This window comes from Roseburia sp. AM51-8, from assembly GCF_003478275.1.
Taxonomy (GTDB): domain Bacteria; phylum Bacillota; class Clostridia; order Lachnospirales; family Lachnospiraceae; genus Pararoseburia; species Pararoseburia lenta.
On sequence record NZ_QUEY01000001.1, the window covers coordinates 1 to 57,069 of the forward strand.

At 46.5% G+C, this 57,069-nt stretch carries 54 protein-coding genes, 14 tRNA genes, 1 rRNA gene and 4 pseudogenes (1 of these 73 only partly in view); 60 read left to right on the forward strand and 13 right to left on the reverse strand.

Annotation, left to right across the window (positions count from 1 at the left end; genetic code table 11):
- The 9 genes from DW996_RS00005 to DW996_RS00045 all read left to right on the forward strand — a co-directional run.
- A 23S ribosomal RNA gene (locus tag DW996_RS00005) occupies positions 1–109 on the forward strand; the annotation flags it as partial.
- A 56-nt stretch (positions 110–165) separates the two neighbouring features.
- Positions 166–238 (forward strand) — tRNA-Asn (locus DW996_RS00010).
- 40 nt (positions 239–278) lie between these two features.
- Positions 279–350: transfer RNA gene (locus DW996_RS00015), tRNA-Glu, on the forward strand.
- 85 nt (positions 351–435) lie between these two features.
- Positions 436–508: transfer RNA gene (locus DW996_RS00020), tRNA-Thr, on the forward strand.
- A gap of 8 nt (positions 509–516) precedes the next feature.
- Positions 517–590: transfer RNA gene (locus DW996_RS00025), tRNA-Ile, on the forward strand.
- A gap of 39 nt (positions 591–629) precedes the next feature.
- A tRNA-Asp gene (locus tag DW996_RS00030) sits at positions 630–703 on the forward strand.
- Positions 704–707: 4 nt separating this feature from the next.
- Positions 708–780 (forward strand) — tRNA-Val (locus DW996_RS00035).
- A 215-nt stretch (positions 781–995) separates the two neighbouring features.
- A tRNA-Leu gene (locus DW996_RS00040) sits at positions 996–1,079 on the forward strand.
- Between the two features lie 75 nt (positions 1,080–1,154).
- Positions 1,155–1,228: transfer RNA gene (locus DW996_RS00045), tRNA-Arg, on the forward strand.
- Positions 1,229–1,276: 48 nt separating this feature from the next.
- On the opposite strand, the gene DW996_RS00050 is transcribed toward DW996_RS00045, so the two are convergent.
- Both DW996_RS00050 and DW996_RS00055 read right to left on the reverse strand, forming a co-directional pair.
- Entirely contained in the window at positions 1,277–1,915 is a 639-nt protein-coding gene (locus tag DW996_RS00050; protein ID WP_118280714.1) for a hypothetical protein, read from the reverse strand.
- Positions 1,905–2,192 carry a cysteine-rich small domain-containing protein gene (locus tag DW996_RS00055; RefSeq protein WP_118280715.1) on the reverse strand — a complete coding sequence of 96 codons (288 nt, stop codon included), beginning with the start codon at positions 2,190–2,192 and terminating at the stop codon, positions 1,905–1,907. The genes DW996_RS00050 and DW996_RS00055 overlap by 11 nt, the downstream gene beginning before the upstream one ends.
- 204 nt (positions 2,193–2,396) lie before the next feature.
- Here DW996_RS00055 and DW996_RS00060 point away from each other — a divergent pair, with 204 nt between their 5' ends.
- The 3 genes from DW996_RS00060 (at position 2,397) to DW996_RS00070 (ending at position 6,204) form a co-directional block, all read left to right on the forward strand.
- Positions 2,397–4,250, forward strand: coding sequence for an ABC-F family ATP-binding cassette domain-containing protein (locus tag DW996_RS00060; RefSeq protein WP_118534486.1), 1,854 nt, complete (start codon positions 2,397–2,399; stop codon positions 4,248–4,250).
- Between the two features lie 69 nt (positions 4,251–4,319).
- Positions 4,320–5,705, forward strand: coding sequence for an MATE family efflux transporter (locus DW996_RS00065; RefSeq protein ID WP_118280717.1), 1,386 nt, complete (start codon positions 4,320–4,322; stop codon positions 5,703–5,705).
- A 52-nt stretch (positions 5,706–5,757) separates the two neighbouring features.
- Complete coding sequence (locus DW996_RS00070; protein ID WP_243098620.1) at positions 5,758–6,204, forward strand: PH domain-containing protein; 447 nt, start codon at positions 5,758–5,760, stop codon at positions 6,202–6,204.
- Positions 6,205–6,263: 59 nt separating this feature from the next.
- Here DW996_RS00070 and nagA read toward each other — a convergent pair whose 3' ends face one another.
- Together nagA and nagB are read right to left on the reverse strand one after the other, a co-directional pair.
- The gene (gene nagA, locus DW996_RS00075; protein ID WP_118534487.1) at positions 6,264–7,421 is read right to left on the reverse strand and encodes an N-acetylglucosamine-6-phosphate deacetylase; all 1,158 of its coding nucleotides are present in this window, start codon (positions 7,419–7,421) and stop codon (positions 6,264–6,266) included.
- Positions 7,422–7,487: 66 nt separating this feature from the next.
- Entirely contained in the window at positions 7,488–8,213 is a 726-nt protein-coding gene (nagB, locus tag DW996_RS00080; protein ID WP_118534488.1) for a glucosamine-6-phosphate deaminase, read from the reverse strand.
- A 146-nt stretch (positions 8,214–8,359) separates the two neighbouring features.
- On the opposite strand from nagB, the gene DW996_RS00085 reads away from it, so the two are divergent.
- The 3 genes and pseudogenes from DW996_RS00085 to DW996_RS14975 all read left to right on the forward strand — a co-directional run bounded on the left by DW996_RS00085 (position 8,360) and on the right by DW996_RS14975 (position 10,782).
- Positions 8,360–9,244 (forward strand): MurR/RpiR family transcriptional regulator, encoded by an 885-nt coding sequence (locus tag DW996_RS00085; RefSeq protein WP_118534489.1) that lies wholly within the window; start codon positions 8,360–8,362, stop codon positions 9,242–9,244.
- A gap of 121 nt (positions 9,245–9,365) precedes the next feature.
- Positions 9,366–9,884 carry an RNA polymerase sigma factor gene (locus DW996_RS00090; RefSeq protein WP_118281348.1) on the forward strand — a complete coding sequence of 173 codons (519 nt, stop codon included), beginning with the start codon at positions 9,366–9,368 and terminating at the stop codon, positions 9,882–9,884.
- Positions 9,885–10,414: 530 nt separating this feature from the next.
- Positions 10,415–10,782, forward strand: a pseudogene (locus DW996_RS14975) (RsiV family protein).
- Here the strand turns inward: DW996_RS14975 and DW996_RS00100 are convergent.
- A complete protein-coding gene (locus DW996_RS00100; protein ID WP_118534490.1) occupies positions 10,736–11,041 on the reverse strand; it encodes a hypothetical protein in 306 nt (101 codons plus the stop codon). The pseudogene DW996_RS14975 and the gene DW996_RS00100 overlap by 47 nt on opposite strands.
- 14 nt (positions 11,042–11,055) lie before the next feature.
- The gene (locus DW996_RS00105; protein ID WP_118534491.1) at positions 11,056–12,273 is read right to left on the reverse strand and encodes a hypothetical protein; all 1,218 of its coding nucleotides are present in this window, start codon (positions 12,271–12,273) and stop codon (positions 11,056–11,058) included.
- Between the two features lie 76 nt (positions 12,274–12,349).
- On the opposite strand from DW996_RS00105, the gene DW996_RS00110 reads away from it, so the two are divergent.
- The 7 genes from DW996_RS00110 to DW996_RS00140 all read left to right on the forward strand — a co-directional run bounded on the left by DW996_RS00110 (position 12,350) and on the right by DW996_RS00140 (position 18,489).
- Positions 12,350–13,276 (forward strand): acyltransferase family protein, encoded by a 927-nt coding sequence (locus DW996_RS00110; RefSeq protein ID WP_158575115.1) that lies wholly within the window; start codon positions 12,350–12,352, stop codon positions 13,274–13,276.
- A gap of 101 nt (positions 13,277–13,377) precedes the next feature.
- Positions 13,378–13,893, forward strand: coding sequence for a DUF6020 family protein (locus DW996_RS13525; RefSeq protein ID WP_118534493.1), 516 nt, complete (start codon positions 13,378–13,380; stop codon positions 13,891–13,893).
- A 14-nt stretch (positions 13,894–13,907) separates the two neighbouring features.
- Positions 13,908–14,726, forward strand: a complete 819-nt coding sequence (locus DW996_RS13530) for a DUF6020 family protein (protein ID WP_118534494.1) — start codon at positions 13,908–13,910, stop codon at positions 14,724–14,726.
- 104 nt (positions 14,727–14,830) lie between these two features.
- Positions 14,831–15,736 (forward strand): quinolinate synthase NadA, encoded by a 906-nt coding sequence (gene nadA / locus DW996_RS00125; RefSeq protein WP_118534495.1) that lies wholly within the window; start codon positions 14,831–14,833, stop codon positions 15,734–15,736.
- 19 nt (positions 15,737–15,755) lie between these two features.
- Positions 15,756–17,045 carry an L-aspartate oxidase gene (locus tag DW996_RS00130; RefSeq protein ID WP_118534496.1) on the forward strand — a complete coding sequence of 430 codons (1,290 nt, stop codon included), beginning with the start codon at positions 15,756–15,758 and terminating at the stop codon, positions 17,043–17,045.
- A gap of 26 nt (positions 17,046–17,071) precedes the next feature.
- Entirely contained in the window at positions 17,072–17,932 is an 861-nt protein-coding gene (gene nadC, locus DW996_RS00135; protein WP_118534497.1) for a carboxylating nicotinate-nucleotide diphosphorylase, read from the forward strand.
- Positions 17,933–17,943: 11 nt separating this feature from the next.
- Positions 17,944–18,489, forward strand: a complete 546-nt coding sequence (locus DW996_RS00140) for a transcription repressor NadR (protein WP_118280728.1) — start codon at positions 17,944–17,946, stop codon at positions 18,487–18,489.
- Positions 18,490–19,066: 577 nt separating this feature from the next.
- Here the strand turns inward: DW996_RS00140 and DW996_RS00145 are convergent.
- The 3 genes from DW996_RS00145 to DW996_RS00155 are packed head-to-tail and all read right to left on the reverse strand — an operon-like array spanning position 19,067 to position 21,203.
- Positions 19,067–19,858: a DUF4097 family beta strand repeat-containing protein gene (locus DW996_RS00145; RefSeq protein ID WP_118534498.1), complete on the reverse strand. Its 792-nt coding sequence runs from the start codon at positions 19,856–19,858 to the stop codon at positions 19,067–19,069.
- Positions 19,859–19,869: 11 nt separating this feature from the next.
- The gene (locus DW996_RS00150) at positions 19,870–20,859 is read right to left on the reverse strand and encodes a permease prefix domain 1-containing protein (protein ID WP_118534499.1); all 990 of its coding nucleotides are present in this window, start codon (positions 20,857–20,859) and stop codon (positions 19,870–19,872) included.
- A 2-nt stretch (positions 20,860–20,861) separates the two neighbouring features.
- On the reverse strand, positions 20,862–21,203 hold the full coding sequence (locus DW996_RS00155; RefSeq protein ID WP_118280731.1) for a PadR family transcriptional regulator: 342 nt from the start codon (positions 21,201–21,203) through the stop codon (positions 20,862–20,864).
- Positions 21,204–21,376: 173 nt separating this feature from the next.
- On the opposite strand from DW996_RS00155, the gene fliB reads away from it, so the two are divergent.
- The gene (gene fliB, locus DW996_RS00160; RefSeq protein WP_147403499.1) at positions 21,377–22,462 is read left to right on the forward strand and encodes a flagellin lysine-N-methylase; all 1,086 of its coding nucleotides are present in this window, start codon (positions 21,377–21,379) and stop codon (positions 22,460–22,462) included.
- Between the two features lie 42 nt (positions 22,463–22,504).
- A complete protein-coding gene (locus tag DW996_RS00165) occupies positions 22,505–23,410 on the forward strand; it encodes an HD domain-containing protein (protein ID WP_243098621.1) in 906 nt (301 codons plus the stop codon).
- Here DW996_RS00165 and DW996_RS00170 read toward each other — a convergent pair.
- Entirely contained in the window at positions 23,405–24,541 is a 1,137-nt protein-coding gene (locus DW996_RS00170) for a DUF4422 domain-containing protein (protein WP_118534501.1), read from the reverse strand. The two genes, DW996_RS00165 and DW996_RS00170, sit on opposite strands and share 6 nt — an antisense overlap.
- A 162-nt stretch (positions 24,542–24,703) precedes the next feature.
- Here DW996_RS00170 and DW996_RS00175 point away from each other — a divergent pair, with 162 nt between their 5' ends.
- The 15 genes from DW996_RS00175 (at position 24,704) to DW996_RS00245 (ending at position 35,639) form a co-directional block, all read left to right on the forward strand.
- Positions 24,704–25,036 carry a hypothetical protein gene (locus DW996_RS00175; RefSeq protein WP_118534502.1) on the forward strand — a complete coding sequence of 111 codons (333 nt, stop codon included), beginning with the start codon at positions 24,704–24,706 and terminating at the stop codon, positions 25,034–25,036.
- 350 nt (positions 25,037–25,386) lie between these two features.
- Complete coding sequence (locus DW996_RS00180; RefSeq protein ID WP_118534503.1) at positions 25,387–26,541, forward strand: THUMP domain-containing class I SAM-dependent RNA methyltransferase; 1,155 nt, start codon at positions 25,387–25,389, stop codon at positions 26,539–26,541.
- Positions 26,538–28,220, forward strand: a complete 1,683-nt coding sequence (locus tag DW996_RS00185; RefSeq protein WP_118534504.1) for a lectin like domain-containing protein — start codon at positions 26,538–26,540, stop codon at positions 28,218–28,220. The genes DW996_RS00180 and DW996_RS00185 overlap by 4 nt, the downstream gene beginning before the upstream one ends.
- 20 nt (positions 28,221–28,240) lie before the next feature.
- A complete protein-coding gene (locus tag DW996_RS00190; RefSeq protein WP_118280737.1) occupies positions 28,241–29,302 on the forward strand; it encodes an N-acetylmuramoyl-L-alanine amidase in 1,062 nt (353 codons plus the stop codon).
- A gap of 4 nt (positions 29,303–29,306) precedes the next feature.
- Entirely contained in the window at positions 29,307–29,912 is a 606-nt protein-coding gene (locus tag DW996_RS00195) for an XTP/dITP diphosphatase (RefSeq protein ID WP_118534505.1), read from the forward strand.
- Complete coding sequence (locus DW996_RS00200; protein WP_118280739.1) at positions 29,893–30,369, forward strand: metallophosphoesterase family protein; 477 nt, start codon at positions 29,893–29,895, stop codon at positions 30,367–30,369. The genes DW996_RS00195 and DW996_RS00200 overlap by 20 nt, the downstream gene beginning before the upstream one ends.
- A gap of 163 nt (positions 30,370–30,532) precedes the next feature.
- Positions 30,533–30,607 (forward strand) — tRNA-Pro (locus DW996_RS00205).
- Positions 30,608–30,614: 7 nt separating this feature from the next.
- Positions 30,615–30,685, forward strand: a tRNA-Gly gene (locus DW996_RS00210).
- Between the two features lie 11 nt (positions 30,686–30,696).
- A tRNA-Arg gene (locus tag DW996_RS00215) sits at positions 30,697–30,770 on the forward strand.
- Positions 30,771–30,850: 80 nt separating this feature from the next.
- A tRNA-His gene (locus tag DW996_RS00220) sits at positions 30,851–30,924 on the forward strand.
- A 31-nt stretch (positions 30,925–30,955) separates the two neighbouring features.
- Positions 30,956–31,027 (forward strand) — tRNA-Gln (locus DW996_RS00225).
- Positions 31,028–31,043: 16 nt separating this feature from the next.
- Positions 31,044–31,116, forward strand: a tRNA-Lys gene (locus tag DW996_RS00230).
- Positions 31,117–31,338: 222 nt separating this feature from the next.
- Positions 31,339–33,180, forward strand: a complete 1,842-nt coding sequence (locus tag DW996_RS00235; RefSeq protein ID WP_118534506.1) for an NAD(P)-binding protein — start codon at positions 31,339–31,341, stop codon at positions 33,178–33,180.
- Entirely contained in the window at positions 33,174–34,895 is a 1,722-nt protein-coding gene (locus DW996_RS00240; RefSeq protein WP_118534507.1) for an NADH-dependent [FeFe] hydrogenase, group A6, read from the forward strand. Before DW996_RS00235 ends, DW996_RS00240 begins: the two co-directional genes overlap by 7 nt.
- 126 nt (positions 34,896–35,021) lie before the next feature.
- Positions 35,022–35,639, forward strand: coding sequence for a hypothetical protein (locus DW996_RS00245; protein WP_118534508.1), 618 nt, complete (start codon positions 35,022–35,024; stop codon positions 35,637–35,639).
- Between the two features lie 54 nt (positions 35,640–35,693).
- Here DW996_RS00245 and DW996_RS00250 read toward each other — a convergent pair whose 3' ends face one another.
- Complete coding sequence (locus tag DW996_RS00250; protein ID WP_118534509.1) at positions 35,694–35,936, reverse strand: hypothetical protein; 243 nt, start codon at positions 35,934–35,936, stop codon at positions 35,694–35,696.
- A 200-nt stretch (positions 35,937–36,136) separates the two neighbouring features.
- Here DW996_RS00250 and DW996_RS00255 point away from each other — a divergent pair, with 200 nt between their 5' ends.
- The 4 genes from DW996_RS00255 to DW996_RS00270 are packed head-to-tail and all read left to right on the forward strand — an operon-like array spanning position 36,137 to position 40,447.
- Positions 36,137–36,688, forward strand: a complete 552-nt coding sequence (locus tag DW996_RS00255; RefSeq protein WP_118280744.1) for an ECF-type riboflavin transporter substrate-binding protein — start codon at positions 36,137–36,139, stop codon at positions 36,686–36,688.
- Between the two features lie 21 nt (positions 36,689–36,709).
- Positions 36,710–38,410 (forward strand): ABC transporter ATP-binding protein, encoded by a 1,701-nt coding sequence (locus tag DW996_RS00260; RefSeq protein ID WP_118534510.1) that lies wholly within the window; start codon positions 36,710–36,712, stop codon positions 38,408–38,410.
- Positions 38,410–39,237 carry an energy-coupling factor transporter transmembrane component T family protein gene (locus tag DW996_RS00265; RefSeq protein WP_118534511.1) on the forward strand — a complete coding sequence of 276 codons (828 nt, stop codon included), beginning with the start codon at positions 38,410–38,412 and terminating at the stop codon, positions 39,235–39,237. The genes DW996_RS00260 and DW996_RS00265 overlap by 1 nt, the downstream gene beginning before the upstream one ends.
- 19 nt (positions 39,238–39,256) lie before the next feature.
- Positions 39,257–40,447 (forward strand): hypothetical protein, encoded by a 1,191-nt coding sequence (locus tag DW996_RS00270; RefSeq protein ID WP_118534512.1) that lies wholly within the window; start codon positions 39,257–39,259, stop codon positions 40,445–40,447.
- Between the two features lie 72 nt (positions 40,448–40,519).
- Here DW996_RS00270 and DW996_RS00275 read toward each other — a convergent pair whose 3' ends face one another.
- Positions 40,520–41,041 carry a peptidylprolyl isomerase gene (locus tag DW996_RS00275; RefSeq protein WP_118280748.1) on the reverse strand — a complete coding sequence of 174 codons (522 nt, stop codon included), beginning with the start codon at positions 41,039–41,041 and terminating at the stop codon, positions 40,520–40,522.
- Between the two features lie 283 nt (positions 41,042–41,324).
- On the opposite strand from DW996_RS00275, the gene DW996_RS12925 reads away from it, so the two are divergent.
- The 12 genes from DW996_RS12925 (at position 41,325) to DW996_RS00325 (ending at position 49,930) form a co-directional block, all read left to right on the forward strand.
- Positions 41,325–41,489: a hypothetical protein gene (locus tag DW996_RS12925; RefSeq protein WP_158573010.1), complete on the forward strand. Its 165-nt coding sequence runs from the start codon at positions 41,325–41,327 to the stop codon at positions 41,487–41,489.
- Between the two features lie 10 nt (positions 41,490–41,499).
- Entirely contained in the window at positions 41,500–42,537 is a 1,038-nt protein-coding gene (locus DW996_RS00280; RefSeq protein ID WP_158575117.1) for an ATPase, T2SS/T4P/T4SS family, read from the forward strand.
- Positions 42,512–43,849, forward strand: coding sequence for a hypothetical protein (locus DW996_RS00285; RefSeq protein ID WP_118534514.1), 1,338 nt, complete (start codon positions 42,512–42,514; stop codon positions 43,847–43,849). Before DW996_RS00280 ends, DW996_RS00285 begins: the two co-directional genes overlap by 26 nt.
- A 15-nt stretch (positions 43,850–43,864) precedes the next feature.
- On the forward strand, positions 43,865–44,200 hold the full coding sequence (locus DW996_RS00290) for a hypothetical protein (RefSeq protein ID WP_118534515.1): 336 nt from the start codon (positions 43,865–43,867) through the stop codon (positions 44,198–44,200).
- A 133-nt stretch (positions 44,201–44,333) separates the two neighbouring features.
- Entirely contained in the window at positions 44,334–44,474 is a 141-nt protein-coding gene (locus DW996_RS12930) for a hypothetical protein (protein WP_158573012.1), read from the forward strand.
- Between the two features lie 9 nt (positions 44,475–44,483).
- Entirely contained in the window at positions 44,484–44,978 is a 495-nt protein-coding gene (locus DW996_RS00295) for a hypothetical protein (protein WP_118534516.1), read from the forward strand.
- A complete protein-coding gene (locus DW996_RS00300; RefSeq protein WP_118534517.1) occupies positions 44,975–45,418 on the forward strand; it encodes a hypothetical protein in 444 nt (147 codons plus the stop codon). Before DW996_RS00295 ends, DW996_RS00300 begins: the two co-directional genes overlap by 4 nt.
- Positions 45,385–45,567, forward strand: a complete 183-nt coding sequence (locus DW996_RS00305; protein WP_118534518.1) for a hypothetical protein — start codon at positions 45,385–45,387, stop codon at positions 45,565–45,567. Before DW996_RS00300 ends, DW996_RS00305 begins: the two co-directional genes overlap by 34 nt.
- Before the next feature lie 29 nt (positions 45,568–45,596).
- A complete protein-coding gene (locus DW996_RS00310; protein ID WP_118534519.1) occupies positions 45,597–46,262 on the forward strand; it encodes a hypothetical protein in 666 nt (221 codons plus the stop codon).
- 77 nt (positions 46,263–46,339) lie between these two features.
- Positions 46,340–47,971 carry a hypothetical protein gene (locus DW996_RS00315; RefSeq protein WP_118534520.1) on the forward strand — a complete coding sequence of 544 codons (1,632 nt, stop codon included), beginning with the start codon at positions 46,340–46,342 and terminating at the stop codon, positions 47,969–47,971.
- The gene (locus DW996_RS00320; RefSeq protein WP_147403500.1) at positions 47,896–48,543 is read left to right on the forward strand and encodes a hypothetical protein; all 648 of its coding nucleotides are present in this window, start codon (positions 47,896–47,898) and stop codon (positions 48,541–48,543) included. The genes DW996_RS00315 and DW996_RS00320 overlap by 76 nt, the downstream gene beginning before the upstream one ends.
- A 106-nt stretch (positions 48,544–48,649) precedes the next feature.
- A complete protein-coding gene (locus tag DW996_RS00325) occupies positions 48,650–49,930 on the forward strand; it encodes an HlyC/CorC family transporter (protein WP_118534522.1) in 1,281 nt (426 codons plus the stop codon).
- A gap of 60 nt (positions 49,931–49,990) precedes the next feature.
- Here DW996_RS00325 and DW996_RS00330 read toward each other — a convergent pair whose 3' ends face one another.
- Positions 49,991–51,025: an N-acetylmuramoyl-L-alanine amidase gene (locus tag DW996_RS00330; protein ID WP_118534523.1), complete on the reverse strand. Its 1,035-nt coding sequence runs from the start codon at positions 51,023–51,025 to the stop codon at positions 49,991–49,993.
- 248 nt (positions 51,026–51,273) lie between these two features.
- Between DW996_RS00330 and DW996_RS00335 the strand changes: the two are divergent.
- From DW996_RS00335 to pyrF, 5 genes and pseudogenes are all read left to right on the forward strand, one after another.
- Positions 51,274–51,891 (forward strand): annotated as a pseudogene (locus tag DW996_RS00335) (tetratricopeptide repeat protein); the annotation flags it as partial.
- A gap of 29 nt (positions 51,892–51,920) precedes the next feature.
- Entirely contained in the window at positions 51,921–52,145 is a 225-nt protein-coding gene (locus DW996_RS14980; RefSeq protein WP_158575121.1) for a hypothetical protein, read from the forward strand.
- 245 nt (positions 52,146–52,390) lie between these two features.
- Positions 52,391–54,765 (forward strand): annotated as a pseudogene (locus DW996_RS00340) (ribonucleoside triphosphate reductase).
- Positions 54,766–54,869: 104 nt separating this feature from the next.
- Positions 54,870–56,146 (forward strand): annotated as a pseudogene (locus DW996_RS00345) (dihydroorotase).
- A 44-nt stretch (positions 56,147–56,190) separates the two neighbouring features.
- Positions 56,191–57,069 carry the 5' portion of an orotidine-5'-phosphate decarboxylase gene (gene pyrF, locus DW996_RS00350; RefSeq protein ID WP_118534525.1) on the forward strand. It continues 63 nt past the right edge of the window, so only the first 879 of its 942 coding nucleotides appear in the window; it begins with the start codon at positions 56,191–56,193; its stop codon lies off the right edge, out of view.

Sequence of the window (57,069 nt, forward strand, 5' to 3'; positions counted from 1 at the left end):
TCCTATAAGGAGATAAGATCCCTTGAAGACTACAAGGTAGATAGGACAGAGGTGGAAGTGTAGTAATACATGTAGCTGACTGTTACTAATAGATCGAAGGCTTAACCAAGAAGGTTTGATTCAAAGAATCTGTATGAAATTTTGAAGGTGTTATACCTTTTATATTCCTCCTTAGCTCAGTCGGTAGAGCATGCGGCTGTTAACCGCAGTGTCGTTGGTTCGAGTCCAACAGGGGGAGTTTTTTATTACGCAGATATATTTCTGCGCTATATCTTTATGGCTCCGTGGTCAAGCGGTTAAGACATCGCCCTTTCACGGCGGTAACACGGGTTCGATTCCCGTCGGAGTCACTGATTGAAGTAGCACTTATGACTAAATACGTATCGTACTAACTCGGACGGCGCTACGCTTGTTCTCGTTAAGTGCTCATAACAGGCCGATGTGGCTCAATTGGCAGAGCAGCTGATTTGTAATCAGCAGGTTATCGGTTCGAGTCCGATCATCGGCTTTTAATTTGGACCTTTAGCTCAGTTGGTTAGAGCAACCGGCTCATAACCGGTCGGTCCTGGGTTCGAGTCCCCGAAGGTCCACTCTATAGTTAAAGGTTTTGTACTCGATTTCTTTTATTTGGCCTAATGGCTCAGTTGGTTAGAGCGCCGCCCTGTCACGGCGGAGGTCGCGGGTTCGAGTCCCGCTTGGGTCGTTATGGGATCTTAGCTCAGCTGGGAGAGCATCTGCCTTACAAGCAGAGGGTCATAGGTTCGAGCCCTATAGGTCCCATTATATATGTCATCTGATTTGAACCATCATATGTCATATAGTAGTAGCACTTTAAGTGCTCGTAACAGCACTTCGTTTGTTCTCGTTAGGTGCTCGTAACAGCACTTGACTACTAAGTTCGAACATCACTAACGTTCGTTCTCACTAAGGGTCAAGTATGTATCGCACTAAACTCGAACGGCGCTATGCTTGTTCTCGTTAAGTGCTCGTAACAAGCCGCAGTGGCGGAACTGGCAGACGCGCAGGACTTAAAATCCTGTGGTGGTGACATCGTACCGGTTCGATTCCGGTCTGCGGCAGTTCATTTTTTCCTTGACAAACCAAGAAAAAGATGTATAATTAAATATGTTGTGTGAGCAACGTATAAATAGTATGTGTGTGTAGCTCAGCTGGATAGAGCACTTGGCTACGGACCAAGGTGTCGGGGGTTCGAATCCTCTCACGCACGTCTTACAAAAAAGGACAAGGCAAACTGCCTTGTCCTTTTTGTTATAGCCTATTTCTTATGAAATATCTGCATAGCCCCATAAGTGCGGGGAATCTGCTTGGCAGAGACTTTTCGTGATGGGCAGGAAAAGTTCTTGCAAGTGTCGCAGGAGTTGCATAATTGATTTAATGCCGCGTGGCGCTTGGTATCTAAATGCAGGATCAGGGTGGCGGTCTTTAAGGGACTTAGCATATTGCTCTCAGTCAGGCTTATGTCACCCGGATTAAGGTTATCATAGATCTGTGGAAGCAGATCCAAAGGATAGTCATCGCCCAGAAATGACAATTTTTCCAGGTAGAGGCTGCTTTCACCTTCGATCATATGGGCAAAGTCCTCGTATGCCTTAGAGAGGAGCAGGAGGCTGATACAATCCACGATATAAGCCTCCTGTATCTGTTCATGATTGAGATAGAGTTCCGAAAATTCATCAACACCATTCCCTAAGGTCACAAAGCCATAGGCATAGTGAGAAAGGGAAATTTCGGGGAGATCCTGCTTTAAAGAATAATAGGCATAGCAATCGACCAGGGGCAGGAGCGCCTGATAAATCGCCTGGATCCGCCTTAATTCCTTTGCAGGAAAATGAAAACGGTCGCAAAAATCTTTCCAATCGCCGGTGGATAATTTGGGCAGCAGTTTACACTTCATGAGATCCATCCTCCTCCCCATTGCGTTTGATAAGATCTGCAATTTCCCCAAAACGTGCGTTTACCAGATCGTAGTTCTTGCGATGATGGGGAAAGGCACAGTTCATACAGGATTTGACTCCATTTTCTAAAAATTCATAGTTCCCGCCACAGGACTTGCCCAGAGCATAAAGCGGACAATAACAAAAAAGACAGTTAAAGTCAGCCTCCGGGATGCCCTTATGACAGGGAAAATATTCACATTTTTTATTCTGAAAAAATTTATAATATTGACTCATGAGATTATCATACCCTATTTTGCATAAAGTTCAAAGAAAAGATTATATAAGTTAGCCTGCCGGTGGTTTCTTTGCTCAAATTGTGGTATTCTAAGTAGGCATGCATATTGGAAATATCATGGTTATAGTGACCATGTAAATAGCAATAGATGGAAGACCAAACGGAAGAAAACGACAGTTACTCGCGGAGGATTGGAAGAAAAAATGAACTTACTTACTATAAAAAATCTGACGAAGGCATATACCGATAAGGTCCTGTTTGATGGGATCGATTTTAGTCTGGAAGAGGGTGAAAAAGTCGGCATCATCGGGATTAACGGTACAGGCAAATCAACCCTTTTGCGCATTATTGCAGGCATCGAGGAAGGGGATACCGGGGAATATACCAAGGGTAATCATGTGGTGATCAATTATCTGCCACAGAATCCGGAATTTGCACCGGGACAGACGATCTTGGAATATGTCATTGGACAGAACCAGATGCATGGCATAGCAGGAGATACCAGCCTTTCCGGAGACTATGGCGTGGAGGGAGAAGCCAAGAGTATTTTAAACCGTCTGGGCTTTACGGACCTGAATCAGCCGATCGATCATTTATCCGGGGGACAAAAGAAAAAGGTTGCCCTGGCAGCCGTCCTTTTATCAAAAAATGAGATTCTGATCATGGATGAGCCGACCAACCATTTGGATCACAATATGACAGAATGGCTGGAGGGCTGGCTCAAGTCTTATCGGGGCAGTCTGATCATGATCACGCATGACAGGTATTTTCTGGATCTGGTCTGCAATCGTATCGTGGAACTGGATAAAGGAAAATTATATTCATACAAAACAAATTATGAAGGATTTCTTGCGCTTAAAGCAGAGCGGGAGGAGATGGCGCTGTCTACGCAGGCAAAACATCAAAATATCCTGCGCAAGGAGATCGCCTGGATGCAGCGTGGGGCAAGAGCGCGTTCGACCAAGCAGAAAGCCCATATTAAGCGTTATGAGGCTTTGCGCGATGAGGAAAAGGTAGCCGTGGATACGGAGGTGGAGATTGGCAGTCTGTCGACGCGTCTGGGCAATAAAACGATCGAGGTGGATGATATTGCAATCGCCTATGAGGGAAAACCACTGATCCGGGATTTTACCTATCATTTCTTGAAGAAAGACCGTATTGGCATTCTGGGACCAAATGGCTGCGGCAAGACCACCCTCTTAAAAATGATCATGGGAGAAGTGCAGCCGGATCAAGGACGTATTGAGATCGGGGAAACGGTCAATATCGGTTATTATGCGCAGGAGGCAAAGGATATGGATCCGGGACAGCGTGTCATTGATTATATCAAGGATACCGCCGAATATATCCGCACGGAAGACGGCTATATCTCTGCGTCACAGATGTTGGAAAAGTTTTTATTTGCAGGCTCTTTGCAGTACCAGATGATCGGAAAATTATCCGGTGGCGAGAAAAGACGACTTTATCTGGCAAAAATACTGATGGGAGCACCAAATGTTTTGATCTTAGATGAGCCGACCAACGATCTGGATATTTCTACCCTTTGTATTTTGGAAGATTATCTTGACACATTTCCGGGGATTTTGATCACGGTTTCCCATGACCGCTATTTCTTAGACCGCGTGGTCGATCATATGCTGGTATTTGAGTGGGCAGGAAAAATCTCCCTTTTTAACGGCTCTTATCAGGAATATTATGAGACCTATGGCGGGGAGAGTCTGACGGATCCGGGGGAAAAAGACAAGACAGGTCAGCAGACTGGGGAAGAAACGGCAAATCTGTCCGGTGCCCAGGCTTATAAAATGCAAAAGGAACAGAGCAAGAAACTGAAATTTACTTACAATGAGCAGCGGGAATATGAAAGTATCGAGGATGACATTGCAGGCTTGGAAGAAGCATTGGAAAAATTAGATGAGGATATGGCTGCCAATGCGACCAACTCCGTGAAATTAGGTGAGTTGCTGGAGGAGAAAAAGAAAGTCGAGCAGACTCTGGAAGAAAAAATGGAGCGCTGGGAACATTTAGAGGATCTGGCAGCTAAGATCGCAGCACAGTAGGAACGTTCCTTTTGCCACATGGACTGTCCCGTTTGGCACAGATAAGCAAAGAGAAAGAGGTAAGTTTTGATGGAAAAGATTAAGAAGAAATACATAGGGACCGGGGCATTTTACCGGCGTTATTTATATCTGGCGCTGCCAATGATCCTACAGAATGCCATTACCAATCTGGTCAGTTTTTTGGATAATATCATGGTGGGACAATTGGGCACGGAGCAGATGTCCGGCGTTGCCATTGTCAACCAGTTGATTTTTGTCTACAATCTGGCGATCTTTGGCGCGGCATCCGCGGCGAGCATTTTTGGCGCTCAGTATTTTGGTAAGGGCGACCACAAGGGGCATATGTATTCCTTCCGTTTTAAGTTGTATGCGACTTTGCTGGTCACGGTCATTGCCATGACTTTGTTTGCAAGTCGAGGAAGCCAGTTGATCTCTTTATATCTGACAGATACGACAGGAAGCGGAGCGACAGAAGTGGCTTTAAAATATGGTCTGCAATATCTGGCGGTCATGCTGTTTGGTTTGATACCGTTTGCCGTCAACCAGTCTTATGCAACCAATATCAAGGAAACAGGACAGACCATGGTGCCGATGATCGCAAGTTTTGTGGCGGTAGGTTCCAATGCAGTCTTAGATTACCTTCTGATCTTTGGAATCGGACCATTTCCAAAATTGGGCGTTGTGGGAGCCGCACTGGCAACGGTCTTGGCGCGTTATATTGAGGCGGGGATCGTGATCCTATGGGCGCATACCCACCAGACGAAAAACCGCTATCTGGAGGGAGCCTACCGGGGATTCGGCATACCGAAGGCCGAACTTAAAGCAATCCTTGTCAAGGGACTGCCCCTTATGATCAATGAAGTCTTGTGGGCAGCAGGTATGACGACGGTCAACCAGTGCTATTCCATCCGCGGCATTGCTGTTGTGGCAGGTGTCAATATTGCGGCAACGATCACAAATCTCTTTAATATCGTCTATATCCAACTGGGAGCCTGCATCAGTATTATCGTTGGGCAGTATCTGGGAGCGGGAGATTTGGAGGAAGCCAAGGATGCCGATAACAAGATGATCGCTTTCAGTGTATTCTGCTGTGTCATTGTGGCTTTTTGCATGTTTGTACTGGGACGCTTTTTCCCGCGTATTTATAACACTACGGATGAAATCAAATCGTTGGCGGCAAATTTCATTGCGGTATCTGCCATGATCATGCCGTTTTGCTCCTTTTCGCATGCCTCTTATTTTACCCTGCGTTCCGGGGGAAAGACCTTTGTCACCTTTTTGTTTGACTCTGTCTTTACCTGGGTGGTCGTGGTACCGGTGGCATATGTGCTGGCGCATTTTACGGGGCTTGGCATCGTAAGCATTTACTTTTTCGTACAGGCGACCGAACTGATCAAGGTCATCATTGGTTACTTTATGGTGAAAAGCAATGTCTGGCTGGTGCAGATGGTATAGAAAATTCTTACTTGCGCAGTAAGGCAAGGAAACGTATACTAGGAGTAAAGATATGCACGAAACCGAGGTTTTGGGGCTGGGATTGGAGCGCAAAGGAGAAGATATGGCTGAGAGAAATGTAATTTGGAGTGACCGCAAGAGAACTTTATTTGGCTTGCCACTGAGTTTTACAAAATATACTTTGACGGAGGATCGTCTGTTTGTCCAGACCGGTTTTTTTACGACGGTAGAGGATGAGGTACGTTTGTATCGTATTCTGGATGTGAAACTGACCCGTACGCTGGGACAAAAGATCTTTGGCGTGGGAACCATTCAGGTATGTTCCGCAGACAAGAGCATGGCGGATTTTGAGATCGTCAGTGTAAAAAATGCGGCAGAGGTCAAAGAACGTCTGTCAGAATTAGTGGAGAAAAATCGTGTAGAAAAGCGTGTGATCAACCGTGAGTCTATGTTTGACAATGACGGCGATTCTGATGACGATGATGAGGATCTGCACTAAGAAGGTATAAAGCAAAAAGGGACGCTCCTTATGGCAAAAGGAGTGTCCCGAAAGAGGAACTACAGTACGCGCTGTAGTTCCATTTTTTTATTTACGAGTAAGATGTCAGCATATTTGCCCGGCGTAATGGAGCCGACTTGGTCGTAGATGTCAAGGCTTTTTGCCGGATGTATGGTGGCAGCAGCAATGGCTTCTTCCATAGGAACGCCGATCTCGATGGCATGACACATACTGTCATAGAGGTTGGTCACGGAGCCGGCGATGGTACCGTCATCCAATGTGGCAAGTTTGCCTTTGACATGGAAGATCTGACCGCCCAGTTCATAAGAACCATCCGAAAGTCCCGTGCCACGGATGGAATCACTGATGAGACAGATATGGTCAGGAAACATGCGAAAGGCATTGCGGATCATGGTGCCGTGGACATGGATGCCATCGGCAATGAGTTCGGCATAGATATCTTCAGCATCCATGGCGGCACCGATCAGTCCCGGTTCTCTGTGAAGAAGAGAAGGCATGGCGTTGAATAGATGTGTCAGATGGTCAGCCCCGGCAGTAATCGCTTTTTCTGCGGTAGCACAGTCGCAGGAAGTATGTCCGAGGGAAATCGTTACTTTCTCGTGATAGTCTCGGATAAAGTCGATATTGTCGGCGATGTTTGGGGCGACCGTTACCAGACGGATGGCACCCGATGCAGCCTTTTGACAGGCATCAAAAAATGCTGCACTTGCCGGACGCAGATAGCATGCCTGATGAGCACCTTTTTTTGCCTCATCCAAAAATGGTCCTTCCATATTGATACCGGCGATACGGGCATAACCGGATTCCACCGGATTCTGACCGGAAGCAGGTTGATCTGTTCTGACGTTTGCCAGATGGAAAAAGGATGGATCATCCAGACTGGCGTAAGCGGTTTCCAGAGTCTCCTGCGGCAGTGTCATGGAGGTTGGGCAGTAGGTCGTGATGCCGTGTGCTCTCTCATAGGCTAAAATCTTTTTGACACCACCCTTATCGCCATCCGAAAAATCACAGCCGACTGCGCCGTGGCTATGGATGTCGATCAGTCCGGGAAGAACAAATTGCCCTTCAGCATCGATGACATCTGCCTTATCTTCCGTGTAGGCATTCGGCGAGACAAATTTGCCGTCCTCTATATAAATATCTTTTTTTTCAAATCTTTTGTCTTGGGTAAAGACCAGTCCATTTTTAATGATCATAATGTGCATCTTCTTTCTTAAAGTCTTGTGCCAAAAGGGACACTCCTTGTGGCAAAAGGAACGTCCCTAAAGGAGGGACAGGGCTTCTTCGTCGGCAACTACGATCACATCCGGGTGGAGTTGCAGGATGGAAGCCGGAACCTGTGGCGTGATCGGTCCGTAGAGGGCATCGTAGATCGCCTGTGCCTTTGCCTTACCACTGGCAAGCAGGAGGATCTTTTTGGCTTCCATGATACCGCCGATCCCCATGGTAATGGCATGTGTCGGAACTTCATCCATAGAGGCAAAGAAGCGGGCATTGGCACTTCTGGTATTTTCGGAAAGGGTTACCACATGGGTTGCCTTGATATAAGAGTCAGTCGGCTCGTTGAAACCGATATGACCATTGCCACCGATACCGAGCAGTTGCAGGTCGATGCCGCCGCAGGCAGCGATCAGATCATCATATACCTTGCAGGCTTCCTCTGGATCCTCGGTAAGACCGTTTGGTACAAAGGTGCGGTCTTTGTTGACGTTGACATGGTTAAAGAGATTATCATTCATAAAATAGCGATAACTCTGGACATCAGCGGCACCGAGCCCCTTGTATTCATCCAGGTTGATGGTGGTGACCTGTGAAAAATCAATATCTCCCTTTTCGTACCACTCGATCAACTGCTTGTAAGTGCCTACCGGGGTAGATCCGGTTGCAAGTCCCAGCACGGAGGTCGGCTTTAAAATGACCTGTGCGGAAATGATGTTGGCAGCCTTACGGCTCAGTTCCTTAAAATCCTTTACTTTGTATAATAGCATAATATCCACTCCTTGCCTTTTGATTTCTTCTTTGTTATCATGTAAATGAAAATTATTTTCATTTCGAAGGTATAATATCACAATTATTTTCATAATACAATTATTTTTGAAAATCATTTTCAAAAAATAAAAAGGAAAGACGGCGGATGGAACAGCAGAATATCCTATTAAAAATACAGTCCATGGGAAATCAATTTACCAAGAAAGAAAGACAACTGGCAGATTATTGCCTGTCCCATCAGGACGAGATCATATATATGTCGATCACGGATCTGGCGCTTGCCTGTGGGGTGGGGGAAGCCAGTGTGACACGTTTTTGCCGCAAATTGGGCGCGCAGGGCTATCAGGATTTTAAGGTGCAGGTTTCGATCAGTCAGGCGCGGGTCGGAGCGATCTTAGAAGCCCATGCAGACGATAGGACGGGGGTAGAACATAGGCCGGAGCCGGAGGCGGCAGCCGGACAGACGGACTGGGCACAGAAGGTTTTCCTTGCTCACCGGAAGGCTCTGCATGAGACCATGCTGCTGGTGGATGAGAAAACTCTGCTTTCCATCGTGCAGATGTTTGAGCAGGCGGACAGGATCCACTTTTTTGGCGTCAGCGACAGTCTTTTGATGGCCCGGGAGGCGCACAGCAGGTTCGCCCGTGTCATGCCAAAGGTTGTCTGTGTGGAGGATCCCCACTTGCAGGCGATCGCGGCAACCATGATGACAGAGCGCGACGTCATGTTTATTTTTTCTTATTCCGGTGCCAGCAAGGATGCGGTACAGGTGGCGAGATTAGCCCATGAGGCGGGAGCAAAAGTGGCAGCAGTTACGCATTACACCAAGTCGCCGCTGACGGCTTATGCGGATGCCATCCTTTTGACCGGTATGCGTGAGGCACCTTTAGAGAGAGGCTCTATGGCGGCAAAAACGGCGCAACTATATCTGATCGACCTTTTATATCAGAGGTTTTATGAGAGAAACCGCGAAGAATGTCAAAAGAACAGTGAGCGGGCGATTGAGACAGTTGTGCGCGAGACCTACTAAGATAAGCAGGAGGATAAAAGTTTCGGCTTTGATAGAAAATTTTTTGGAGTTGAAACTTTTTTTGCTTCTGTGGCGTCTAATATATAGTTTCGAAACAAAAACAGATGATGGAGGTGAAAATATGCAGTCCTTTTTTCGCACAAAGAAAACAGAAGATGACAAACAGGAAATTGTCGAAGAAGCACTGCTTGCAAACTATGATTCTTACTATCGGCTGGCTTACGCTTATGTAAAAAATCCCGAAGATGCGGGAGATATTGTGCAGGAGGGAGCCTATCAGGCGATCAAAAAGTGCAGGACCTTAGAAAAGCCGGAATACGTTAAGACCTGGCTTTATCGCCTGATGCTCAATGAGGTATTTAGTTTTTGCCGGAAAAAGCAAAAGACGGTGAGTACGGAGGAAGTCGTGACGGAGCCATGGACGGAGGATCGTTATCAGGACATGGATCTCTGGAAGGCGCTGGATGCCTTGGAGGACAAGGATAGAACCGTGATCCTGCTGCGCTATTTTGAGGAGTATAAGATCAGTGAGATAGCAGACATTATGGATGAAAAAGTGAGTACGATCAAGAGCCGTCTGTATCGGGGCATCAAGAAGATGCGTATACAGATGGAGAATGACTGGATATGGGAGGAATAAGCATGGGACAAAAAGATTTGAAAGCATATAAAGAAGATTATGAATCCGTTCATATGAGCGAAGATCAGGTGGAGCAGATGAAAAAAAGGATGCAGCAGGCAAAACAGGAAACGCCAGAGAAAAAGATCATAGAGATGGGAAAAAGAGGAAACCGCATCTTAAAAATAGGGGCGACGGCAGCGGCAGTAGCCCTGGTATTTGTGGCTTTGCCAAATACATCGGCAAGCGTGGCGCAGGCAATGGAGCAGGTGCCGGTCTTGGGAAATCTGGTGAGCGCCGTTACTTTCCGCGATTATCAGTATGATGATGGCAAGAACGTGGCGGATGTCGATGAGCCAAAACTCGTGGCAGGGGATACGGACAATGCCAATCTGGCGCAGTCTGTAACAGAAGTCAATGCGGAGATCGCAGCGATCAGCGAACGCTATATCACAGAGTTTGAGAACAATATGAGAAATCAGGGCTATCAGGATATTACGATCAAACATGAAGTGATCAGCACGACTGATGATTACTTTACCTTGAAACTCATGTGTTATCAGGCGGCAGGCAGCGGCTCGGAAGAAGATTATTACTATACGATCGATCTTGCGACCGGACAGCGTCTTGCTTTAGCAGACCTTTTCAAGGATGGTGCAGACTATGTGACACCGATCAGCAAGAATATCAAAAAGCAGATGCGGGCACAGATGAAAGCGGATGAGAATGTGATGTATTGGATCGACGACCCGGAAGTGCAGAGTGGAACTTTGATGCGATCGCTGCTGACCAATCCTTTTATCTAAATGACAAGGGCAACATTGTGATCTGCTTTAACGAAGGCGATGTCGGACCGATGTCTATGGGCTGTCCTAGTTTTGAGATCCCACACAAAGTGGTTTCTGATATTTTGAAGTAGTGGCACACAGGACGAAGAATGGCAGATAGGAGATCAGATATCTGGCATTTGTCTCAAAAAGTGTAACCATGGCAAAGATGCCGAGAAGTGCCAGATGGATCAGACATTCCTCTGATGTGGAAGGACGCTTCAACAAGAGAAAAGCATGATAGAAACAAAGCAGTAAGGTGCAGATCCAGACGATCTGCGCCAACTGCACATAATAAGTGAAATATTTTCCACCGGTGCCGATGACATAGTCGGCATCGGTATTTTTCATATAGTAGAAATTTTCTAACAACCGGGAAATCCCGTCCGATCTTTGTGGGATATATTCATCAAAATCTGCGCCCTCTTTGCCCCAGCCAAAGGTTCCGTTGGAAAAATTACAGACAGTCTTTCGCAGGACATGATAGAGATAACCGGAGAAGCCATATCCTGCAAACGTTTCTTGAGCAGGGTCAGATTGGCATCTTTTTTTGCATCGTAATCGTAGATGGATGTCGAGAGTTCATCGTCGGTTTGGCTGTAATTGCCGATGGTCTTTTCGTTCAGTCCCATCATGGCATAGTGAGCGAAAGATTTTTCCACGCTCTTATCCGGTGCTATAGCCAGATAGGATGTCATGCCTTTGGAAGCAAGCGCTGAAAGGGCAAAAAGAGCGGCAAAGGTGCAAAGCATCACGATTGCTTTTTTCAGACCATACTGAAATTGCCCGCGTACAAGGTCCAAGGCAAAAAGGATAGCCAGTGCGATCAGGATGATGAGATTGGTCGGTTTGAGCAGGCGTCCAAAGATCGCAGGCAGGCAGATCAGAGAGGTTTTTATCCAAAGTGGCATAGTATCTTTTCGCTTCATTTGCAGGTAGAGGTAAAAGGTCAGGATCGGCAAAGGCAGGGATAAAATATCGCTGTAAGGGACAAAGATCCAAGGGGTCAGCCCAAAGAGCAGCAAACCCAGAAGAAAAGTACCACTGACGACCGCGCGGGAGTCTGTCAGAAGCAGGACGCAGCGGCAGGTCAGATAGAGGGCGATATTACTGCAGAGGATGCCAAAGGGGATCAAAAGATAATAGCCGTCTACAGAGAAAAACTTTCCTATTTGCAGGAAAAGCACCGTAATAAAATAAATGCAGGTATTGTTGGGATTGGTGGCAAAGTAAGTCGGAGCATAAGGGTAGACTTGTCCCTGCACAAAATACTGGGCGCTGATACGTACGATCCCGACATCAAAGCCTACATAAAACCAGATATGATAGGCGATAAAGACCTGTAAAAGGAGGGCGAGCAGACAGGCAAGGCGCAGATGCCCTAAGTTGGCGCTTGTGCACCTTTTTCCCATAAAACGCTGCCACAGATACAGGAGCAGGAGACAGGGCAAGAGGTAGCAGGCGATCGGGGCGATTTCCTTTAAGTAAGGAAGCTCCACGGTTCTCTGGAAAAAAATGAGGGCAGTAAAGATAAATGCCATCATGATAAAAAAGACCATATCGAAAAACTTATATTTTTGCATAATATTCTCCAAACAACAAAAACTTAACGAAAATATGCTATCATTATATCATAAGTAAGACATGCAGGGGGACGGGATGAAGAAAAATCGCATGACCTATCTGGATATGGCAAAGGGGATCGGTATCCTGCTTATGATCGTGGGGCATACTATATCTTTGGGCTGGCAAAAGGATCTGATATATTCCTTTCACATGCCTCTTTTTTTTGTGTGCAGCGGCATGACGATGACATGGTCAAACCATTGGCTGGAGTGGAGAGAGGCTGCCAAAAAATCGACAAAACGCCTGCTCTTACCGGCACTTGTTCTGTTTATGGTCATGACTTTATGGACTTATCTTGTGGAAGGGCAGTTTGACGCGGCATACACAAAAGACTTTGCCCTGAATCGGCTGGCAAGTCTTTTGCTGGCGAGTGGATCGGATGTCATGGTCTTTGGAAAAGAGGTTGCAGCGATCGGTCTGCTCTGGTTTTTGCCGGCTCTTTTCTTTGCTCGGCTGCTTTTGGATGCCCTCCATGTGCTGATGCCGAAGAAATGGGAAAGCCTGGTTATCCTTGCTTGGGCACTGGTTCTTACCCTGCGCCTGTCACTGCCGCTGGCTTTGGATCTGGGACTTGCCGGGATAGGTTTTGTGGACATCGGTATCTGGCTAAGAGAAAGATTGCCACAGTGGGAGCAGGAAGAAAAAAAGAAGATTGCGACAGGGGATAAAGTTCTAATCGGTGCAGGTATCTTCTGGTTTTTGGCATTTCTTTTACAGGAAAAATCCGCCGTGCCCGCCTTTGACATGGCAAAAAGAGACTATGGCATTACTTTTCTTGGGCTTGCCATGGCTGCCTGTGGCAGTCTTAGCCTTATACTTTTGTGCCGAAAGTTAGAAAAGTATGTGCGCGCGGATGGTTTTCTGGCGACTTGTGGCAGATACAGCATGCTGCTTTTGTCCATACATTATCTGGCTATCTGCCTTATCTGTATTATGGATCTCTTTTTCCTATGGGAGTAGTCCGGTGCCTGTTTCGCCTTGTACTGGAGGTTTGTTTTAGTTTTTTCCTTATACTATGGAAGAAAAAGAAGGAGATACAGCAGGAGGTCTGGTGGAGCCGTATGGGATTTTTAGCGGTCTTTCTGCTACAGATGAACTATCTGCTCTTTTGCCGTTTCCCGGGAGGCTTGCAGTATGATTCCATCAATCAACTGACCCAGGTTGTGACCGGACAGTACAGCAACCACCATCCGATCTATCACACACTCTGGCTGACACTGGGCGTAAAACTGGCAGAAATATTGGGCGGAGACCTGACGTTGGGGGTATTCTTCTTTACCGTCATGCAAGTTCTTGTTTTTTCCTATATGGTGTCCTATCTTTTAAAGACCTTGCAGCAGATCGGGATCAGGCAAAGATATCTGGGGATTATTCTGGGATATTTCCTGTTTTTTCCTTATCATCTTTTCTTTGCTGCTTATGTCAATAAAGATACACTTTTTACCTGCTGCGGTGTCATTTTTGTTGTGTCATTTTATCGTTTGTCCTGTGCGCATTTTGCAGGATCAAAACGAGCAGATGTCTGCCATATGCTGATAGGTGGGCTGGGCGTATCTCTCTTGCGGAGCAATGGCTGATTGCCATTGGAATTTTGTTCTTTATCTTTTGGCTGGGGCACAAAAAGGATGGCGAGAGCATCCGGCTGGCGGTCATGGGATGTGTGGTGGCAATCTCTGTGGTCTTAGTGGCTGGACTAAGACTATTCCCGGAGATTGGGCAGGGGTATGAATCTGAAAAATTATCCATTCCCATCCAGCAGATTTCGCGCGTGATCGCAGAAGATAAGGAGTTATCAAAAGAGGAAAGGCAAGCGGTGGATGCATTGTGCCCGGAGGTCTCCCATATGACGGGGCAGACCTTTTCACAGTTTATCCATGACAATTACAATCCATGGCGTGCAGATGAGATCAAGGGACAGATCCAATTTTGGGGCAGGGATGCTTATCTAAAAAAGCACAAACTGGCATATCTGAAACTCTGGTTGTCGCTCGGGCTTCGGTATCCGAATACCTATTTTGAGGCATGGGTTCGTATGACAAACGGCTATTGGGGCTGGCGGGGGCATTCCGATTATCATCATTTTGTTTATAAAAATGATCTCGGGGTAAAAAATGTGATCCTGCTGCCGAAGGTCAATCAGGCAGTCAATGCCTATCTGCTTTTTATGCAGGAGAATACGATCATGAAATATTTCTTGCATCCGTCAAGTGCATGGTGGTGCTGTGTTGCCTTTTTGCTGATGCAGTTACGAAAAAAGCGTGAGAGGGGAAATCTTTATGTACTGCCACTGACGGTGGTCTGGACACTTTTTGTCGCGGTACCGCTGAATGGGGAAGTACGCTATGTTTACATATTATATGGATGCCTGCCGTTTTTGGCAGCGATTTTATTTGACCGGACCGCGGAGTAGTGGCTCGGTCTTTTTATGCCACACATGTAAAAACATGTGTCTTGTCACCTGACAAGCACTGTGGTATACTCCTAAAAGTATTAAGAAGTACAAAGGAGCAATTTATGTCAATCGTAGAGGATATCATCAGATTAAAGGAAGAAAAGAATGCGGTTATCTTAGCGCATTATTATGTGGACGAGGAAGTGCAGGATATTGCAGATTACATCGGCGATTCTTTTTATTTGAGCAAGGTAGCGACAAAGACGGATGCTGACCGCATCATCTTTTGTGGCGTTGAATTTATGGGAGAGAGTGCCAAGATCTTAAATCCGGACAAGCGTGTTTTTATGCCGGATGCGACAGCAGACTGTCCGATGGCACATATGGCGACCGGGGAGGAAATCGAAAAGGTCAAAGACCAGTATGAAGATGTGGCTGTTGTATGCTACATCAATTCGACTGCGGAATTAAAGACCATGGCAGATGTCTGCGTGACTTCATCCAATGCAGTGAAGATTGTGCGCAAACTGCCAAATGAAAACATTTTCTTTATCCCGGACCGTAATCTGGGATCGTATGTGGCAGAACAGGTGCCGGAAAAGAATATTATTTTAAATGCGGGTTGCTGTCCACGCCATGTCGCTATTACAGCGGACAAGGTAAAGGAGGCGAAAGCGGCACATCCAAATGCCCTTTTTGCAGCCCACCCGGAGTGTACCAAGGACGTTTTGGTGCAGGCAGATTATATAGGAAGTACCTCGGGTATCATTGACTACGTTGTAAATACTAACCACGACGAGTTCATCATCGGTACCGTGGATGGCGTTTTTGCTGAGATCAAAAAGCAGGCACCGGGCAAGAAACTTTACACGGTCAAGGATCAGCAGGTCTGCGTCAATATGAAAAAGGTGACTTTGGAAAAGGTTTTAGATGTTTTGGCACATGATACCAACGAGGTCTTTGTAGAAAAGAATCTGGCAGAAAAATCCATGAAGCCTTTACAAAAAATGCTGGAATTAGGCCAGTAATGTTTGGAGATGTAAGAAAATGAAAACAGATATTTTAGTTGCAGGATGCGGCTGTTCCGGTCTTTATCTTGCACTTAATTTGTCCAAAGATAAGGAAATACTGATCGTGACCAAGTCCGATGCCCAGAGTAATGATTCCTATCTGGCCCAGGGCGGCATGTGCGTGCTTACAAGGGAAGATGATTATGATGCTTACTTTGAAGATACGCTGGCTGCCGGACATTATGAAAACGACCGCAAATCCGTAGAGATCATGATTCGGTCATCGCAGGATGTTTTAAAGGATCTGATCGGCTGGGGCGCAGATTTTAAAAAGGATGCGGATGGCAACCTGCTTTATACCAGAGAGGGCGCGCACAGTGCCAAACGTATCGTCTTCCATGAGGATATGACCGGAAAAGAGATCACGAGTCACCTTTTGGCAGAGGCGAGAAAACGTGAGAATATCAAGATCATGGAATATACCACACTTGTAGATATTGTCAGCGCAGATAATGTTTGCTATGGCGGCATCCTTTGTATGGCAGACGGAACTCTTGAAAAAGTCAGTGCAGAAGAAGTCGTGCTCGCGACCGGCGGTGTCGGCGGTGTCTATCGCCATTCGACCAATTTCAGACACCTGACAGGTGACGGCATAGCCATGGCGATCAAGCATGGGGTGGAACTCAAGGACATCACCTATGTGCAAATCCATCCGACGACTTTTTATTCCACAGAAAAGGAACAGAGGAGTTTTTTGATCTCTGAGTCTGTGCGTGGGGAAGGTGCCAAATTATATGACAAATATGGCAACCGTTTTGTCAATGAACTTTTGCCGCGGGATCTTTTGACCCAGGAGATCCGCAAGCAGATGGAAAAAGATGGTACGGACTATGTCTGGGAAGACCTGCGGGAGATCCCGGCAGAGGAACTGGATTCCCATTTTCCAAATATTATTGAGCATTGTCGGCAGATGGGCTATGATGTGCATAAGGAATGTATTCCGGTCGTGCCGGCACAGCATTATTTTATGGGGGGCATCAAGGTCAACCATGAAAGCAAGACAAGTATGGAACATCTGTATGCCGTAGGTGAGACTGCCTGCAATGGTGTGCATGGCAAAAACCGTCTTGCCAGCAATTCCCTTTTGGAGAGTCTGGTCTTTGCAAAAAGGGCAGCATTGGATATGACGGAAAACCCGGGCAAAAGGGATGAAGATGCCGGGCGCAGGATCATGGATGCGATTGACCTTTCGACCTATGAGGATCGGGAGGCTTTGGAAGAAGAATATCAGTCAATGGTGCAGCAGGCAGTCAAGGCAAGTTCATAAGAGATATTTTTTAGAGGAGAGAGATTATGTTTGATCAGGTAACAATGACATTAAATGTAGACCCATATATCAGAAGCGCATTACAGGAGGACATCACGAGTGAGGATGTCAGCACCAACAGTGTGATGCCGGAGGCAAAACTTGGAGAGGTGGATCTGATCTGCAAACAGGATGGAATCATCTGTGGTTTACAGATCTTCAGCCGTGTGTTTGAGATGCTGGATCCAAAGACAAAAATCGAACTTTTTGCAAAAGACGGGGACGCGGTAAAAGCCGGGGATCATATGGCAAAGGTGACTGGGGATATCCGTGTGCTTTTGTGCGGAGAACGTACGGCACTCAATTATTTGCAGCGCATGAGCGGTATCGCGACTTATACCCATCAGATCACAGGCATGCTGGAAGGTACCGGCATCAAACTTTTGGATACCAGAAAGACAACGCCAAACAACCGTATTTTTGAAAAATATGCGGTTCGTGTGGGTGGAGGAAATAACCACCGTTATAATTTGACAGATGGGGTTCTTTTAAAGGATAATCATATTGGTGCAGCAGGCGGCGTGAAGGAAGCCATTGCGCGCGCCAAGGAATATGCGCCGTTTGTCCGCAAGATCGAGGTGGAAGTCGAAGATCTTTCCATGGTAAAAGAGGCAGTTGAGGCTGGTGCGGACATTATCATGTTAGATAATATGGATCATGATACCATGGCACAGGCAATGGCGATCATTGACGGAAAGGCAGAGGTCGAAGTCAGCGGCAATATGACCGAGGAAAATCTGGCAAAATTATCCGGTCTGGGTGTGGATTATGTTTCCAGCGGTGCGCTGACACATTCGGCACCGATCATGGATATTTCCTTGAAAAATCTGCATCCGATCGGAGCGTGAGGTAAGAAAAGTTGAGTGGAGAAGAACGTAGAAATCAGATCATTCATATTTTGCAATCGAGCGATACGCCTATCTCCGGTGTCAAACTGGCAAAGATGCTTGATGTGAGCCGGCAGGTCATTGTGCAGGATGTGGCATTGCTCCGTGCTAAGGACATCTGTATTCATTCGACCAACAGGGGCTATGTCATCGACAAGAATCAGGAGACCCTGCGTGTCTTCAAGGTCATCCATACAGAGGAGGAGACGGCAGAGGAACTACAGACCATCATTGATCTGGGAGGCTGGGTCAAGGATGTCTTTGTCTATCACAAGACCTATGGTGTGATCCGTGGAGAACTGAATATCCATTCCCGCTATGATATCGAGCAGTATATTGCAGAACTCAAAAGTGGCAAATCCAGCCAGTTGATGAATGTGACATCGGGCTATCATTATCATACAGTTTATGCGCGGGATGAGGCGGTCCTAGACCGGATTCAGGAACTCTTGGGAGAAAAAGGATTTTTGGCGAAATTGCAGGAATATGAACCGGTGAACTTTTGGGAAGAATCCTAGAGATAAAATCCGCAGATACATTTTGTGTCTGCGGATTTTTTTATGGGCGTAAGTGAGAAAGCACTGGGGGCGGGCAGGCGCAGGCACTAAGAAAAATATTAGGAGCCAATTCGTTACGTCTCTTAAAGAGACAATTTGTTTGTAACGAAACTGTCTCTTGCACGGCTTCGACAGTCGAGCGGATGTGTCCGTCTGTGGCAGATATTCAGGGGCGTCACTTATAAGAGGTGCTAAGGACTTGTTCTATTAGAAACAACTAGTTTGTGGCAACCGGCGCAAACGAACATCCATGTGAGGTTGCGCCTCTCGGGTACATCCGTGTACCCGAGTTGCCTAGTTATTTGCAAGTCCTAAGCACCTCTAATGCGTTTTGCATTCATATCTGCCACAGACGAACAGCATCCTGGGAGACTGTCTAACCTTGCAAAGACAGTTTTCATAAAATAAAACAAATGCCTCTTTATAGAGACGTAGAATTGCGCGACTTTTTTCTTAGTGCCTGCGCCTGCCCGCCCCCAGTGCTTTCTCACTTGCGCCCCAACAAAAAAGAGCGCCCCACAAAGGAACGCTCTAAGTCTTAGTATTCGATCGAGATATCGCCCGTGTCACTTGTGACGGTCAGGGTCTGTGTGTTTGCTGCTGCAGCATCCTGCTTGTAGTGGCTCCGGAAAGAACGATCATTGATCTCAATCTCGCCTATATCACAAGACAGATCCATCTTGTAGGAATCCAGCGGTGACGGAGTCTCAACATCAATATCGCCGACATCGGAACTAAGTGCTGCTGTCTGGAAAGTGACATTTTCCAGTGAAATATCGCCAACATCGGACTGGAGAGTGATGGTGGTAAAAAGATTGTCTGAAATATCAATATCTCCAACGCTGGAGGAAATATTCAGGGTATCGGTGCCTAATCTTTCCATAGTAAAGTCACCGACATCAATCGTTCCGTCGATCAGTTTTAGAACGGCATCCTTAGGAACCGTGATCTTACAAGTACAATCGGCATTGTTGGTCAGCCCATGTACTTTCTTTGTCTTTTGGCTGATATAAAGTGTTTCATTTTTTACCTCATACTGTGGCAGCAGATTTTCTTTGTTGGTCTTATAAGAAATCGCATAGGTGTCGCCATAAGCGATGCTAATATCAGATACTTCCATTTCCAGATGGATGTTTGAAAAAGCCGCCACTTCTTCGTATACTGTACTTCCGGATAGAAAAGACTCGGAGTCATTCACATCATCCAGATCATCACTCATGTCAGACAGCCAGTTGCCAGCCGGAAGCACTACATGAACGAGTAGTCCGATTGCAATACAGATAACAGTGATAATGGTTAATAGGGTTAAATACCATGTTCTTTTTTTCATAAGTAACCTCCTTAGTCAGCCCAGATATTCTTTATACATTTGTGAACGATGGCTGCCAGCGGCCAGATGATCCAGGTCATATACCAGTCAAAACTTAAAAAAGACCAGATCAGATAGGCTGCGGAAATGGTAGGCCAGTAAACAGACATGATGGCGGCAACCGTTTTATTGCTGTAATTTTCCTGCTTTTGATAATCTACATACTGTCCGCCCATGGAACGACTATCGTTGAGTTTTAAAAGGGTGTTAAAACCATCCATCTTGATGGATGTCAAAACGATCATAAATACACCGATGGCTATGATGATGAGTACCGCAGCACCGGAAATATTATCGATAAAGTCAGGCAGTGGCAAAGCATCCATGATAATGGCAGGTACAGCGCACAAAACGCAGAAGATGATGCCGACACTTAAGAGAACGGCATGTGTGGTGCGATACATATTGCGTCTGTCATGCACATATTCCGTGGTAGCAAAATCTAAAGAACAGTGCTGATGTTTCATAAATTCCCAACGGTTCATGGTAATGCCGGAAGTAACAAAAAGTGCTACTGCAATGGCTATGAAAAGAAACATGCCGATCACACCAAGAGCCTCCATGAACGTTTCTTTTTCGGTGAGTTCTCCGATGTTGCTCATAACGATCGTAGAGACCGGGCTCAGGATGCACAAGAGTACGCCAAGTGCAATCAGAAAGGCATGGCGGGAAGATGCTTTCAGGTATTCTTTTACTTCAGTAAGAGATACCATGCGCCCTGCTTCAAAGGTCTGGCTGTGGTGTAATACACTGTCAATGCCAAGATCCTCTGCCAGTTCATCCAGATTGCCAAACTCGGCGATCACGGTTCCGATGGCTTCGTTCTCTGTCTTGCCATCGGCAATGAGTTCCCGGTATTTGTCTTCCATCATCTGTCCGAGTTCGTATTTGGCTTTTTGCACTTCGGGGGTGTTTGGAAGATTTAAAAACATTGTCTCTAAATAATTTTTAATAGCGTCCATAACTATTCTCCTTGTTTTTTGATAAATTTTTCTACGACTTCTTTGGTTAATTGCCATTCGGCACATTTTTCATGATAGTATGCCCTGCCGGCATCGGTGATGCGATAGTAGGTGCGGCGTTTCCCGGTGTCCGGGTTGTTGCCGTCAAAGGAAGTGATGTAACCGTTCTTCTCCATACGGGTAAATGCGGAGTAGAGCGTCGTTTCCTTGATGCAGTATTTCTCATCGCTCATCGCCTTGATCTGTTTGGAGATCTCATAGCCATAGGATGGCTGATCCCAGAGCAGATACAGGATCATGGTATCGTTGTAGCCTCGAATGACATCGCTGCTGATTCTTGTCATATCATAGATCGCTCCTTCCATTTATCTGTCAAATGTCTGTTACTACGACAGCCAATGCTACGACTGACATTGCTACGTCTGTCGTAGTAACAATATATGACATTTCCTTGGGATTGTCAATAGGGAAAAAGAATTGTAGAATAAATCTATATCAAAAAAGGACGGAAAAGAAAATGCTGAGACGAAAAGTCAGAGGGTACGACAGTTTTCGATGTATTGCCGGAGATTGCCCCCAAACCTGTTGTGCAGGCTGGTTGATCGAGATCGATGATGAGGCTTTAGAGGGCTATCAAAAGGAGACAAGTGCTTATGGGGAGACCTTGCGCGCACGGATCGATTGGGAGGAAAAAGTATTCAGACAGGATGCGGACGCACGCTGTGCCTTCTTGCGCCAGGACGGTCTGTGTGATATGTATTGTCACTTGGGCGAGGACAGCCTTTGTTTGACCTGCACATCCTATCCCAGACATACCGAGGAATTTGAAAATGTCAGGGAATATTCGCTTGCTATTTCCTGTCCGGCAGTGGCGGAGCAGCTTTTAGCGACCACTCAGCCGCTTTCCTGGGAGACTTGGGAAGATGATGAGATAGAGGAGCCTTATGAAGAATTTCATGGAATTTTATATGAAAAATTAGTTGTAATGCGCGAGTCTATGATCGCCATTATGCAGGATCGTCGGATTCCTTTTGCCATTCGTTGTCACACCATGCTTAGAAAGGTAAATGCCATGCAGGAAGCCTTGGATGAGGGCAGATGGGAAGCCTGTCTTTTGGACGCCAAGGCGGCAGAGGATGCTAAAGAGGGTGTGAGAGCCTTTGCTTCCTTAGAAGATATGCATGTTCTGTTCCGCAATCTCTATGCCCTGGAGCCGCTTTCTTATATGTGGCGGGAACGTTTGCTGGCGGCAGAGCATCTTTTATATGAGACCGATCAAGAGACCTATACGCATCTGCAGCAGGAATTTGAGACCAGCCAGCCGGATCTTTTTGTCAAGATGGAGCAGATCGTCGTTTATTTCATTTTTGCCTATTTTTGCGGAGCCGTTTATGATGAGTATGTCTATGCGCTGGCGCAGGAGGCAGTCGTAAATGCCTATCTGATCCGTGAATTGTGGCTGGCAAAATGGCTTGAACAGGACAAGACCATAACGATAAAGGATATGGCAGAGATCGCTTATCGCTATTCCAGGGAATTGGAACACTCCGAAGAAAATCTGGAATGTATGGAAGAAATGATGGATGGGCAAATTTTAGTATAGATGTATGTGTGGTAGAGGATGCGAAAAAAGAAAGGCGATACCATGGAAAAAAATTCAAATCTGCATTATGTTTTGACGAGCCATGTGGCAGATCGGGGGAGTGACGGACAGTATTATTGCCGTGCCTTGCAGACTGTCATGGTGGGGGCGTATTGTTATTGTACTTCCTGTCCGCTTTTTGGCGGATTTTCTCAGTTCGGCAATATGGAGGAGGAACCGGAGTGCTGGTACTATGACATGGAGGAGATGCAAGAGGAAAAACGTCTGCCGGAAGAACAGGAGATGCGGACGGCGGGCTTGATCTTAGCGGGGATCACGGGGGAGTTCCCGGACTATCTGCCCCAGGATGAGACAGCCAGACCCTTTTCTGTTATAGAGCGGGCAATCCAGTATGCAGCCGAGGCACATAAGGGCGCCGTGCGTAAGGGCAGTCTGGTGCCCTACATCGCACATCCTATGGAGACCATGATGCTGGTGGCATCCATGACAAATGACAATGAAGTGATCGCGGCGGCGGCACTGCACGATGTCGTGGAGGATACACCGATCACGATCGAGGAGATCGAGGCAGAATTTGGACAGAAGATCGCTTTTTATGTGGCACATGAATCGGAGAATAAGCGCGAGGACAGACCCAAGAGTGAGACCTGGAAGATCCGCAAGCAGGAGCAGTTGGAAAAGACAAAGGATGCCAGCCGATCGGTCAAATGTATCATGCTGGCGGACAAGTTATCCAATATGCGGGCGAGTCTGCGTGATTTTAAACGGGATGGGCGCGCTATCTGGCAGAAGTTTAATATGAAAGACGAAAAAGAACAGTACTGGTATTATCACGCGGTCGCAGATGTGGTAAAAGATCTGGCAGACACGCCCTGCTATCAGGAATACATCAGTATTTTAGATATTGTCTTTCATGATCTGGATGAGGAAATGACAAGGGATCTATAGGCAGGGAATGGTGCAGTCGAGTTTTTGACTCAGATATTTGCAGCAGTCTTTACGGTGGGCATCATCCGGGCAGTAGAGGCGGAGGCTGATGGCGATGGCATTCGGGCTAAAGGTCTTTAAGAAGTCCCTATCAGTTTTTGTCATGGTTGGAAACTGTCCTTTGCTAAAAGATAATTCAGTGGAAATATGATTCAACTTTGTAAACGCAGTCAAAAGAGCATCCTCCGGCTGATGCAGGTCTAATTGGATCTTTTGGCAGGATGCCAGTTCAAATTCACAGGTAGAAATGATCTGCAGGCAAAGATGCAGGCGACCGTCGATATCCGAGGCTTCCATGAGGATATCCGGTCGCTTTTCTTTTACGGATAAGAAATAGGCTTTGGCACCGGCAATGTCCTCTTTCCTAAAATAGGTAAAGAGTTTCTGGGCAGTCTCTTTGGTTTCTTTTTTTTCGCCGATCAGACCGACTTTACATTCTTTGACGCGTAGGTGACGATACTCGCACCAGACCATAAGGAGAAACTCGGAGATAAAACCATAGAGTCTCTTGTGGTAATCATCATAGGTATCCAGGGCAAGCAGTGGATGCATGGCTTCAAAAATCGGAAAGAGAAAGGCACAGTATTCATCAAAGAGAGGCTTGGAGCAGATCATCATATTGCCAAAATAAGTATGGTTTTCCTGCAAGCGTTTGGCATAGAGAGGATAAAAGTCAGGGTAGAGTTTGGCAATGACCTGACCGGCTACCGCAAGATCCTCCGGTGTGTGATTTTCTCCAAAACCATAAGCATAAGAAAAATTCAGGGTCAGGCATTTGGAGGTTATCATGTCATAATCTTTGAGGAGTGGAGCCAGTTGTGCCCGGGTAAAAATACTGCCGGCATCATTTAAAAGATAACGCCGATAATGGCAGACACCGACATAATCCAGATCTTTTACATTTTTCCAGACCCAGTAAAGACCGGTCAGTTCGCTATAATAGCAGTTCTTAGCAGAAATATTATCCCCGGTATCATCGGCAAGATAACCCAGATCTTCATGCGTGGCATGTCCGACCTGCAGGGGAACATAGAGCGGGTCCGGCGGGGTATCAAAGATCTTGTGGGTCATGGCAAAAATTTGGATCTTCATCAAAAACTACCTCTTTAAAAATGAAACTTTACTAAAGACTACTATAGTACAGGAAGAACAAAAAGAAAAGCAAACGAATACTTGCTTTATGGAAAAATTTTGTTATAATTATAGATGGATTTGTTTGTTGAACCGCATTACCACTATAAATAGGAGAGCATTATGGCATTATCCATTGGTCGCATGGGAGCGACAACATCATATTCACAGATCCGTCCGCAGTCTTATGCACTTTCCAATGAGTCACAGACTTCGGCGGCATATGAAGCATCCAAGACACAGAGTCTGCAGGGGATCGGAGCCGTTGATCCGGTACAGTATCCGAATGCACAGACCGGCGGAAAGAGCCTGGCAGGCATATCTTCTGCGCAGGAGGTAGAGCAGGCTTACAATGCGATCGCATCCGCCTTTGAGGGTGTGACGACTTTTTATGGACAGGATAGCGTGGGATCTTCTTATGGTATGCTGGGATCACAGATTGATGTTTATGCATAGATGAGCAAATAGAATAGAGACAGGGATAGGACGATCCGCTATGCGTGGATCGTCTTTTTTACGGAAACTGATGATTACAAAACGGTTTCCTTGACGCTGTCGACAAAAGATGATAAAAAATAAAAAAGACCGATAAATCGGTCTTTTTTGAGGGGAGTATAAATAATTAATAAGGGGTGTAAAAGGAAACTTCCTCTTACATGGCTAATTATATAACGTCCTTTTTCGGATTGCAATAAAAAAATAATAAAATTTTTATAAACTTTTCTATAGGGATATTCATTGACACATTTTTTTACAAAAGATAATATGTAATTATCTATGATTATGGCTAGAGAAAGGTTTGTTTTATGGAGACAATACAACTGGTGGCACCTTGTCATTTTGGCATGGAGGCAGTTTTAAAAAGAGAGATCTACGATCTCGGATATGATATTACAAAGGTGGAGGATGGCAGAGTGACCTTTGAAGGGGATCTGGAGACCATTTGCAGGAGTAATATCTTTCTGCGCACCGCAGAGCGCGTCATGGTACAGATCGGCAGATTTCGTGCCACGACCTTTGATGAATTATATGAAAACATGAAGGCTTTGCCATGGGAAGACTGGATTCCACAGGATGGAAAGTTCTGGGTCAAAAAGGCTTCTTCTGTAAAAAGCAAACTTTTCAGTGCATCGGATATCCAGTCCATTTGCAAAAAGGCAATGGTAGACCGTTTGAAGATGACCTATCATACGGATTGGTTCAAAGAGGACGGCGCTTCTTTTCCGGTGCGAATCTTCTTATTAAAAGATGAAGTAACGGTGGCACTGGATACGACCGGCGATCCTTTGCACAAGAGGGGCTACCGGACATGGACAAGCAAGGCACCGATCTCTGAGACACTGGCCGCGGCTCTTATCATGCTGACCCCGTGGCGGGCAGACCGCATCCTGGTAGATCCTTTTTGCGGCAGTGGCACTTTTTTGATCGAGGCAGCCATGATGGCGGCAAATATAGCACCGGGCATGAACCGGTCCTTTACGGCAGAAGCATGGACACATTTGATACCAAAGCAGATGTGGTATGATGTGGTAGAAGAAGCCGAGGAGATGGTAGATACGGATATTTCCTGTGATTTGCAGGGCTACGATATTGACCCGGATATGATCCGTATTGCGAGAGCCAATGCCAAGCAGGCAGGCGTAGATCATCTGATCCATTTTCAGCAACGTGATGTGGCAGACTTAAAGCACAGCAAAAAATACGGCTTTATCATTACCAATCCGCCGTATGGAGAACGCCTGGAGGACAAGAAGGATCTTCCGGCACTCTATACGACGATCGGACAGGTCTATCGTGATTTGGATGCATGGTCAATGTATCTGATTACATCCTATGAGGAGGCAGAGCGTTATATCGGACGCAAGGCGGACAAAAACCGCAAGTTATACAATGGAATGATCCGGACCTATTTCTATCAGTTTATGGGTCCGAAACCACTGAAGAAGAAGGATAGGGTATGAGATATTCCAAGAGATATATAGTACTTACGGTCATACTTCTAGTGACCTTTCTGGCAAAACTCAATACTTGGAATGATGAATATGCGGATGTGACAGCCTTTCGTGGCGCCAAGTTGCAGGACGAGGTCTTTTATCCGCTCAAGGCGCGCAGCATCAATGAGGAGGGCAATCTGCACTTGACGGTGGGCGAGGACACTTACGGTGTGGCTGACGGTATCATCATGGGTGACCATATGCAGGTCATGGCATCGCTTTCCTTTGTGGAGGACTTTTTTGGATGCAGTGCCTCTCTTTATGAGGACAAAAAGATCCTCTTAGATTATGGTGACCGCTCTTATACCTTTTATATCAACAGTCTGGATGCCAAGCGGGATGACAAGGCGATCACTTTGGATGTCATGCCGGAGTTGCATGAGAAGCAGGCATATCTTTCTTTGCAGGATCTGTGCCGTGAGTTTGGCTGTACCTATAGTTATGATGAGACCAATTATCAGGCGACGATCTCGGGTGATCTGCAAAAAGGAAGCCTTCCGGCATCCTATGATCTGCGGGAGAAAGATCGTGTGTCCGCTGTGCGCAACCAGGGCGACACTTCGACCTGCTGGGCGCAGGCAGCACTTTCTGCCTTGGAATCCTCTCTTTTGCCGGAAGAAAAGTTTTCCTTTGATGCAGACTCTATGACCTCGGACAATGCTTATCAGGTAGATACGTCTCTGGGCGGCAACTATACCATGGCGGTATCTTATCTGGTATCCTGGATGGGACCGGAGCAGACAGGGGAAAAGACCGTGGATAAACATGTGCAGGAAGTCCATTTTTACGATAGTGATGACATCGACGATATCAAATGGGCGGTCTATCAGCATGGCGGTGTATCGACATCCATTTATGCCAGCCTATCCACGACAAATTTAAGTAAGTCTTCCTATTATAATAGAAAAAAGAATGCCTACTGCTATACCGGGGCGGAAAAGCCAAATCATGATGTTGTGATCATTGGCTGGGACGACCATTACAGTGCGTCCAATTTCCCGGGAAAAGTGGCGGGGGACGGAGCCTTTATCTGTCAGAACAGTTGGGGCGCGACCTTTGGCGAAAATGGTGTGTTTTATGTTTCCTATTATGATACCAATATCGGCGATCAGGCGGTCTCATATGCTGGTATAGAGGATGCGGACAATTACGATACCATTTATCAGTCAGATCTGTGTGGCTGGGTCGGACAGGTCGGTTACAATAAGGCCAAGATCCATGCTGCCAACATTTATGAGGCAAAAGAAGATGAACAGATCGAAAGTGCAGGCTTTTATGCACTGGGCAAGAATACGTCATATCAGTTATATATGGTTACAGATTATCGCAACACGGCATCCCTTGCCAGCCGCGTGGAAGTGGCGCGGGGCGAATTGGAAGATGCGGGGTATTACACCATTCCTTTTGACAGACCTTATAGCGTAAAAGAGGGAGATAAATTTGCCATTGTTGTGGTATTATCCACACCCGGTATGGATCATCCTATGGCGATCGAATATCCGGCAGATGCTCTGAGCCAGCATGCAGATATTTCGGATGGCGAGGGCTACATCAGTAACAACGGGCTGGATTGGGAAAGTGTCGAGGAGACCGCCGGCGGCAATCTTTGTCTCAAAGCCTATGGAAAGAAAGTGGAAGAAGACTAGACGATGGGAAAGATGATAGGATGAAGTTAGAAAAAAAAGTCGTGGGTCTGGTCGCGACCATATTGCTTGTATTAAGCGTAGCAGTCTGTGGTATTTTCCTGGGCATCCCGGATCTGCATGTGTGGGCGCAGCAGAAGCAGTTGCAATATGCCACACAGGTGGAAAAAGGCGAGTCGGTCTTATCCCTGATGCAGGCGGAGACCGCCGTTTTAAAAGAGGGGCAGCAGGACATCGAGATGCAGGGACAGTTGCGTCTGGAGATCCCGGAGGAAGTAAAGACCGCAGATGTTAGTATCGAGCAGAATTATGTGGATCAAGAGGTGCGGATCTATATACCGGAGATCAGCCAGTCCTATTTTTATGATTATCCCATGATTGGCAGCAGCGACCATATTGACGACATCAAATATGATGTGGAAAATAAAAAGGGGCTGATCGATATCCTTTTGGATAATGTCTATATTACGGATGTGACCTGGCAGGACCATTATCTTTATATGGATTTTGTGGCACCCAGAGATCGCTATGATAAGATCGTGGTCATTGATGCCGGGCATGGTGGCAGTGATCCGGGAGCAGAAGTTCTGGGAACCGATGAAAAAGACATTGATCTGGCGATCGCAAAAAAGATCCTGCCGTATTTTAAAGATCAGGACAAGATAGGTATTTTCTATACGCGAACCGATGACAGCAGCCTGTCACTGGAAAAAAGAGTAGGGCTTGCTAATACTTTGCAGGCAGATCTTTTCCTGAGCATCCACAACAATACGACGGCGAGCGGCAGGATGTCCGGGATCAATGGTACCGAGGTCATGTATCATGCAGCAGATGAAAGCGGGGCGTCCAAAGCCTTTGCCCAGACCTGTCTGGATCAACTTTTACAGACACTTGGTTCCGGGAGCAAGGGCGTTGTCGTGGGGGATGATATTTATATCATTCGGACGGCGCAGATGCCGGTAGCCTTGGTGGAGATCGGATTTATGACAAATCAGGAAGAACTGGATAAATTAAAGAGTGATGAATATCAGGAGGCAGCCGCAAAAGCACTTGCACAGGCTGTGCTCCAGACATTGGAGGAGTAAGACCATGAAAAAAATTATTTTTGCTACAGGCAATCAAAACAAAATGCGGGAGATCCATGAAATCTACGAAGATCTGGGCTATGAGATCCTTTCTATGAAAGAGGCAGGGATTTCTGTGGATATCGTGGAAGATGGAAAGACCTTTGAGGAAAATGCCCTGATCAAAGCCAGAGCCATCGCAGATCAGGTGGATGCCATCGTTCTTGCAGACGATTCCGGGCTGGAGATCGATTATCTGAACAAGGAACCGGGCATTTATTCTGCCAGATACATGGGCGAGGATACCTCATACGACATCAAGAATGCCAATCTGATCGAGCGACTGGACGGTGTGCCGAAGGAGAAACGTACGGCACGGTTTGTCTGTGCTGTGGCAGCGGTATTCCCGGATGGCAGCGAAAAGGTGGTAAGAGGCACGATTGAGGGATATATCGGTTGGGAGCCGGAGGGGGAGAATGGATTTGGCTATGATCCGATCTTTTATGTAGATGCCTATGGATGCAGTACGGCGGCTATGTCCCGCGAAGAAAAGAACGCGATCTCCCATCGTGGAAATGCATTGCGTAAGATGAAGGAAGAATTGATTAAATATGAGAATACTGGTTGTTAGTGATACACACAGAAAACATGATAATCTGGATATCGCCATAGAAAGGGTCATGCCGGACCGCATTTATCATCTGGGCGATGGCGAAGGATGCGAGGACTATATCGAGGCGGTAGCGGAATGTCCGCTGGAGATCGTGCGCGGCAACTGCGACTTTGGAAGTGATCTGCCGGCAGAAGTGGTGATGCAGGTAGGACGTCATGTAGTCATGCTGACACACGGACATTATTATAATGTAAATTATGGAACGCAGATGCTTGTGGAGGCTGCCAAGGAAAAAGGTGCGGACATTGTATTCTACGGGCATACGCATGTGCCGGAAGTGACGTATGAGGAGGATATGACCATCATCAATCCGGGAAGTATCTCTTATCCGAGACAGGACGGCAGAAGACCCTCCTATGTGGTCGTGGATGTAGACCCACAGGGAGACCTGCATTTTAATCTGATCTATATGTGATCTTTGCAAAAAATAAGATGACGAAAGATGGGAAATCCGCCTGTGGCAAGGGCTGGCAGGGCTTGGAAAAAGAAAATAAAAAAAGTGAAAAAAGTTGTTGACATTTATCTGACTCTGCCATATAATATTACTTGCGTCACGGAGAGACGACGCGGTAATACATCGGGGTGTGGCTCAGTTTGGCTAGAGCACCTGGTTTGGGACCAGGGGGTCGCAGGTTCGAATCCTGTCACCCCGACTTGTATGCGGGTGTAGTTCAATGGTAGAACATCAGCCTTCCAAGCTGAATACGTGGGTTCGATTCCCATCACCCGCTCTTTTATTTATGTGTTCGTAGCTCAGTTGGATAGAGCAACGGCCTTCTAAGCCGTGGGTCGGGGGTTCGAATCCCTTCGAGCACATTTGATGTTACTATTTCTTGTCATTATGCAGGAGGTAGTAATATTTTTAAGTAAGACCTTGTCTTACTCATCTCAATATGGTGGGTATAGCGCAGTTGGTTAGCGCGCCAGATTGTGGCTCTGGAGGCCAAGGGTTCGAATCCCTTTATCCACCTTTGTTGCGATAGAGCAACATTATGAAGTTGTTGGCTATCGCCAAGCGGTAAGGCACTGGATTTTGATTCCAGCATTCGCAGGTTCGAATCCTGCTAGCCCAGCTATCTTTTATAACATGGGATACTAGCTCAGTTGGTAGAGCACCTGACTTTTAATCAGGTTGTCGGGGGTTCGAATCCCCCGTGTCTCATTTCTTGAAAACATTAAAAAACCGTTGCAAAACCTTGTAAAATCAAGGCTTGCAGCGGTTTTTTGTCATATTCTTTTTCTCAAAAACAACGTGAAAAAATTATCAATTCTTGCTATCGTTTTTCCCCACCTGTATAATAAAAATTACATAAGTATGAAAGGTCTTTTTAGAATAAAGGGGTAGTTCTGAAAAGGCGAAGAAAAAGTAAAGGGGGATTTTACATTGAGTAGATTAACGGTTATGACAGATGATCGTGCATCGTCTACGACCTTGACACTTGCCAAGGAATTTAAGCAGCGAATCATCGCCAGCCCACCGGGAGTTTGTCTGGTGGAGATGCAGCTTGCCATGTTAAAAGTATGCCATGCGCAGAGTTGCGGAAAGTGTGTGCCATGCCGGGACGGCTTGGGAAAATTGGAGGATCTGTTGGAGGATGTCCTGAACAATCGGGCGACAGAGAATACACTGGCTCTGATCGAAAAGACAGCAAAGAATATCGAGTTGTCAGCAGACTGTGCAATCGGATTTGAGGCGGCACGTATGGTGCTTGTGGGCTTGGACGGCTTGCAGGAGGACTACATTTCGCATGTAAAGCATCACAGATGCAGCGGTAGTTTTGAACAGCCGATCCCATGTATCGACCAGTGCCCGGCACATGTAGACATTCCGGGCTATATCGCTCTTACCGGAGCGGGCAGATATGAGGATGCTGTGCGTCTGATCCGAAAGGATAATCCGTTTCCGGTGGCGTGTGCATTGATCTGTGAGCATCCTTGCGAGCAGAGATGCCGTAGAAACATGCTGGATTCTTCTGTCAATATTCGCGGACTCAAACGGTCTGCCGTAGATTTTGCAGATCAGGATTCCATTCCGGTACCGCCAAAGGCAGAGCCTACAGGGAAGCGCATCGCCATCATCGGTGGCGGACCAAGTGGACTTACGACAGCTTATTTCCTGCAACTGATGGGACATCAGACTGTGGTATTTGAGGAGAAACCGGCACTTGGAGGAATGCTTCGCTATGGTATTCCAAATTATCGTTTCCCGAGAAAACGTCTGGCGCAGGATATTGATTACATATTAAAGACCGGTGTGGAAGTGCGCCTAAATACACAGATCGGACGTGATATTTCAATGGAAGATCTGGAAAAGGAATACGATGCCGTTTATATTTCCATCGGTGCACAGACTGACAAGAATTTTGACATTGAAGGAGCAGACAGCCTGAACGTTATCTCAGCAGTCAATCTGCTGCGCGACGTGGGACTGGAAAAGCGCTTAGACTTTAGCGGACTAAAGGTAGCCGTTATCGGTGGTGGAAATGTTGCCATGGACTGTGCGAGAACAGCTATTCGTGCCAATGCGGAAAAGGTAAGCATCATTTACAGACGTCAGGAAAAAGACATGACAGCATCACCGGTAGAGGTGCGTGGAGCCATTGAGGAAGGGGTGGAATTATTTACCCTGCAGGCACCGCTTCGCGTGGAAGCAGATGAAGAAGGCAAGGCAGTGGCACTCTGGACGCAGCCGCAGATCAGTGGACTTTATGACCGCAATGGAAGACCAAAGTCCAATAAGGCGGACAAGGATCCAATCCGCATGCCGGCAGATATCATTCTGGTTGCCATCGGACAGGATATCGAGAGTGAGCAGTTTGAAGAACAGGGCATTTCGACCAAATGGAACCGTATCATCACGGATGAGGGCGGTAAGACAACAGGAAATCCTGGCGTATTTTCCGGTGGAGACTGCGTATCCGGACCGGCAACCGTGATCAAGGCGATTGCAGCAGGCAAGGTCGTGGCTGCCAATATTGATGAATATCTGGGATATCATCACGAGATCACCGTAGATGTGGATATCCCATCTCCTCTTATGAATGACAAGTTGCCAAGTGGACGTATCCATTTGACAGAAAGAGAAGCGTGTGAACGCAAGAACGATTTTGACGGCATTGAGAATGCTATGAGCCGTGAAGAAACGATTCAGGAAGCAGCCAGATGTCTGCGCTGCGATCACTATGGATGTGGAGTACTGAGAGGAGGTAGGGAATTAAGATGGTAAATGCCAAGATTAACGGAATAGAAATTCAGGTAGAAAAAGGCACGACGATTTTGGATGCCGCCAGAGAAAAAGGCATTCGCATCCCTACGCTCTGCTATTTAAAAGAGATCAATGAGATCGGCGCATGCCGTGTTTGCTTAGTGGAGATCGGTGGGAAAAAGAATCTTGTTGCTGCATGTAATAATGTGGTGGAAGAGGGTATGGAAATCTTTACCAACAGTCCCAAGGTGCAGTCTGCAAGACGTACCAACGTGGAATTGATCTTATCACAGCATGATTTTCGCTGTGCCACCTGTGTAAGAGGCAATGATTGTAATCTGCAGAGACTTGCCAGAGAGTTGAATATTATTGAAATCCCATACAAGATCGAGATCGAGAACCAGCCATGGGATCATTCTTTCCCGATCATCCGTGATTCTGCGAAATGTATCAAATGTATGCGCTGTGTGCAGGTCTGCGACAAGATCCAGACCATGGGCGTGTGGGACATTATCAATACAGGCAAACGTACCAGTGTAAGCACGGTAGATATGCAAAATATCGAAGATATGGATTGCGCCCTTTGTGGACAATGCATCACACATTGCCCGACCGGTGCACTTCGTGAACGAAATGATACGGTTAAGGTCATGGATGCCATTATGGATCCGGATCAGATCGTGATCGCCCAGATCGCTCCGGCAGTTCGTGCCGCATGGGGCGAGGGCTTTGGACTTTCTACAGAGCAGGCGACAGTAGGGAAAATGGTGTCTGCCGCAAGACAGATTGGATTTGATTATATTTTTGATACGGATTTTTCTGCGGATCTGACAATTATGGAAGAAGGACATGAGTTGTTGGAGCGTCTTTCACATGAAAAAGATGCAAAAATGCCAATGTTTACGTCCTGCTGTCCGGGCTGGGTACGCTTTATGAAATCGCAGTTCCCGGATTATGTAGACAATTTATCTACAGCAAAATCGCCACAGCAGATGTTTGGAGCCATTGCAAAGACTTATTATGCAGATATCTTGGGTGTGACACCGGACAAGATCACCTGTGTTTCCATCATGCCTTGTACTGCCAAAAAGTATGAATGTGCAGTGCCACAGGTCAATGACAGTGGAGCAGATCGGGATGTCGATGTTTCGCTTACAACGCGAGAGTTTATCCGTATGCTTCGTGCAGCCCAGGTCAATATCGATACCTTGGAAGAAGATGCTTTTGACGAACCGCTTGGTATTGGTACCGGAGCGGGTGTGATTTTTGGTGCGACCGGTGGAGTCATGGAGGCAGCACTTCGTAGTGCATACTATTTTGTGACCGGAAAGAATCCGGGGGCAGATGATTTTTCTATTGTACGTGGAGAAGATGGCATTCGGGAAGTGACCGTGGATATTGCCGGTACGCCGGTGCATGCAGCCGTAGTCAGTGGACTGGGAAATGCCAGAAATCTGATGGAGCGCGTCAGCAGAGGCGAGGTCTCTTATGATTTCGTAGAAGTGATGGCCTGTCCGGGCGGATGTGCCGGAGGCGGTGGACAACCGATCCATGATGGCTTGGAATTGGCATGTCAGCGTGGACAGAAGTTGTATGCGCTGGATAAGGGAAGCCAGTTGCGCTTTTCACATGAAAATCCGGCGATCGTCCAGGCTTATGATAAATTCTTAGATCGGCCACTGTCGCATAAGTCGCATGAACTTTTGCACACCAGACAGGCGGAATGGGATTTATAAGAAGATACACGCATTGTGTCATTTATGAAAAAGTTTCTTGCAATTTCTGATAGGGGATAGTACAATCAGTAGCATATCAACGGATATTATTTACCAAGGGGAATTTGTAGGAAAGGGGGCAGAGTTATGACAAATGAAGAATTGCTGGTAGCCATGACTAGGGTCATGTCAGATATGCTGGATGAGAAGTTAGACAAAAAGTTGGATGAAAAACTGGATCAGAAACTAGATGAAAAGTTGAATCCGATCAAGGCTGATATCTCAGGATTAAAGCAGGATGTATCAGGGCTAAAGCAGGATGTATCAGGGCTAAAGCAGGATGTATCAGGGCTAAAGCGGGATGTATCAGAACTAAAGCAGGATGTATCAGGGCTAAAGCGGGATGTATCTAACTTAAAGTCAGATATGGCAGAGCAAAAGGCAGAGACACAAAGTTTGAAGTCAGAGATGCAAGGACTCAAGACAGAGACACAAAGTTTGAAATCAGAGATGCAAGGACTCAAGACGGAAACACAAGGCTTAAAGGAGCGTATGACAAATGTCGAGATACTTCTTGAAAATTATGTTGTGCCGAGTCTGAAAGATCTGTGCAAGGTTGTCAATACGGAGTACAGAAGGTATGAAATATCCATCGAGAGTCATGAGCAGATGAAAACAGATACAGATGTTTTGAAGTCGGTTGTATCCGATCATTCGGAGCGCGTTAGTCACATAACGCAATCTACATCTTGTCGTATTAATTGAGCAAAAGAAGAGAGCGTGGGGATTGAAATCTCCCTACGCTCTTTTTGAAATACCTTACATCAAGATATCATATTCTTTTAACAATTCTTCCTGATATATTGGATCTTGAACACTGCGCGTCAAATCTTCCAGACGATTATCGGCTATCAAAGACTGGTTCAGACGATTGATGATATCCTGCCCCATTTCCTGTCCAAGTCGCTTACCGCGTTCTTCCCCTAAGGCGATTCCGTCCTGATAGGACTCTGCTTTTTCCATTTTGATATGTTTTTCCTGATCGTATTCAAATAAGCACACGCGTAACACCTCCGCTCGATTCTTTCGCAGAAAATCCAAACTGCCAAAATCCTATCAAAATACTATGGAAACACAGCAAAATCTTGCAAAATGCCAAAAATCCTACGGATTTGCGGCATTTTTTGTGTAAAAGGACATTGAGAAAAATGTCAAGATAACATATAATAAGGCAGTATTATACAAACAAGGAGGAAAATTCAATGAAAAAGTTTGGTATTAAAGAAGTCGTTGCGACCGGTATCGGAACAGCACTCTTTATCGTGCTTACAGAGGTGCAGATTCCATTGGGAATTATTCCTAACACTTCATTACAGCCAAGAGCAGCAGTCCTTGCATTTTTAGCAGCAGTATTTGGACCAGTTGTTGGTGGCATTGTAGGTATTCTTGGTCATGCACTTGGCGATGCTATGTTTTATGGTAGTATCTGGTGGAGCTGGGTTATTCCAGAAGCTGTGATTGGTATCGGCGTAGGCCTTTTCGCTAAGAAGTATCAGATCAAAGAAGGCGGATTTGATCGTAAAGCAATTGTACTTTTTAATATAGTACAGATTGTAACAAATGCGGTTGCATGGATTCTCGTTGCTCCGGTACTAGACATTGTCATCTATTCAGAGCCTACCAATAAGGTATTTGCACAGGGTGCATGTGCATTTGTAGCAAATATTATTATTACAGCAATTCTTGGAACTCTGCTTGGCATGGGTTATACTAAGATTGGTGCAAAGTCATCAAGCCTTACAAAAGAAGACTAATTATTAAAAGGAAATGTGATTGTGGAACCTATTATCGAGTTTAAAAATTATTCGTTTAAGTACAATTCACAGGTAGAACCAACTCTCCGGGATATTGACCTTAGCGTCTATCCCGGAGAAAAAATTCTTATTATAGGGCCATCCGGGTCAGGCAAATCAACACTTGCCAACTGCATCAACGGATTGGTTCCTTTTTCATATGCAGGAGAGAGTACCGGTGAGTTATATATTGGAGGAAAGGAACCGAAAGACCTGGGCATTTTTGGACTATCCAAGATGGTCGGCACTGTTTTACAGGACACAGATGGACAGTTTATCGGATTGACGGTAGCGGAAGATATCGCCTTTGTATTGGAAAACGACTGTATGGAAGAAGAAAAGATGCACAGACGTGTGGATGCGATTGCCGATATGGTGGATGTGAAAAATCTTTTGCACCATGCACCGGGAGCATTGTCAGGTGGACAGAAGCAACGTGTGTCTATGGCAGGCGTCATGATCGATGACGTGGATATTCTGCTTTTTGATGAGCCACTTGCCAATTTGGATCCGGCAACAGGAAAACGCGCGATCGCATTGATCGATTCCATCCAAAAAGAACAGAATAAGACCATCCTTATCATTGAGCACCGTTTGGAAGATGCTTTATATAAGGATGTAGACCGTATTGTGGTCGTGGGTGATGGCAGGATTGTTGCGAATATGACACCGGATCAACTTTTATCTTGTGATATACTGATGAAAGAGGGCATCCGTGAACCGCTTTATGTGACGGCATTGAAGCATGCAGGCTGCACGATTTCCGAAAAAGATCGTCCGGCACATGTGGAGACCATGGATTTTTCTGCCTACAAAGGACAGGTACAGGAATGGTTTGCCAGTGCCCAGACACCGGCAAAGGGAAAAAATAGCCAGGTGGCTCTTGCCGTAGAGCATTTGGATTTTTCCTATGATGCCAAGCACCCGATCTTACAGGATATTGATTTTTCGGTAAATAAAGGCGAAATGATCAGCATTGTTGGAAAAAATGGTGCCGGAAAGACGACTCTTTCCAGCCTGATCTGTGGCTTTTTGCAGCCGGATAAGGGCAGGATCCTCTTGGATGGTCAGGATATCGCACCGCTTTCCATCAAGGAGCGTGGCGAAAAGATCGGTATTGTCATGCAAAATCCAAATCAGATGATCTCCAAGGCAATGATCTATGATGAGGTGGCTTTGGGTCTTGCCGTGCGCGGTGTCTCGGAAGATGAGATCAAGGAAAGAGTCTATGAAACACTCAAGATCTGCGGTCTTTATCCTTTCCGAAACTGGCCGATCTCAGCCCTGAGTTTCGGACAAAAGAAGCGTGTGACTATTGCTTCTATTTTAGTCATGAACCCACAGATCATGATCTTAGATGAGCCGACAGCCGGACAGGATTACCGTCACTATACGGAGATCATGGAATTCTTAAAACGGGTAAACGAAGAATTTGGTACCACCATCATTATGATCACGCATGATATGCATTTGATGCTGGAATATACGGATCGTGCCATTGTGATCGCGGACGGACAGATGATCGCGGACGACACACCGGCAAATATCCTGACGAATGGGCAGATCGCAGATCGGGCATACTTAAAGCAGACTTCACTTTATGAGATGGCAGAAAAATGCGGTATCCCGTCACCGTCTGCGTTTGTTGAATGCTTTATCAACTACGAAAGGACGGTGAGATAATGGCAAAATTATTTTCTTATGAAGAAAAAGGAACATGGATGGAAGATCTGTGTGGCGTTACCAAACTGATCTTCTTTCTGGCATGGACCATCACCTGTATGTTGACCTATGATACCAGGGTACTTGCCATTATGCTTGCGACCAGTTTAATCTTGTTTAAACTATCCAAGACCAGTTGGGAACAGGTTGGTTCCGTTTTTAAGGTGATATTGGTATTTATGATCATCAACATTCTGGCTATTTTTATCTTTGCACCGGGACAGGGAACAAAGATCTATGGCACAGAGCACATCCTTTACAGTCTGGGCGGCCGCTGGGTGGTAACCCAGGAGCAGTTGTTCTATGAACTCAATGTTGTGCTCAAGTATTTTACGATCGTGCCGGCGGTATTTATGTTCATCATCACGACCAATCCATCCGAACTTGCGGCATCATTGAATAAACTTGGCGTAAGTTATAATATCGGTTATGCGATGGCGATCGCGCTCCGCTATATCCCGGATGTGCAGGATGATTTCCACAAAATCAAAAATGCACAGGAAGCGCGCGGAATCGAGATGTCCGGCAAGGCAAAACTGATGGATCGAATCAAAAATGTGTCAGCCATCATTTTCCCATTGATCTTTACCAGTATGGATCGGATCGACACGGTCAGCAATGCCATGGAGTTGCGTGGTTATGGAAAAAATAAAAAGCGTACCTGGTATATGGGGCGCAAACTTGCAAAAGCAGACTATGCGGTCATGATCGTAACTCTAGTCGTTATGGTCATAGCACTTGTGGTTACATATCATGATGGAAGCAGATTTTATAATCCATTTATTTAAGACAAGGTAGGGAAGGCCTATGAAAAAAAGAGGCAAGATCATATTAGGGATTTTGGCAGCACTTATCGTGGTCGCCGGTGGGGCATTTTATACTTGGGCGCAGCAACCAAGTTCCCGCTTACTTTTATCCTCCATTTATTTTATGGAGGTCACACTGAAAAATCCGGGCTATCTTTTGCATGATATTGATATTATGGAGATGTGCCGTGACTATGGCAATGGAGATACCGAACTGACCGGTAAAGTAGGACTTTCCGGTATGCAGCAGGTAAAATCTTCCATCTATTTTGATGTGGATGCCAAGCGGTCTTTTGCACAAAAGCGCATTTCTTCCAAGATGGATATGGATCTTTTGTGGGTCGATATGGGCGAGTTGGATTTTTATGCAGAGGATCAGACGGTCTACATGGAAGCCCCGCTTTTGGGGGATGATATTGGCTATGCCTTCCCGACGGGGCAGGATCTCTTTTTGAAAATGCCGGATCTGACTTCTGATATCGATAAAACATGGTTCAAGGATCATATGCAGGATATTGCAGACCTGACCAAGCAGATCTCCATCGATCAGACGGGTAAGACCATCGAAGATGAAGATGGCACGGTCAGTGAGGAGTTTGTGATCACCATTCCGCAGGGATGTGGACAGTTTATCTGGGATCTTTTAGGAATTGATGCCCCGGATTATGATGTGGTCTGCTCCATGTATCTGACCAAGCACAACCATTTGCGCAGGCTTTCTGTGGATATGTCGGATGTCTTAGATGGTGCATCCATGGTCGTTGATGGCGAGGATGTCGGCACTGCCTATATGTATTATGAACTGCCGGACGATGAGCGCGTAGAAATGAAGATGGTGCGCAATCCCGACTATTCTCATTGGATCGATGCGGAAATGACCTACTATGCCAATACCGGCAAACAGTACAAGATGACATCCCATATCACATGGCAGGAGGCAGAGGATGGATTTAGCCTGAAGGCTACGGATATGGTCATGACCTGTGACGGAGATACGATGGCAAAAGGATATTTTAAAGGGCAGATGAGGAAGGTGACCGAAGGACTGCCGGATCTTTTCGACGATCAGGCGGACTACATTCATAATCTGGAAGCCCTTGACTGGAAAGAGGTACGAGACGATACCGAAGGCTTTGTCAATGATGTATTAGGCAAAACATCTTTCTCGGTATTTATGGATGATGACAAATAAAAAATGACAATAAAAAAGACAGATGCTCTGGTGCAAGATAAGCGCCCAGGCATCTGTCTTTTTATTAGCCTATTAGCATTTTTCCGGTTCCGGATAATCTACGCCGAAAGTCTCGACGGTCACTTTTTTCATTTTCTGTTCCTCTAAAGGACGATCAGAGTAATCGGTTGCGGTCTCAGCAATCTTGTTGACTACATCCATGCCCTCGATGATCTGACCAAAGGCCGCGTACTCGCCGTCCAAGTGTGGGCTGGTCTGGTGCATGATAAAGAACTGGCTGCCAGCGGAATCTGGGACCATGGTGCGTGCCATGGAAAGGACACCCGGTGTATGCTTGAGGTCATTCTGGAAACCATTGTGAGAAAATTCTCCGGCAATGGAATAGCCAGGACCGCCGGTACCTGTGCCGGTTGGATCGCCGCCCTGCAGCATAAAGCCGCGGATCACACGATGGAAGATAATACCATCATAGTAGCCCTTGTTTACCAAGGAGATAAAGTTGTTGACTGTGTTTGGTGCAACATCAGGATATAATTCTGCTTTCATGATGTCGCCATTTTCCATTTCTATGGTTACGATAGGATTCTGTGCCATATGAAATACCTCTTCTTTCTAAAAAATTGTCGCTGCCGATAGCAACAACGAAATATGCAATATATTATAGGTCATATGAGGGATGGAGTAAAGAAAAAATAATATTGGTTTTTGTCAGACTTTTGAAATAATTCAAAAAGGTCTTGCCAAAAGGAAAAAGACTTGTTAATATCAATCTCACCATCTTATGAGATGGCATCTTTTTTCGACGGCGTATCGCCGGCTTATTCCGATTTGGGTATGCTTTATGTCCTTTTATGCAAAAATGAAAGGATGAGAGAATATGCAGGATATTATTAAAGAATATGGACCAGCTATGATCACCGTGGTTGTGATCGGAGCAATGTTGATCTTGGTTTCGACACTGATCGGTAAGGATCAAAACAGTATTGTCGGTGGGGCTTTTTCCCAGTTACTGACGTATTTCTTCACGAAGAATGCGCTGTAAGGGGGACGACATGAGTGAACGGATGATCGCATTGGGTAAAAGTGGTGATTTTTTCGGACCGCTTTATCCCTATATTATCGATGATGATGTGACGGATGTGGATTACAACGGCAGAGAGGTCTGGATCACGGACAGCGATAATTGTCGTCATGTATGCAAAGATCTGATCTTAAGTCAGGATTTCGTGGACCAGTTTACCGGGCGCGTGGCAAATGGTGTGAGCAAGGCATTCAACCGGCAAAATCCGGTCTTGGAGGCAGAGACGGCAAGTCTGCGCATTACCATTGTGCATGAGTCTGTGTGTCTGACCGGGCGCAGCATCTGCATCCGCAAGTCCCTGCCCTATGTGCGGCTGCATGCCAGACAGATGATCGCAGAAGGCTATTGCAAAGAGGAGGTTTTAGACCTGCTTTTGTCCTGTGTGGCAGACCATAAAAATATTGTAGTGGTAGGCGAACCGGGAGCGGGCAAAACGGAACTCTGTAAATTTTTATCCGGTTATATCCCGGAGGATGAGCGTGTGATCACGATCGAGGATACGACGGAATGGCATTATCCCAGTATGCATCCAGACCATGATTGTCTGGAACTGCGGATCAACCGGCAGATGGACTACACGCAGGCGATTAAGACCTGTCTGCGCCTGAATCCTAAGTGGATCATGCTCTCGGAGACTAGGTCTAAGGAAGTGGTCTATCTGATGGAGTGTCTGAGTACGGGGGTACACGGCATGACGACTCTGCACACGTCGGATGTGAGAAAGATACCGGATCGTATGTTAAATATGGCGGGAAATGAGCGGGATGCCGGACGCATGGAAAATGATATTTATTCCTTTATTGATGTTGGAATTCTGGTGCGCAGGCGCGGCTGGGAAGATAGCATGGAGCGTTATCAGATCAGCAGATATATCGATCAGGTCTGCTTTTTTTCCAGAGAAGATGGAAAAAATCAGGTGCAGATCGTGGTAGAAGATGGAAAAGTGATTTCCGATGCATGGGGAGAGAGGAAGGGAACGTATTATGAAGCGAAAGTTGCTATGGGATGAATTGTATCAATATGGCTATGTTTTTTCCTGGAAGAAAAGTCTGGGGATGTATGGTGTTGTGGTGGCATTTGCCCTTTTGCTGGGGCGGTATTTTCATCTGGATGGGATCTATCTTGTCCTTTTGTGTGGCTGGTGTGCCTTTCTGTTTCCCTTTTTTCTGCGCAATCTCTATCGCAACCGCTATGGGCAGTTGCAGTTTGTGGAAGCAAACACCTATATGGAGCAGTTTTTGTACTCTTTTCAAAAATCGGGCAAGGTGCTGGTGACCTTAAAGGATGTAGAAAAACTTTTGGCAAAGGGCAGGATGCATACCTGTATCAGGGATGCGATCACCTATATTGAAAAGACCTATGGGGAAAATCAGGTGGAGGCGAAGGCGCTGTCGCGTATCGAGCAGGAATATCCCCTGCAGCAGATGGCAACCATGCACCGTTTTGCCTTGCAGGTAGAACAAAATGGGGGAGAATATGGGGATGCTATCTTACTGATGCTGGATGCCAGGCGCATGTGGGCAGACCGGGAATATGAACTTTTAAAGGAGAAAAAGAGAAAGCGGACGCAGATCTTGGTCTCGGTCGTCGTATCTTTGCTTTTGTGTTCTGCCTTTGTCTATGTGGCAAACGGCATTTCTATGACAATCTCCGATTATGCCCTGGTTAAGGTCACAACCCTTGCCACGCTTTTGATCGATCTGTGGATCTTTTATGTGGCGGATAAGAAACTGGCAAGTGGCAGTATGGAAAAGACCTGCGATGAGAAAGACTTACTCCGCCAGTATGAAAAAGTAAAGCGGTGTGATGCGGCAGGCAAAAGAGAATTGGGCTATGGCATTGCAAAAAGAAAGGTGACCCGTGCCCTGCAAAAGGTCTTTCCGCAGTGGCTCTTAGAAGTGTCTTTGCTCCTGCAGAGTGAAAATGTGCAGGTGGCGATCATGGAATCCTATGAGGAAGCACCCCTGCTCTTAAAGCCGGAACTGCGCCAACTGATACAGGATCTGCAGCAGAAACCGACAGACATGGAGCCCTATCTGGCATTTTTGCAGACCTATGCCCTGCCGGAAGTACAGTCCTCCATGAAGATGCTTTATTCTTTGTCGGAGGGCACCGGGGGCAATGCGTCCAGCCAGATCAGTGATATTATCCGTAGAAATCAACTGCTTTTCGATCAGGCACAGAAGATGAAAAACGAGGATGCCTTAGGTGGGCTCTACGCCTTATTTTTAGCACCGCAGTTGACCGGGGGAGCCAAGATGTTAGTGGATATGGTCATGCTCTTTTATGTCATGATGGCAAGCAGTATCTTGCAGATGTAGGAAAGGGGAAAGTTTATGGAAGTCATTATAAAATCATTTATCGGGGTTTTCTGTCTCATGCTTTTGACGGTTACGGGAATCGGCATTACGGCGACATCGGTATCAGCGCGAAATGCAAATGCCTTTCTGACTGCCAGTGCCGAAAGGATCGAGGCAGCACATTTTGCAGAGGATGTGATCGAAGCCTGTCAGGCAGATGCAAGAGAAATGGACTATGACCTTAGTGTAGAAGTTTATCGACCGGGGGGAAGTAAGCAGGCAGCCTATGGAAGTATGACGCTGACCTATGACTATGGGATTTCCTTTTTTGATCTGGAAAATACCAGAAGGATTGCGGTGGATTTATGGTAAAGGGGGAAATATATGCAGGAAATTATGCGGGATTATGGGATGGCGTTTTTTTACAGTGTCATCGGCGGCAGTATTTGTGGCGTCTTTCTTTTGGCAATACAGGCATTTTGTATGTAAGGAGAGGAGAAGTGGGATGAAAGAGATTATGGATACTTATGGGGAAATGTTGCTAGCGGTCGTTACGACCGTCATGTTGGGGATCTTGTTCTGGCAAGAGATAAAAAGTCCTTTTGGCATGGGGTTGGCGCTGGCATTAGAGCAGATGTTTGGATAAGGGGAGAATATGACAGAAATTATAAGAAACTATGGTAGGACTATGCTTGCCATGGTGGTAGCAGGGGCTTTGCTGACCTTATTCTTTTTCCTGTCTTTTGCAGGAGAAAAGGGGCTGCCTCGGACACTGGGAAAGCAGATGAAAGAGAAGATGGGACAGGAGACATATGGGATGACAACTTCCGATCAAGCCATCCGAAGGGCAAAAGAAGATCCGGTCCCGACAGCAACCACGCAGACACTTTTGGTCGGGAAGTTCTATCAGGCAAAGGATATGATCTTAGCAAGGGATGCCAGGGGAGAGGAGGCGTCTTTTTCCATCCTTTGGATCGAGGATACCGACAGCAGGGAAGTGGTAAAAGCGCAGGAAGATGCGGCGGGAGAAGAAAACTATTGCTTTGAGCGTAGCGGCATCTATCGGGCAAAAGTCATGCTTTGGGATGCGCAGGGGGCAAGTCAGAATGGTTGGATCTATCTGCGTGTGGAAGAAGGAGAACAAGGATGAAATATATCGTGTATGGTATCGTTTCTGCGGCGATCTTGTTTCTTTCCGTGCTCATGTTTCTGACCGTCGAAGGAAGGACAGACCATGAAAAGACCTTGGAGGAGGCGGTCAGTCTGGCTTTGGATCAGACCATGCAGGAACAATGGATGCAGGCAGAAAGTATAAAGGATGACGAGGCATGGGCGGATGCTTTTTGCCGGATCTTAAAAGAGAAAATGCAGGGGCTTGGAATCAAAGGGGAGTGTAAGGTGGAGATCTACGGCGTGGATAGCAAAAATGGTCTGCTGTCCGTGGGGGTGACCGAGACCTACCGGCATCCCAATGGAACAGAGGGAACCTGTCAAGTGATAAAACTGCCCTGTGGGATCAGAAGATGGAAAAAGAAGATCATGAGGTGCGTTTTTATGTGGATGACAGACTGTGGCAGGCATACCGGGTAGAGGATGGAGCAGACTTTATCTTACCGCAGACCCCGGCGGTCGAGGGGCGAAAGTTTTTAGGCTGGTCAAGACAGGCAGATCAGTGGAGCGGGGAAGCATTTCCTGCGCAGGTAAAGGAAACACAGACCTATTATGCGTGTTTTGAGTAAATGAGATCATAGAAAAATGGGGAGGAACCATGAGAAGAAGATTGCGAGAAAAACAGGAAAAACGAAAACAGGGGAAAAGGATTTGTGCTATGTTTTTGCTGGTGCTTACGGTCATATCTGGCGGTGGAAATGTATTGCCGGTTCGGGCAGAGAGCACAGAGGTGGAATTGGTGGAGCACCAGGATACAGAAAAGTTGGCTTTCGATCGGGAAGAAGGGGCGATGTCTAAGACAAACATGGAAGGAATGGTGGCAGAAGCAGACGACCGACAGATAGGATATGACCTAGAGATGGAAGACACAGAAAGCGAGGTGGCATACACGGAAGAAGCGATGCAAACCGCAGAAAACGAGAAATCGCGCGCGGACATAGATTCGCAAGCCGCGACAGTAGAGGAAGGCACAGGCGCGGAGTTGCAAGACGGGATAAGTATGCCGGAACAGAGCATGTCGGTCACAAGTTATGGCGGTGGCTGGTTCTACGACTATTGGATGTGTTCTTCCTGGACGGATTTTGTCGTGGGCGCATGGTTAAATGGGGCGAAAAAATTTGTCCTCTTGGAGGATATTCCTATAACAGAACGCTGGCTGATCACAGACGGTGCCTGTTTTACCATCAACGGCAACGGACATCAGATGGTCAATTATCTGTCACAGCCGGGACCCATGATCACGGTGCAGAATGGTGCAACCTGATCACAGAGGGCAATCTGACACTCAATGGAAACAACCACAGAAATAATGGTGCAGCAGCGGAGGGTGGTTCTTCTGCCGTGGATTGTATCAATGCATCATGGTATGGCAGTGATACGACTATCTGCAATAACTGGAATTATGGCTATATCGGGGTAGACCATCTGGGCGGCGGCACCGGGTTTAATATCGTATCGGAAAATGGCTCGGGCTTCCCGGCAGTCGGCGTCTTTAACAACTGTCGGGCATATAACTGTGATGGTGCAGCATTTTTTGCAAGGAATACGGATGGCAGGGGAGCAACGCTGATCTGCAATAACTGCGTGGCTTATGACTCATCCTGGGGATTTATGGTCACGGATGGCGGAATGTATCTGACAGACTGTTCGGCGCAAGCACCACGCTATGACGGCAGTAAATGGCTCTATGGCGGTGCGGGCATTGCCTATATGGGGCAGGCGAGCGGCAGTGCCAAAGGATGCAGTATGCAGGGGGCAAATTGCGGGCTGTGGCTTAATGCTGCCAATCGCATTGAGATCCGCCAGTGTCAGATCAAAAACAGCCAGTCCGGCATTCTGGCTACGGCAAATGAGCCATGGTCCACCTATCTTTTGGATGCCTGCGAGATCTATGGCAATACACATGGGCTGATACATGGCTTTTTCAATCGTCCGACCGGAGAGATAGAAAAAAGCAGTCTGCACAATAATACGACTGCCATCTGCAACAGCGGAAATCTCTCTGTGACCGCCTGTGCCATCTATGATAATGGGACGGGGATCGACAATGTAGAAGGGGCATACTGCGCGCAAAAAGATGGCAGGATGGAGAGAAACAACTCGTATGATGTTTTGCAAAAAGGAGAATATCATCTATCCGGGGAAACCGCCATCTGCGGCAAGGGGATATGGCTGGCAAAAGACAGGAGCCTAAGACTGTCCGGTGCGCTATCCCAAAATCTTTCAAAGATCTCCCTGACGTTGGAAGAAGAATGCCCGGAGCCGGGGAGGCTTGTCCTTTCCTGCGATTATGATAAGACCCAGAATACGGCAGACCGGATGAAAGAAAAATTTACTCTGACCAATACGCATACAAAGACTTGGAATGCGGGGCAGGGGAAATACCGGTCTGCCATCCTTCGGGCGGGCACAGGATCTAATGCGTCTGTCGGACAGGTCATTGTATCTGAGACATATACGATTGCTTTTGAGGGAAATCTGGACAATCCCCATGTAACATTTTCCCTGCCGGAGCAAAAGCCCCTGTACTGGAAAGAGGCGCAGACCATAAGTGCACCTGCCTTAGCGGTCTTTTATGATGGAAGAGTCTTTACTTCTCTGGAGCAGACCGGGTGGAGGCAGACTGCCAAAACGACAGAGGAATTCTGGCAGATCGGACAGGATAAGGTGTTTTCCGCAGAAGCATGCACAAAGGACTATTGTTTTTATGCGAACTATGACGTGATAGCGGATGTTCTCATATGTGGAAACGGTCAGACTGCCGGGGAAGATTATAGGATCCGTGATTGTAAAAAGACGGTTTCTTTACCGGAGAATACCTTTGCGCGCATAGAAGAAAGTCTGGTATGGGATGAAAATTTTGCCGAGAAAGTATTGGAAAGAAAGACCTATGCCATATGGGCTGGGCAATGCGGGAGGATGCCATTTATAAGGATGCGGATGTGCTTGCTGTCGGCAGCCCGGCAGACTTGAATGCCTGGGGCATGCAGGCTTTGGAAAGTGGAACAGAAAAAGTAGATGTCGACGGCAGATTAGAGCCCTTGACCTTTTACAGTGTCTGGGACAGACCGCCGGAGATCTCTGCAAAAAACCGCTACTGGTCAAAAAATCAAGTCAAGGCAGGTGCGGTGACAAAACAGGAAGTCCTAAGAACAGCCGGAGTAAGTGATGCCGAGGATAGGGAAAATCTGGTACTGGATGTGGAACTGCCGGATGAAAAAACGCTGCTTTCTCTGGGGGAGAAAGGCTATGTGACGGCACGCTATAAGGCAGTGGATGGTGCAGGAAACATGACAGAGCGTCTGGTCAAGATGGGCATCACAGAAAGCGGTATTTATCAGGGACAGTATCGGGATGGCAATGCCATTGTACTGCGAAAGATCGACCAGACCTATTATAATAAGAAGACAGAAGAAGCAGGCGGGCTGATGGAGGAGTCGCTTTGGTATGTCGATCCTGCCTGTAAAGAGAAAATCTTACAGACTTTCACGGCACAGGAGGAGGAAGAGCCGGTTTTTTCTTATGAACTGTCTTTATCCGAGTGAAAATACGAGGAATATCCTTGGTATTGCTTGATTTCTAAAAGAAAAAATATATAATAAAATGAAATAACGAGATATTATTATAAGAAAGAAAAAGGAGTGATGTTTTTTGGATACCGTCTCGATACTTCAGTTAGTGATCTTGGTTGTTCTTTTACTTTTATCTGCGTTCTTTTCTTCTGCGGAAACAGCGCTGACAACCGTCAACAAGATCAAAATGAAATCTATGGCAGAAGATGGCGATAAGCGGGCACAGTGTGTGCTCAAGGTAACAGATGATTCGGCAAAGATGCTGTCGGCGATACTGATCGGCAATAATGTAGTCAACCTGTCAGCATCATCACTGGCAACGACACTTGCCATACGCCTGTTGGGCAGTGTGGGCGCAGGGGTAGCAACAGGACTTTTGACCCTGCTGATCCTGATCTTTGGTGAGATCTCGCCGAAGACACTGGCAACACTCAATGCGACCAAGATATCTTTGTCTTATGCAAAGATCATTTGGGGCTTAATGGTGATTTTGACACCGGTGATCTTTTTAATCAACAAGTTATCTTTGGCATTTTTACGTCTGCTTCGCGTAGATCCCAACCAGAATGAGGGAGCCATTACCGAGGAAGAATTGCGCATCATGGTAGATGCCAGCCATGAGAGTGGCGAGATTGAGGGAGAAGAACGAGAGTATATCCATAACATCTTTGATTTTACGGATGCGACCGCCAAGGAGATCATGATACCCCGTATTGATATGACCATGGTCAATGTGAACTGGTCCTATGACAAATTAGTGGAAACTTTTAAAGAGGATATGTTCACGCGACTGCCGGTCTATGAGGGAGACACGGACAATATCATCGGTCTGATCAATATGAAGGATATGATCCTAGCACCGCGCGGAGAGGATTTTTCCATCCGTGATTATCTGCGAAAAGTATATTTTACCTATGAACAGAAGAATACCTCGGAATTGTTTGAGGAGATGCGAAAGGAGCGCTTAAGCCTTGCAATCGTGCTGGATGAATACGGTGCAGTGGCAGGACTTGTGACCCTAGAAGACCTCCTGGAAGAATTGGTGGGCGAAATCCGTGATGAATTTGACGGAAATGAGGAAGACGATCTCATCCGGATCAGCGAGAGGGAGTATGATGTCCTTGGTTCTATGAATCTGGAAGATCTGTGTGATGAACTGCACCTTGCCTTTACCTCAGAAGATTATGATACTATCGGTGGTTATCTGACCGGGCTTTTCGATCATTTCCCACAAAAGGGAGAAGTCTATGTGACCGGGGATGGTGTGATACTTCGGGTAGAGGGCGTGGATAAGAAGCGTATCACCAAAGTGCATATCAAACTGCCAAAGTCGGACGAGGAAAAGGCAGAAGAAGTATAGAAAACATAAAATGAGAAAAGAAATGCCAGAACCGGATCAAAACAGGTTCTGGCATTTTTATTACTTCCCGATATAGTCATCGGTGACGATCAATGTCTCATAGCCGTCATTTTGCAGTTTTCTCTGCAGGACAACGGCTTCGTCTAAGTTATCGACAGGGCCGACCCAGATGGCGATCAGTCCGCCGATGCGTTTCCAGACTGCGGAATATCCCTGCCCCTTTAATTGCTCCATCAGGTAGACCGCATTCTCCGGATAGCGGAAAAGACCAACCTGCACATAATACCACATACGAGGCATTGGTTTTTCTTCCGGCATAGGCAGTGGTTCACAGGACGCATCGGCAAGCTGCCGGCGCATGTCAGCCACCGGATCGGACGGACTGGCTTCCGGTGCGATGGATCGTGCCTTTTCCACAGGTGCAGAGGCTGCCTCCACAGGAGCATGTTGCGCATCTGCACTCATTTGGTTTGTTTTACCGGAAGTCGTCTGAGAAGCATCAGAAGTGGTCTGCGGTATAGGGGGAACCTGCTCTGTAGAAGCCGTCGGGGCATGTGTCGTCCGCAGTGGCAGAGCAGCCATCACACCATCTGCAATGGCGCGGGCAATAGCATCAAAATTCTCATCGAAAAGTCGGTTGTCCTCTTTGGAATTGATAAAGCCGACTTCTAAGAGAACAGCAGGCATGGAAGTGCGGCGGAGCACAACGAGTTCCTTGCGGGATTCAATGCCCAGATTTTTAAATCCGATCTCCTCCAAGTTTTCATTGACATTTTTGGCAACGCGGAGCGCCAGAGGATTTTTATCATATACAAGGGCTTGCACACCCTGATAGAGATCTGGAGTTTCGGCAAAATTACGATGGAAGGATAAAAACAGATCCCCACCCGCAGAGTTTGCGATCTGCGCTTTGTCGTAAGGTGAATCGTAACGATCGTCTGTGCGTGTGTAGATGATCTGATATCCTGCGTTTTGTAATTCCTGACCTACTGCCAGGGCTAATCTCAAGTTGTCAGCTTTTTCTTTTCTGTTTTCATAGACGGCACCGGGGTCGAAACCGCCATGGCCCGGATCTATAATGATGGTCTTTGACATGAGAAAACCTTTGCATATGTTTTTAATAGCCTATGCGAATACAAATAAAATGTGAACTATTCTATACAAAAAACTATAGTTTTGGTATGATAAATGGAGTGAAAAAAGATGAAATGCAAGATAAAAGGAAGTTTTTTAAAATGCGTAAAGAATGCAAAAATGTCATAAAACGTCTGGCGGGGGCAACCCTTGGTCTGACTTTGTGTCTGGGGCTTTTGAGTGCATGTGGCAGCAAGACGACACAGCAGATGGAAGAAAAGAAAGAGGCAGGCATTACTGCCATGCAGTCGGCAGATTACAAGACAGCGGTAGAATCCTTTGATGCGGCATTGCAGTTATCCGGTGCAAAAGTGGATGCGAATGTCGTGGATATCTGTTTTTATAAGGCGGCAGCAGAGTATGCCCAGGGCAATCTAAAGGAAGCCATAGCCGTCTATGACTCGATCGTTGATTATGATGAGACCGATTATCGTCCCTGCTTTTTACGGGGCAGCGTTTATCTGAACGAGGGCGAGAGGGAAAAGGCAATCAAAGACTATGAAGAAGCGGTCAAGCGCGCCGGCAGCAATTACGAATTATATATTTTGATCAGCCAGAATCTGAAAGCCTCCGGGATGGAAGATGAGGGCGATAATTTCTTGGATGAGGCACTGGCTCTGGAAGGAAAAAGCGGTGAGGACTATCTGGGCAAAGGACGGATCTATCTGGAACAGGGAGACTATAAGCAGGCGATCGAATATTTGCAGACGGCAGTAGAGAAGAAGGCGTCAGACGCTAAGGTCTATCTGGCAGAGACTTATGAGGCATCCGGGGACAGCGACAGCGCATCCAAACTTTTAGCAGAGTATGTCAAGGAAGAAAAGCCTCGGCAGAGGCACTGGCACTTCTTGGTAATATGGAGATCAAGGCGGGCAATTATGACAAGGCATTGGAGTATTATCAGGAAGGCATCAAAAAAGAAGATGATACCGCGATGCAGGATCTGCTCAAGGGGGAGATCGTCGCACTGGAATACACAGGCGATTTTAGCAGTGCCAAGGAGAAGATGACAGAATATCTGGCAAAATATCCGACGGATCAGGCAGCCTTAAGAGAGCAGACTTTTCTACAAACTAGATAAAATTTTTGCATTGATTTATTAAATGCAAAATGAATAAGTGACAGAATACCCCATGAAATCGGCTTTTCATGGGGATTTTTTGTATTTGTCGTCAAAATGACGAAAATACTATATATAGTGAAATGATATTGACCCATGCACCATATTTTGATAGAATTTGTACATAAATAGCGTTTGAACGAGAAACATGTCGCTTACATGTATGGAGTTGGAGAACCAAGGGATTTTGAAAGGTGGATTAGGAAATGTTTGAAGTTGTGAAAAGGGATGGACAAGTAACAGAGTTCAACTTGGGGAAGATCAATGATGCGATCGCCAAGGCATTTGATGCGACACAGATGTCTTATAATGATGATATCATTGGTTTATTGTCTTTGCGCGTATCTGCGCATTTTCAGGATAAGATCAAGGACGGAAAGGTATCGGTAGAGGCAATCCAGGACAGTGTTGAGACCGTTTTGGAGCAGACGGGTTATACCGAGGTCGCTAAGGCATATATCCTGTATCGTAAGCAGCGTGAAAAGATGCGTAATATGAAGTCTACGATCTTAGACTACAAGGACGTTATCAATAGTTATGTAAAGGTGGAAGACTGGCGTGTAAAGGAAAATTCTACCGTTACTTATTCTGTAGGAGGTCTGATCTTAAGCAATTCCGGCGCAGTGACGGCAAATTACTGGCTTTCCGAGATCTATGATGAGGAGATTGCAGAGGCACACCGCAATGCGGACATCCACATCCATGATCTGTCTATGTTGACCGGTTATTGTGCAGGCTGGTCTTTGAAGCAGTTGATTCAGGAAGGCCTGGGCGGTATTTCCGGCAAGATCACATCTGCTCCGGCAGCACATTTATCCGTGCTTTGCAATCAGATGGTAAACTTCCTCGGCATTATGCAGAACGAATGGGCAGGAGCACAGGCTTTCTCTTCTTTTGACACCTATCTGGCACCATTCGTAAAGGTAGACAATCTGACCTACCGCGAAGTGAAAAAATGTATCGAAGCATTTATTTACGGAGTAAATACACCGAGCCGTTGGGGAACACAGGCACCATTCTCCAACATTACTTTGGACTGGACCGTTCCGGCAGATCTTGCAGAATTACCTGCTATCGTCGGCGGCAAGGAAATGGACTTTAAGTACAAGGACTGCAAGAAGGAAATGGATATGGTCAACCGTGCATTTCTTGAGATCATGATCGAGGGCGATGCCAATGGTCGTGGATTCCAGTATCCGATCCCTACTTATTCTATTACCAGAGATTTTGACTGGTCTGATACCGAAAACAACAGACTGCTCTTTGAAATGACCGCAAAATACGGCACACCATATTTTTCAAATTATATCAACAGTGACATGGAGCCGAGCGATGTGCGTTCTATGTGCTGTAGGTTGCGTCTGGACTTGAGAGAACTCCGCAAGAAATCCGGTGGTTTCTTTGGCTCAGGTGAAAGTACCGGATCTGTTGGCGTTGTTACGATCAACATGCCGCGTATCGCATATCTGGCAAAGGACGAGGCAGATTTTTATGCAAGACTGGATCATATGATGGATATTGCCGCAAGATCCTTAAAGATCAAGCGTGGTGTCATCACCAAACTTTTAAATGAAGGTCTTTATCCATATACCAAGCGTTATCTGGGAACCTTTGACAACCATTTTTCAACGATCGGTCTGATTGGTATGAACGAAGTGGGACTCAATGCAAAGTGGCTTGGCATGGATCTGACACATGAAGAGACACAGCAGTTTACCAAGACGTCCTCAACCATATGCGCGAGCGCCTGTCTGATTACCAGGAAGAATACGGTGATCTTTACAATCTGGAGGCAACACCGGCTGAGTCTACGACTTATCGTCTGGCAAAGCATGATGTTGCACAGTTCCCGGATATCAAGACGGCAGGCAAGGAAGGAGATACACCTTTCTATACCAACAGTTCACACTTGCCGGTAGAATACACATCCGACATTTTTGACGCATTGGACATTCAGGATGACTTGCAGACCCTTTACACTTCAGGAACCGTATTCCATGCATTCCTGGGTGAAAAGTTAGACACATGGGAGTCCGCGGCAAAACTGGTTCGCACTATCGCAGAAAATTACAAGTTGCCGTATTACACCTTGTCTCCGACCTATTCTGTATGTAAGGAGCATGGTTATATCGCAGGCGAGCATTTTACCTGCCCGCATTGTGGAGCAAAGGCAGAAGTATATTCCCGTATCACAGGCTACTATCGTCCGGTACAGAACTGGAACGAGGGTAAGACCCAGGAATACAAGAACAGAAAGTTATATGACATCAAGAAGTCTGTTTTGAAAAAGCCGGCAAAGAGTTTGGTGACAATCACGGAAGATGATGTCAAGATCCAGCCTTTGCATAGTGTAAAATATCTCTTTACCACAAAGACTTGTCCAAACTGCGCCATGGCAAAGGAGATCTTAAAGGATCAGGAATACGTTGTGATCGACGCAGAGGAAAATGTGGAACTGACACAGCAGTATGGTGTTATGCAGGCACCGACGCTTGTTGTGGTAGACGGAGAACATACCAAGAAATATGTGAACGCATCTAACATTCAAAAGTTTGTGGATGAGACACTGGTACAACAATAGCATTTGAGGGGCGAAGGCATAACCTTTCGTCCCTTCTTTTTGAAAAAGACCAAAGGGGGCAATCCTTGTGGCAAAAGGAACGTCCCTGTGAACAGGAGTGAAAGATGGGAATTTTAATCAAAAACGGACACATTTTAAATCCACCGACAGGAACGGATGAGGTCATGGATCTTTATGTGGAAGGAGATCGCGTGACAAAGATGCAAAAGGATCTGGCGGCAGGAGCGGACGATCAGGTGATCGACGCCAGCGGCTGCTATGTTTTTCCGGGATTTATAGATCTGCATGTGCATCTGCGCGACCCGGGACTTACCGCAAAAGAAGACATTGAGACCGGATCGCGGGCAGCAGCACATGGGGGATATACCACGATCGTTGCCATGCCAAATACCAAGCCGGTCGCCGATTGCCCGGAAGTCATCCACTATGTGCATGATAAGGCAGCAGAGGTCGGTCTGACCCATGTATTGCAGGTGGGTTCTGTGACAAAAGGCATGGAGGGTAAGGAATTGTCAGACCTATCCGGCATGATAAAAGCCGGTATCCCGGCAATCTCCGAGGACGGCAAGAGCGTTATGGATTCGGGACTTTACCGGGAAGCCATGAAGATCGTAGCAAAGGCAGACATCCCGGTACTGGCACATTGCGAGGACATCAATCTGGTGCAGGGCGGTGTCATCAATCAAGGAAATAAGTCAAAGGAACTTGGCGTATCCGGTATTTCCAATGCCGTAGAGAACGTGATCGTAGCCCGTGACATCATGCTGGCGGAGGAGACCGGTGCAAGACTCCACCTTTGTCACTGCTCTACCAAGGAATCGGTAGAGCTGGTGCGTGATGCCAAGAAAAAGGGTATCAAGGTCAGCGGTGAAGTATGTCCGCATCATTTTACACTGACGGAAGATGATATTGTGGAAGGGGATGCCAATTATAAGATGAACCCGCCACTGCGTACCAAGGCGGATGTGGACGCCTTAAAGGCAGGTCTGCGCGACGACATTATGGAAGTGATCTCTACCGACCATGCACCGCATACGGCAGAGGAAAAGGCAAAAGATCTAAAGAGCGCACCGTTTGGCATCGTAGGTATGGAGACGGCAGCAGCACTTACCTTTACCGAACTTGTAAAAACAGGTTACCTGACCCCGATGGGTATGGCAGAGAAAATGAGTACCAACCGGCGCGTATCCTTGGCATTAACAAGGGAGATATCAGCGTAGGACACCTTGCAGATATCACGATCTTTGATCCAAAGGATACTTACGAAATCAATGCAGCAGAATTTGCCAGCAAGGGAAAGAATATGCCGTTTGAGGGAAGAAAAGTGACCGGTCGTGTGGTTGGTACGATTTTGGATGGACGTATTGTTTATCAGAAGTAACTGGGGTATCATAGGAAAAGAATAAAAAGAGTGAGGATAGAGATATGATCAACAAGTTAAATGAAAAAATTAAAAAGACAGGCGCACCGATCGTGGTCGGCTTAGACCCTATGCTTTCTTATCTGCCAACGCACCTGCTGGATGCAGCCGTGGCAGAAAAGGGTGAGTCTTTAGAGGCAGTGGCAGATGCCATTTTTGCATACAACAAGGCAATCGTAGATGCAACCTATGATCTGATCCCTGCGGTAAAGCCACAGATCGCTATGTACGAGCAGTTCGGACTGCCGGGGCTTGCAGTTTTTAAAAAGACTGTAGACTACTGCCACGAAAAGGATCTGGTCGTGATCGGTGATGTAAAACGTGGAGATATCGGTTCCACATCCGCAGCCTATGCGACAGCGCATTTGGGTCAAGTCGCCGTAGGAAGTAAGGTGCTGACACCATTTGATGAGGACTTTGCGACTGTCAATCCATATTTGGGCAGTGATGGCATTGAGCCGTTTGTCAAAGTCTGCAAAGAGGAGAAAAAGGGAATCTTTGTATTGGTCAAGACCTCCAATCCGTCCAGTGGAGAATTTCAGGATCGCGTGATCACGGATGATGAGGGCAAGCAGAGACCTCTATATGAATTTGTCGGACAGATGGTTGATAAATGGGGTAGCGACTGCATGGGTGATGACTATAGTTATGTCGGTGCTGTTGTAGGAGCCACCTATCCGGAAATGGGAAAGGTATTGCGTGAATTGATGCCAAAGTCTTATATCCTGGTTCCGGGATATGGCGCACAGGGCGGCAAGGGTGCAGATCTGGTACATTTCTTTGACAAGGATGGTCTGGGCGCTATCGTCAATTCCTCCCGTGGTATCATCGCAGCCTATAAGCAGGAACAGTATCAGGCAAAGGGCATTACGGAAGAGAATTTT

What these genes read in the sequence shown, in the direction of transcription:
- DW996_RS00280 (WP_158575117.1), top strand. Translation starts at nt 41,500, where the DNA reads ATGAGTGAACGGATGATCGCATTGGGTAAAAGTGGTGATTTTTTCGGA.
- DW996_RS00285 (WP_118534514.1), top strand. Translation starts at nt 42,512, where the DNA reads ATGAAGCGAAAGTTGCTATGGGATGAATTGTATCAATATGGCTATGTT.
- DW996_RS00330 (WP_118534523.1), bottom strand. Translation starts at nt 51,025, where the DNA reads ATGTCAAAGACCATCATTATAGATCCGGGCCATGGCGGTTTCGACCCC.
- DW996_RS00320 (WP_147403500.1), top strand. Translation starts at nt 47,896, where the DNA reads ATGGGCTGGGCAATGCGGGAGGATGCCATTTATAAGGATGCGGATGTG.
- nadA (WP_118534495.1), top strand. Translation starts at nt 14,831, where the DNA reads ATGTCAATCGTAGAGGATATCATCAGATTAAAGGAAGAAAAGAATGCG.
- DW996_RS00195 (WP_118534505.1), top strand. Translation starts at nt 29,307, where the DNA reads ATGAAAAAAATTATTTTTGCTACAGGCAATCAAAACAAAATGCGGGAG.
- DW996_RS00275 (WP_118280748.1), bottom strand. Translation starts at nt 41,041, where the DNA reads ATGGCACAGAATCCTATCGTAACCATAGAAATGGAAAATGGCGACATC.
- DW996_RS00175 (WP_118534502.1), top strand. Translation starts at nt 24,704, where the DNA reads ATGGCATTATCCATTGGTCGCATGGGAGCGACAACATCATATTCACAG.
- DW996_RS00300 (WP_118534517.1), top strand. Translation starts at nt 44,975, where the DNA reads ATGAAATATATCGTGTATGGTATCGTTTCTGCGGCGATCTTGTTTCTT.
- DW996_RS13525 (WP_118534493.1), top strand. Translation starts at nt 13,378, where the DNA reads ATGGGATTTTTAGCGGTCTTTCTGCTACAGATGAACTATCTGCTCTTT.
- DW996_RS00145 (WP_118534498.1), bottom strand. Translation starts at nt 19,858, where the DNA reads ATGAAAAAAAGAACATGGTATTTAACCCTATTAACCATTATCACTGTT.
- DW996_RS00060 (WP_118534486.1), top strand. Translation starts at nt 2,397, where the DNA reads ATGAACTTACTTACTATAAAAAATCTGACGAAGGCATATACCGATAAG.
- DW996_RS00270 (WP_118534512.1), top strand. Translation starts at nt 39,257, where the DNA reads ATGAAAAAAAGAGGCAAGATCATATTAGGGATTTTGGCAGCACTTATC.
- DW996_RS00170 (WP_118534501.1), bottom strand. Translation starts at nt 24,541, where the DNA reads ATGAAGATCCAAATTTTTGCCATGACCCACAAGATCTTTGATACCCCG.
- fliB (WP_147403499.1), top strand. Translation starts at nt 21,377, where the DNA reads ATGCTGAGACGAAAAGTCAGAGGGTACGACAGTTTTCGATGTATTGCC.
- nadC (WP_118534497.1), top strand. Translation starts at nt 17,072, where the DNA reads ATGTTTGATCAGGTAACAATGACATTAAATGTAGACCCATATATCAGA.
- DW996_RS00290 (WP_118534515.1), top strand. Translation starts at nt 43,865, where the DNA reads ATGGAAGTCATTATAAAATCATTTATCGGGGTTTTCTGTCTCATGCTT.
- DW996_RS00255 (WP_118280744.1), top strand. Translation starts at nt 36,137, where the DNA reads ATGAAAAAGTTTGGTATTAAAGAAGTCGTTGCGACCGGTATCGGAACA.
- DW996_RS00050 (WP_118280714.1), bottom strand. Translation starts at nt 1,915, where the DNA reads ATGAAGTGTAAACTGCTGCCCAAATTATCCACCGGCGATTGGAAAGAT.
- DW996_RS00090 (WP_118281348.1), top strand. Translation starts at nt 9,366, where the DNA reads ATGCAGTCCTTTTTTCGCACAAAGAAAACAGAAGATGACAAACAGGAA.
- DW996_RS00150 (WP_118534499.1), bottom strand. Translation starts at nt 20,859, where the DNA reads ATGGACGCTATTAAAAATTATTTAGAGACAATGTTTTTAAATCTTCCA.
- DW996_RS00265 (WP_118534511.1), top strand. Translation starts at nt 38,410, where the DNA reads ATGGCAAAATTATTTTCTTATGAAGAAAAAGGAACATGGATGGAAGAT.
- DW996_RS14980 (WP_158575121.1), top strand. Translation starts at nt 51,921, where the DNA reads ATGGAGATCAAGGCGGGCAATTATGACAAGGCATTGGAGTATTATCAG.
- DW996_RS12925 (WP_158573010.1), top strand. Translation starts at nt 41,325, where the DNA reads ATGCAGGATATTATTAAAGAATATGGACCAGCTATGATCACCGTGGTT.
- DW996_RS00065 (WP_118280717.1), top strand. Translation starts at nt 4,320, where the DNA reads ATGGAAAAGATTAAGAAGAAATACATAGGGACCGGGGCATTTTACCGG.
- DW996_RS00245 (WP_118534508.1), top strand. Translation starts at nt 35,022, where the DNA reads ATGACAAATGAAGAATTGCTGGTAGCCATGACTAGGGTCATGTCAGAT.
- DW996_RS12930 (WP_158573012.1), top strand. Translation starts at nt 44,334, where the DNA reads ATGAAAGAGATTATGGATACTTATGGGGAAATGTTGCTAGCGGTCGTT.
- DW996_RS00165 (WP_243098621.1), top strand. Translation starts at nt 22,505, where the DNA reads ATGGAAAAAAATTCAAATCTGCATTATGTTTTGACGAGCCATGTGGCA.
- DW996_RS00130 (WP_118534496.1), top strand. Translation starts at nt 15,756, where the DNA reads ATGAAAACAGATATTTTAGTTGCAGGATGCGGCTGTTCCGGTCTTTAT.
- DW996_RS00185 (WP_118534504.1), top strand. Translation starts at nt 26,538, where the DNA reads ATGAGATATTCCAAGAGATATATAGTACTTACGGTCATACTTCTAGTG.
- DW996_RS00055 (WP_118280715.1), bottom strand. Translation starts at nt 2,192, where the DNA reads ATGAGTCAATATTATAAATTTTTTCAGAATAAAAAATGTGAATATTTT.
- DW996_RS00310 (WP_118534519.1), top strand. Translation starts at nt 45,597, where the DNA reads ATGAGAAGAAGATTGCGAGAAAAACAGGAAAAACGAAAACAGGGGAAA.
- DW996_RS00110 (WP_158575115.1), top strand. Translation starts at nt 12,350, where the DNA reads ATGAAGAAAAATCGCATGACCTATCTGGATATGGCAAAGGGGATCGGT.
- DW996_RS00295 (WP_118534516.1), top strand. Translation starts at nt 44,484, where the DNA reads ATGACAGAAATTATAAGAAACTATGGTAGGACTATGCTTGCCATGGTG.
- nagB (WP_118534488.1), bottom strand. Translation starts at nt 8,213, where the DNA reads ATGCTATTATACAAAGTAAAGGATTTTAAGGAACTGAGCCGTAAGGCT.
- DW996_RS00070 (WP_243098620.1), top strand. Translation starts at nt 5,758, where the DNA reads ATGCACGAAACCGAGGTTTTGGGGCTGGGATTGGAGCGCAAAGGAGAA.
- nagA (WP_118534487.1), bottom strand. Translation starts at nt 7,421, where the DNA reads ATGATCATTAAAAATGGACTGGTCTTTACCCAAGACAAAAGATTTGAA.
- DW996_RS00240 (WP_118534507.1), top strand. Translation starts at nt 33,174, where the DNA reads ATGGTAAATGCCAAGATTAACGGAATAGAAATTCAGGTAGAAAAAGGC.
- DW996_RS00200 (WP_118280739.1), top strand. Translation starts at nt 29,893, where the DNA reads ATGAGAATACTGGTTGTTAGTGATACACACAGAAAACATGATAATCTG.
- DW996_RS00180 (WP_118534503.1), top strand. Translation starts at nt 25,387, where the DNA reads ATGGAGACAATACAACTGGTGGCACCTTGTCATTTTGGCATGGAGGCA.
- DW996_RS00190 (WP_118280737.1), top strand. Translation starts at nt 28,241, where the DNA reads ATGAAGTTAGAAAAAAAAGTCGTGGGTCTGGTCGCGACCATATTGCTT.
- DW996_RS00085 (WP_118534489.1), top strand. Translation starts at nt 8,360, where the DNA reads ATGGAACAGCAGAATATCCTATTAAAAATACAGTCCATGGGAAATCAA.
- DW996_RS00100 (WP_118534490.1), bottom strand. Translation starts at nt 11,041, where the DNA reads ATGAAAAATACCGATGCCGACTATGTCATCGGCACCGGTGGAAAATAT.
- DW996_RS00105 (WP_118534491.1), bottom strand. Translation starts at nt 12,273, where the DNA reads ATGCAAAAATATAAGTTTTTCGATATGGTCTTTTTTATCATGATGGCA.
- DW996_RS00155 (WP_118280731.1), bottom strand. Translation starts at nt 21,203, where the DNA reads ATGACAAGAATCAGCAGCGATGTCATTCGAGGCTACAACGATACCATG.